Genomic DNA, 55,524 nt, shown 5'->3' with positions numbered 1-55,524 from the left:
CGAATCCCCCGCGCACCCCCAGCTCGCCGCTGCCCTGGCCGCACTCGGCCTCGACCCCGAGATCCGGCGCTTCCCCGACGAGACCCGTACCGCCGTCCAGGCCGCCGAGGCCATCGGCTGCGAGCCGGCCGAGATCGTCAAGTCGCTGGTCTTCGCGGCGGACGGGGTGCCGGTGCTCGTGCTGATGGACGGTGCGTCGAGGGTGGACGTGGAGCGGGTGCGCGCGGAGCTCGGTGCCGAGGCCGTGACGCGGGTCGACGCGAAGGTCGTCCGGGAGACGACCGGGTACGCGATCGGGGGCGTCCCGCCGTTCGGGCACCGCACCCGGACCCGCGTCCTGGCCGACCGGGGGCTGCTCGACCACGCCGTGGTGTGGGCGGCCGCGGGCAACCCGCACACCGTGTTCGCCCTCGACCCGAAGTCGCTGATCGCCCACGCGGGCGGCGCGCTGGTGGACGTCCGCGAGCGGACCGCGTGACCCCCCTGGTCGTCGCTGCGGTGCTGCTCGCCGCCGTGACCCACGCCGCCTGGAACGCGATGGCCCACACCATCCGCGACCAGCTGCTCTCCTTCACCCTGATATCCGGCGGCGGCGCGCTGATCGGTGGCGTCGCCGCCGTCTTCGTACCGCTGCCGGCGGCCGGGGCGTGGCCGTACCTGATCGCCTCCGCCGTGCTGCACGTGGCGTACATGATGCTGCTGATGCGGTCGTTCACGCTGGGCGACTTCGGGCAGATGTATCCGATCGCCCGCGGTACGGCCCCGCTGGCGGTGACGTTCCTCGCGGCGGTCTTCGTCGACGAGATCCCCAGCGTCCCGCAGCTCACCGGTGTCGCGGTCGCCTGCGCGGGCCTGACCGGCCTCGCCCTGTGGGGCATCCGGGGCTCGGGCCGGCGCCCCGACTGGGCGGCGCTGCTCGCGGCCGGGACGACGGGCCTGGCCATCGCGGGCTACACGGTCGTCGACGGCGTCGGCGTCCGCGCCTCCGGCACACCGCTCGGGTACATCGCCTGGCTGATGGTCCTGGAGGGCGTGGCCATCCCGGCGTACGCCCTGTGGACCCGGCGGCGGACCCTGCTGACCCAGCTCCGCCCGTACGCCGCCCGGGGGCTGTGCGGGGCGGCCCTGTCGGTCGCCGCGTACGGACTCGTGCTCTGGGCCCAGACGCGGGCACCGCTGGCGCCGATCGCGGCGCTGCGGGAGTCGTCGATCATCGTGGGGGCGGCGATCGGGGCGGTGTTCTTCAAGGAGCGGTTCGGGGGGCCGAGGATCGCGGCGGCGGGGCTGATGGTGGTCGGGATCGGCCTGATGCTGACGACTGCCTGAGCCGGCTCTCGCACGCGGCCCTCAGCGCAGGTCGAGCCGCATCAGGACGCGGGGGTGGCCGGCAAGGACGGACGTGGTGTCGGCGGCGTGGACGAACCCGGCGCGTTCGAAGTTCTTCCGCAGCCCGGCGTACGCCATCGTCAGGTCGACCTTCGCGTCCCCGTTGTCGAGCGGGTACGCCTCGATCGCCGGGGCGCCGCCCGCGCGGGCGAACTCGACGGCGCCGGTGATGAGGGCGTGCGAGATGCCCTGCTTCCGGTGGCCGGGGCGGACCCGGACGCACCACAGCGACCAGACCGGCAGGTCGTCGACGTACGGGATCTTCCGGCTGCGCGCGAAGGAGGTGTCCGCGCGGGGCGCGACGGCGGCCCAGCCGACGGGCTCGTCGCCGTCGTAGGCGATGACGCCCGGCGCGTGCGCGCCCTTGCACAGCTCGGCGACGTACGCACCGCGCTCGGGTCCGCGCAGCTCGTTGTTGAGCTTGGACGGGATGCGGTAGCTCAGGCACCAGCAGACATTGGCGTCCGGCGACTTCGGGCCGAGCACGGCACGGACGTCCTCGAAGACGGAGGCGGGACGCACGTCGATGGTCATGAGACCCACGATGGCACGACTTGCGCTTGCCGCCACGTCAACTCCTACGGTCGTGTGCGGGCCGGAACATCCGGCCCGGCGATGGAAGGAAGAACCGGTCATGGCCTGGTCGATCGCGGAGGTGGCCCGGATGTCCGGGGTGACGTCCCGGACCCTGCGGCACTACGACGAGATCGGCCTGTTGCCGCCCGCGTGGATCGGGAGCAACGGGCACCGCCACTACGAGGAGGCGGACCTGCTGCGGCTGCAGCAGATCCTGCTGATGCGGGAGCTGGGCCTGGGGCTGCGCGAGGTCCGCGCGGTCCTGGACAGCCGGGCGGACCGGGTGACCGTGCTGCGCGAGCACCACGAGCGGCTGCTGAGCGAGCGGAACCGGCTGGACACGCTCGTACGGACGGTGGGCCGGACCATCGCCGCGCTTGAGTCGGACGACAAGGACGAGGACACGATGACGAAGATCAACAGGCCGGAGAACCTCTTCGAGGGCTTCGCGCCCTCGGCGGAGGTCGGCGCGGCGCTCGACGCGGAGGTGCGCGAGCGGTGGCCGGAGGCGTGGGAGGAGGCGCGGCCGGCGAGGGAGGCGATGACGGCGGAGGACCAGGAGCGGTGGCAGCGGGAGGTGACGGCGCAGATGGTCCGCTTCGCGGAGCTGATGGCGGCGGGCACCCCGGTCACGGACGCGGTGGTCCAGTCCGAGGTGGACGCCCACTACCGGGACGTCAGCCGCTTCTGGACGCCGACGGCGGAGGCGTACAAGGGCCTGGCCCGGACGTACGTCGAGGACGCCCGCTTCCGCGCGAACTTCGACCGGATCGCGGAGGGCCTGGCGGAGTACCAGCGGGACGCGATGACGGCGTACGCGGAGGAGCGCCTGAGCTGAGGCCGGGCGCGTAAGGAACGGGTCGGGGGGCTGCAGACCCTCGGCGCTCCTGTCGGCGCCTGCTGCCGGCCCCGTCAGAACTCCCCGAGCACTTCGGAGAAATGCGTGTTGACGGCGAGCAACCCACCATCCACCCGAAGGGTGGTCCCGGTGACCCAAGCGGCATCTCCGGAGGCGAGGAAGGCGACGGCGGCGGCGACGTCCTCCGGCTTCCCGACCCGTCCGAGCGGGTAGACGCGCTCGGCGAGCGCGGCCAGTTGCTCCGGCCGGGACTCCCACCCGCGGGTGGCGATGGTGCCGGGGGTGACCTGGTTGACCCGGACGCCGAGCGGGGCGGCTTCGCCGGCGAGGGTACGGGTGAAGGAGGCCAGACCGGCCTTGGCGGCGCTGTAGGCGTGGTTGCCGAAGTACGCCTCGGCGTTGACGGACCCGATGTTGACGATCGCCCCTCGCCCGCCGGCGGCGGCGAGCAACGGCATGGCGGCCCGCGCGCACCGGACGGCCCCCAGGAGGGTCACGTCGAACTGCTCGCGCCACTCGTCGTCGGTGTCCTCGGCCCGGTCGGGCGCGAAGGCGTTGTTGACGAGCACATCGAGCCGCCCGAACTCCTCACCGGCGTACGCGACGGCCGCCGCCACCGAGTCGGCGTCCCCCACATCACACCGCACGACCCGCACGCCACTCACGTCCCCGAAGGCCTTGTGCGCGGCCCCTTCATCCACATCGGCGACGACAATGCGCGCCCCTTCACCAAGCAGCCGCCGCACCACGGCGGCCCCAATCCCCTGAGCCCCACCGGTGACGAACGCCGAGTACCCCTGAAACCTGTCCATCCCCCGATCACACACCCGACCGACCGGGCCGCACCAGGTGTACGGCTCGACCCGTACCCCGGTCGGTCGTGATACGTTGCGGCCGCCGTGCGTCACCATGCGACATGAGGAGGTGAGACCGATCAACGCTTCGACAGAGACAGGTCGGGACTCCCTCCTTCGCATGGCCTAGGGAGCCCGAAGAAGGCATCCCGAAAGGCTGGAACGCTATGCGCTTCCTCTCTGAGACGTCGTCGGACGGCGTCCGCGAACAACTCTTCATGCTCGGCGAGATCCCCGGTGTCCTGTGGACGCCCGACGGGGCCGTCGGTGCACGGCCGTTGGTGGTCATGGGGCACGGCGGTGGGCAGCACAAGAAGGCGCCCGGGGTGGTGTTCCGGGCGCGGCGGTTCGTCGTGGAGTGCGGGTTCGCCGTGGTGGCGGTCGATGTGCCCGCTCATGGGGACCGGCCGAAGGTCGAGGAGTTCGACCGGATCGTGGCCGAGAACCAGGCGCGGGTGGAGGCGGGCGAGGAGTTGGCGCCGCTGATGGCCGACTTCCAGGCGCTCGTGGCCCGGCAGACCGTGCCGGAGTGGCGGTCGGCCGTCGACGCGGTGCAGGAGCTCGACCACGTGGGCGTCGCGCCCGTGGGGTACTGGGGCGTCTCCTTGGGCTGCGGGCTCGGCGTACCGTTCGTCGCCGCCGAACCCCGGGTCCGCGCGGCGGTCCTGGGCCTCGGCGGCGCCCTGGCCACGGCCGAGGCCGCCGCCCGGATCACCGTCCCCGTCGAGTTCCTGGTCCAGTGGGACGACGAACGCGTTCCCAGGGAGCTGAGCCTGGCCCTCTTCGACGCCCTGGGGTCCGCGGAGAAATCGCTGCACGCCAACCCGGGCAAACACGGGGAGATCCCGGCCTTCGAACTCGACAGCACCGTACGGTTCTTCGCCCGGCATCTGCGCTAGTCGCCTGCGGGGCGCGCCCGATCGGCGCGCCCCGTGCCGGCTACTACACGCCCGTCCTGCCGTCGACGAGTTCGCGGATGACGTCGAGGTGGCCGTTGTGGCGGGAGGTTTCCTCGATGAGGTGGAGGTAGATCCAGCGGAGGTCCACGTGGCGGCCGTCGCGGATGGGGCGTTTGGCCTGGGTGTTCAGGTCGTGGTCGGCGAGGAGGGTGCGGTAGTGGGCGCTCTGTTCCTCGTACTCGGCGAGGAGTTGAGGCAGCGGGATGTCGACCGCCGTCCGCATCTCCGGGTCGGGGTCCTCCTCCGTCGCCTCGGCGAGCGGGCCCCCGTCCTCCTTGCCCAGGAAGACCACGTGCACCCACCAGTGCTCCACCCAGCGCAGATGGCTGATCAGGCCGCACAGCGTCATCAGCGGCGAGCCGGGGAGCGGGGCCTTGCGGGCGTCTTCCGGGGAGACTCCCTCGCACTTGGCGCGTGCCGTGTCACGGGCGTAGTCGAGGAAGGTGTTCAGCTGCGTGCGCTCGTCCCAGGTGGGAGGCGTATCGGTTCGTTGAGTCATCGCCGGAAGTGTGCAGCCCGGCCGAGGGGTGTGTCGACTGGATATGTCGGGCCCCCGCGCGTTTACGTGTCCGCGTCCAGGCTCGTCCGTACCGCGCGTACCAGCGCCTGGGCCCTCGGGTCCGCCGTCACCGTCTTGCGCATGCCGTTCGTGACGTAGCCGAAGGCGATCGACGACTCCGGGTCCGCGAAGGCCAGGGAGCCGCCTCGGCCCGGGTGGCCGAAGGAGGTGGGGCCGAGGAGCGGGGACGCCGGGCCGTGGAGCATGTGGCCCAGGCCGAAGCGGGTGCCGACCATCAGCACGCGGTCGGGGCCCGCGGACTCCTCCGTACGCGCCAGGGTGAGCGTCGCCGGGGCGAAGAGGCGGGGGCCGCCGTCGACCGGGCCGAGGGTCGAGGCGTAGAAGCGGGCGAGGGCGCGGGCCGTCGAGACGCCGCCCGAGCCCGGGAGTTCGGCCGCCCGGTAGACCTGGTCGTTCTCGTCCGGCTTGGGGTCGATCACCCCGAAGGCGCGCCGCGTCAGCGAGTTCGGGTCCCGGTACGCCTCGGTCACCGAGCGCTTGGGGCGGAGCTTCAGCGCCCCGCTGTCCGGCGGTTCGAGCTCCTCGATCGCACCGAGCCGGCCGACCCGGTGCGCCTCGTCGGCCGGCAGGCCTATCCAGAGGTCCAGGCCCAGCGGGCGGGCGACCTCCTCGGCGACCCAGCGCCCGATCGTGCGGCCGGTGACCCGGTGGACCAGGCCGGAGAGCAGCCAGCTGAAGGTGTGCGCGTGGTAGCCGTGGGCCGTTCCCGGTGCCCAGACCGGAGCCTGCGCGGCGATCGCCGCCTGGGCGACCGCCGGGTCGACGGCCTCGGCGAGGGTCAGCGGGTGGTCGAGGACCGGCACCCCGGCCTGGTGTGCGAGCAGCTGCCGTACGCTCACCCGCTCCTTGCCGGCCGCCTTGAACTCGGGCCAGTACGTGCCGACCGGCGCGTCCAGGTCGAGCTGGCCGCGCTGGTGGAGCAGCAGCGGTACGGCCGCCGCGACGCCCTTGGTCGCCGAACGGACCACCTGCGCGGTGTCCACGGCCCACGGGACCTGGCCGGCACCTTCCCCGCTGTGAGCGTCCCTGGTCCCCGCCCACAGGTCGACGACCTTCATCCCGTCGCGGTACACGGCGACCGCCGCGCCCCGCTCGCCCCGGTGCTCGAAGTTGCGCAGGAACGCGTCCCTGACCGGCTCGAACCCCGCCGCCACCGTGCCCCGGACGTCCATGTCCCCACACCCCTTCCCGCTCACCTGCTCCCATGGTGCAACGTCGACCCGAAGGCTCCGATTCCGGGGTCAGGCGGTCGCCCTCGGCACGAAGCCGTACGGGAGCTCCAAGCGGTTCCGCGTCATCAGCTCCTCGTCCGCGAGGATCTCCGCCGTCGGGCCGTCGCCCGCGATGACGCCCTCGCTGAGGATGACCGAGCGCGGGCAGAGCTCCAGGGCGTACGGGAGGTCATGGGTGACCATCAGGACGGTCACGTCCAGCGAGCGCAGGACGTCCGCGAGCTCGCGGCGCGAGGCCGGGTCCAGGTTGGACGAGGGCTCGTCCAGGACCAGGATCTCCGGCTCCATCGCGAGGACGGTCGCCACCGCCACCCGCCGCCGCTGCCCGAACGACAGGTGGTGCGGCGGCCGGTCCGCGTACTCCGCCATGCCGACCCGGGCGAGCGCCTTCGTGACCACGGCCTCGAGCTCCGCCCCGCGCAGTCCGGCCGCCGCGGGGCCGAAGGCGACGTCCTCGCGGACGGTCGGCATGAACAGCTGGTCGTCCGGGTCCTGGAAGACGATCCCGACCCGGCGCCGGATCTCGGCCAGGTTTCGCTTCTCCACCGGCAGCCCGGCGACGGCGACCGTGCCCGCGCCGCCGGTGAGGATGCCGTTGAGGTGGAGGACGAGGGTGGTCTTGCCCGCGCCGTTGGGGCCGAGCAGCGCGACCCGCTCGCCGCGCCCGACGGTCAGGTCGACGCCGAAGAGGGCCTGGTGGCCGTCGGGGTAGGCGTACGCGAGACCGCGGACTTCCAACGAAGGTGCAGTGGTCATCGGAGCGTCCATCCCAGGAGGCAGATCAGCAGTGCGGTGAGCGGCAGAGAGGCCGCCCGGAGCCATTGGGCCCGAGTCGCGGTGACCTCGTCGATGACCGGCATGGAGCCGGTGTACCCCCGGCTGACCATCGCGAGATGGACGCGTTCACCGCGCTCGTACGAGCGGATGAAGAGCGCGCCCGCGGACTTGGCGAGGACGCCCCAGTGCCGGACGCCCCGCGCCTCGAAGCCGCGCGAGCGGCGGGCGATCGACATCCGGCGCATCTCGTCCGTGATCACATCGCCGTACCGGATCATGAAGGAGGCGATCTGGACGAGGAGCGGCGGGAGCTTCAGCCGCTGGAGGCCGAGGATCAGCTCGCGCAGCTCGGTGGTGGAGGCCAGGATCACGGAGGCGGCGACGCCGAGGGTGCCCTTGGCGAGGACGTTCCAGGCGCCCCACAGGCCGGGGACGGAGAGGGAGATCCCGAGGACCTCCGTCCGCTCGCCCGGCACCACGAAGGGCATGAGGACCGCGAAGGCCACGAACGGGACCTCGATCAGGAGCCTGCGCAGCAGGAACCCGGCCGGGATCCCGGCCCGCGCGGCGACGAGCGCGAGGAGCAGGGCGTAGCCGCCGAAGGCCCAGATCGCCTCGCGGGGCGTGGAGACCACGACCACCACGAAGGCGAGGACGGCGGCGAGCTTGGTGTGCGGGGGCAGCGCGTGGACCGGCGAGTCGCCTCGCCGGTACAGCTTGTGCGCGTGCCCCGCCCCCATGTCAGACCTGGGCCCCGGCGGATTCCGTACGGCGGCGGCGGACCAGCCAGAAGGCGCCCGTGCCGACGGCGAGGGTCGCGCCGACGCCGATCACGCCCGCGAGACCGCCGGAGAGGCGGGCCGCCTCGATGCCCTCGACGCCGTAGTCGGCGAGCGGGGAGCCGGCCGCCGCGTGCTCCTCGACGTTCTTGTCGAAGCCCTTGTCGGCGGCGACCTTCTCCAGGCCGTCCGGGCTGGCGGAGGCGTAGAAGGAGACGAAGCCGGCGAGGACGAGGGCGGCGACGAGGCCGCCGATCCAGACCTTCTTCGGAGAGCGGGCGGCGACGGGCGTGAAGTCGCGGGCCGGGGCCGCGTCGACCAGTTCCCCGTTCACGCGCAGCTTGAGCGGCGCGGTCAGGCCGCGGGCGCCGTACACGAGGTCGGGGCGGACGGCGATGACCGCGCCGACGGTCAGCATGGTGATCGCGGCCTCGCCGATGCCGATCAGCGTGTGCACGCCGACCATCGCGGTGAGCACCTTGCCGAGCGGTACCTGGGTGGTGCCGCCGATCGCGTACACGAGGGTGAAGGCGGCGGCGGAGGCCGGTACGGAGACGAGCGCCGCGACGAAGGACGCCACGGTCACCGAGCGGCGGGTGCGGGGCAGGATCAGGACGAGGCCGCGGAAGAGCGCGTACGCGACGACGACCGTGACCACGCCCATGACGGTGATGTTCACGCCGAGCGCGGTGAGTCCGCCGTCCGCGAAGAGGATGCCCTGCATCAGCAGGACCACGGCGATCACGAGGACACCTGTGTACGGCCCCACCAGGATCGCCGCGAGCGCGCCGCCGAGTAGATGGCCGCTGGTGCCGGCCGCGACCGGGAAGTTCAGCATCTGCACGGCGAAGATGAAGGCCGCGACGAGTCCGGCCAGCGGGGCCGCCCGCTCGTCCAGCTCCTTGCGCGCTCCACGCAGGCTGACGGCGACGGCGCCGGCGGCGACGACACCGGCGGCGACCGATACAGGGGCGTTGATGAATCCGTCAGGTACATGCACGTCCCGAATGATGAGTGCTGCTGCAAAACACTTGCAAGAGCGCACAGATCACAGAAAGGCAGCGCTCACTCGGCACGCGCCCCAAAATATGGGACATTAGGGGATAAATAAGACGAGCGTGAGGAGAGGCTCCATGTCCCCCACCGCGGACGCCCATGAGGTCGAGGATCACGCCAAAGGCCGGATCATCAGCGACGCCCCCCTCTCCCGCCCCGTCCCGGTCGCGCTCCGCTACGACCCCGACGTCACCCCCGCCACCGTCCGCTTCGTCTTCCCCGGCAACATCGAGTGGTCCTTCCCCCGCGCCCTCCTCGAAACGGGCCTGCGCGCCCCGACGCGCCGCGGGGACATAGGCGTCTGGCCCTGCGGGCGGGTGCAGACCGTGGTCGAGTTCCACACGGACGACGGGGTGGCGGTCGTGCAGTTCGACACCACGGCCCTGCTCCGCTTCCTCAAACACACGTACGCGGAGACCGCGTCGATCACCCCTTAGAGTGCCGTCAGTCAAGATCACGACGGAACACTCCGGGGGAGCTACGTGAAGAAGAAGAGACTGTGGGGCGCGCTCGGCGCGGGCCTGCTGGCCCTGTCGGGGGCCCTCTACGGGGCCACGGCACAGGCCACACCGGCCACCACGGCGACGGAGCCGGCGACCTGGGTGGCCGCCGCGGCCAAGGCAGCCCCCCTGGCCCCGCCGCCCGGCACGAACCTGCAGGTCATGAGCTGGAACATGTGCGGCGTCGAGCGGTGGGGGTGCACGGGCACCGGCACCGGCGACGAGAAGGCCGACGTCGTCAAGCAGTACGTGCAGAGCAACTACGTCCAGGCCGCCCTCCTCCAGGAGGTGTGCGCGAGCGGCCTCGACGCCCTGATGGCCAAGCTCGGACCGGGCTGGAGCAAGAGCTTCGCGCCGTACCACTGGTCGCAGAAGGGCGTGCGGACCCCGAGCCCCTGCGCCACCGGCGCCGGTTCCGACCCGAACGACCTCGTCGGCACGGCGATCGTCGTCAAGGCCGGGCTCGCGGACGCCCAGCAGTACCCGACGACCCAGCCCTGGACCGGGCTCAACCCGCCGTTCCACTGCGCGACGGCGACGTACTTCGGCGTACGGCTCTGCACGGTGCACGTGTCGACGAAGGACGCCAACCCGGAGCACCCGGACTGGGACTACCGGGACGACCAGCTCGCCGAGATCAAGCAGGTCGTCTCGGGCTTCCCGAAGGTCGTCTTCGGCGGCGACTTCAACGCGAGCCCGCCGGACTGGCCGGCCGGCAACAAGGACGCGTGGATCTGGCCCGCCGGGCTCTACTCCCAGGGCCCGGGCACCCCTGGCTACCAGGAGTGCGACCAGCAGGGGACGGCCCGTACGGGCCGGGCCACCCACAACGGCGGCTGGAAGATCGACTACCTCTTCAGCACCGAGGCCCGGCGGTGGTGCGTCGTCGCCGACACCGAGCGCTCGGACCACCACGTGCTCGTCGAGAGCGTGGTGATCACGCCTCCGGCGGCGTGATCCGGAGCAGCCACTGAACGCACCTGCGCCGCCCCCGTGTCGCGTACGACACGAAGGCGGCGCAGGGCCGCGTCGGCTCCCCGTCCCCACAGGTCCCGGCGCGATCCGGGGCGTACTCCTCCGCTCAAGGAGCCGTGCCCGGTCCGGGGCGTGCTCCTCCGCTCAAGGAGCCGCCCCGGAGTTTCCCAGGAGCAGGTCAGACCTTCACCAGTTCGCGGTCCTGGCCGTCCCGCGGCCCGTCCACGTCCTTCTCGGTGACCAGGGCCTCGCCCTCCACGTCCACGTTCGGCAGCGCGCGGTCCAGCCACTTCGGCAGCCACCACGCCTTGTGGCCGAGCAGGGCGAGCACCGCCGGAACGATGGCCATGCGGACCACGAAGGCGTCGAAGAGGACGGCCACGGCGAGACCGAAGCCGATCATCTTGATCATCTGGTCGGTCATCCCGATGAAGCCGGAGAAGACGGCGATCATGATCACGGCGGCGGCGGTGACCACGCGGGCGCTGTGCCGGAAACCGGTCACGATCGCCTCGCCGGGCCGCTCCCCGTGGACGTACGCCTCGCGCATCCGGGTGACGAGGAAGACCTCGTAGTCCATCGCGAGACCGAAGACGACACCCACCATGAAGATCGGCATCATCGACATGATCGGGCCGGTCTGCTCGACCCCGAACAGCGAGCCGAGCCAGCCCCACTGGAAGACCGCGACGACCGCGCCGAGGGCGGCGACCACCGAGAGCAGGAAGCCGAGGGCCGCCTTCAGCGGGACCAGGATCGAGCGGAACACCACCATCAGAAGCAGGAAGGCGAGTCCGACCACCAGCGCCAGGTACGGCACGAGCGCGTCGTTCATCTTCTGCGAGAAGTCGATGTTCATCGCCGTCTGACCGCTGACCAGGACGTTGTCGCCGGTCGCGCCACGGATGTCGTGGACGAGCTCCTCGGTCGCCACCGAGGACGGGCGGTCCTTCGGGATGACCGTGATCATCGCGGTGTCGCCGGCCTTGTTCGGCGTCGGCGGCATGACCGCCACGACACCGTCCAGGCCCTTGATCGTCTCCATGGTGGAGTCGGCGACGGCCTTGTCCCCGTCGACCACGACCATCAGCGGGCCGTTGAACCCGGGGCCGAAGCCGTCCGACAGCATGTCGTACGCGCGGCGCTCGGTGGCGGAGACGGGCTTGGAGCCGTCGTCCGGCAGACCCATCTCCAGGGAGGCGGCCGGCAGCGCGATCGCGCCGAGGCCGAGGACACCGACGAGCAGGACCATGACCGGGCGGCGGATGACGAACCGGGCCCAGCGGGTGCCCATGTTGGGCTTGTCCCCCGCACCCGCGGCGTCGGCCTTCTTCGAACCCTCGTCGCTCTTCAGACCCTTGCGGTCCTTGCGGCCGACCACCCTGGCGCCCGCGAACCCGAGCAGGGCCGGGATCAGGGTCAGTGCGATCAGGACCGCGATCACGACCGTGCCGGCGGCCGCGAAGCCCATCTTCGTCAGCATCGGGATGTTGACGACGGCCAGGCCCACGAGCGCGATGACGACGGTCAGACCGGCGAAGACGACGGCCGAGCCGGCCGTGCCGACCGCGCGGCCCGCGGCCTCCTCGCGCTCCCGGCCCTCGGCGAGCTCCGCGCGGTAGCGGGAGACGATGAAGAGGGCGTAGTCGATGCCGACCGCGAGGCCGATCATCATCGCGAGGGTCGAGGTGGTGGAGCCCAGGTCGAGGACGTTGGCGAGCGCCGTGATCGTCGAGACGCCGATGCCGACGCCGATGATCGCGGTCAGCAGCGGGAGTCCGGCGGCGACCAGCGAGCCGAAGGTGATGACGAGCACGATGCCGGCGATGACCACGCCGACGATCTCGCCCGCGCCGGTCTCCGGCATGGTCTGGAGCGCGTCACCGCCGATCTCGACGGTCAGCCCCTGTCCCTGCGCGTCGTGCCCGGTCTTCTCCAGGGCCGCGCGGGTCTCGTCCGTCAGCTCCATGCCGGAGACCTTGTAGCTGACGGAGACGTAGGCGGTCGAGCCGTCCTTGGAGACCGCCTGCGCGGTGTACGGGTCGGTGACCGAGGCGACCTGGTCGGAGCCGGACTTCAGCTCGGCGACGACATCCTGGACCTTGGCCTTGTTGGCCGGGTCGGTCATCTTCTGGCCCTCGGGGGCCTTGAAGACGACCCGGGCGGTGCCCCCGTCGGCGCTGCCGCCGGGGAAGCGCTGCTCAAGGAGGTCGAAGGCCTTCTGGGCCTCGGTGCCGGGTATCGAGAAGGAGGAGGAGGTCGCGGCGGGCGCGGTGGCGGCGCCGACTCCGGCGAGCGCGAGGAGCGCCACCCAGAGCAGGGCGACGAGCCGTCGGCGCCGGAAGGCGGAGCGACCCAGTTTGTAGAGGAACGTGGCCACGGGGGCGTACTCCCAATTCGTGGTGGGACAGGGCATGGGGAGCCGGCCCGACGGCGTGAGCGGTTCGACGTCAGGTGGTGCGGGTGATGCCTGTGGTGCGGGTGGTGTTGCGGGGAGGTCAGACGCCGAGTGAGGGGAGCACCACGGCGTTGACGTAGTCGACGATGAAGGCGTGGTCGATCGGCTGATCGTCGATCAGCGGACGAGCGACGAACGCCCCGATGATCATGTGCGGGACGTACTTCAGCGCCGGGTTGTCGGCGCTGATCTCACCCCGCGCCACCGCTCGGTCCAGGGTTTCGCGCAGGTTGCTCATCTCGGGTTCGATGAGCAGTTCGCGCAGCGCCTGGTGCAGGTCGGGGTTGGTGTGGACCGCGTGGGCGAGACCCCGCATCAGCGCGGTGTCCTTCTCCATCCGGCAGTCGTCGGTCAGCTCCATGATGGCCTGGAAGTCGCCACGCAACGTGCCCGTGTCGATCTCGGTGAGCTTGATGGGCTTGTTGTGGCGCATGGCCTTGGCGACCAGCTCCGGCTTGCTCCCCCACTGGCGGTAGAGGGTGGCCTTGCTGGAGTGGGTGCGGGCGGCGACGGCGTCCATGGTGAGGGCGTCGTAACCGACCTCGCGCAGGAGTTCCAGCACGGCTCCGTACAGCTCGGACTCACGCTCTGGTGTGAGCCTGCTGCGAGCCATGACCGGCCTCCCATTCGAACGAAACGGTTTCGTACAGTACGAAGATACCCGAGGCTCTAACGAAACGAAACCGTTTCGTACGTGTCCTGGGCCACACGGGCCGCCACACGCGTACGCACGTACGAGTTGCCGCACCCCCTCCCCGCGGAAAGCATGAGGAGGTGAGTGAAGACGCCGCGTACCTCCGCTTCCCGCACCTCCACGACGATCTGCTGTGCTTCGCGGCCGAGGACGACCTCTGGGTCGCGCCCCTCGTGCCCGAGGGCCACCGCCCCGGCCGGGCCTGGCGGGTCACCGTCGACCGGACCCGGGTCGGCCACCCCCGCTTCTCGCCCGACGGCCGCCATCTCGCGTACACGACGTGGCGCAGCCTCGACCCCGAGATCCATCTCGCGCCGGTCGAGGGCGGGCCCTCGCGACGGCTCACCTACTGGGGCTCGACCGACACCCGCGTCTGCTCCTGGTCCCCCGACGGCGACATCCTCGCCGTCTCCTCGCACGGCCAGCCGTTCTCGTACTACTCCTGGGCCTACACCGTCCCCACCGACGGCTCCCCCGGCGGCAGGATGCCCTGGGGACCGGTCTCCGACATCGCGGTCGCGGACATCGCCCAGGACGGCGAGGGCGAGTCCGGCACCGAGCGGCGCACACTCCTCCTCACCGGAAAGCCCCCGCACGAGCCGGCCGCCTGGAAGCGGTACCGGGGCGGGGCCACCGGCCGGCTCTGGCTGCACGGGGAGCGGCTGCTGCCCGACATCGGCGGCCATCTCGACGCGCCGATGTTCGTGGGCGGCCGGATCGCGTTCCTCTCCGACCACGAGGGCGTCGGCAACCTCTACTCCTGCCTGCCCGACGGCACCGACCTGCGCCGCCACACCGACCACGACGCCTTCTACGCCCGGCACGCCTCAAGCGACGGCCGGCGCGTGGTCTACCAGTGCGCGGGCGACCTGTGGATCGTCGACGACCTGACCGTCCCCGACTCCGCGCCGCGCAAGCTGGAGGTACGGCTCGGCGGCCCGCGCGCCGGACGGCGGTCGTACCAGGTGCCGGCGGCCAACCACGTGGACGCGCTCTCCGTGGACGAGACCGGGCGGGCGAGCGCGGTGTCGGTGCGCGGCAGCCTGTACTGGCTCACCCACCGCGACGGCCCGGCCCGCACGATCACGGACACCCCGGGCGTACGGGTCCGGCTGCCGGAGATGCTGGGCAGCGGCGGCCAGGTCGCGTACGTCACGGACGCCGAGGGCGAGGACGCCATCGAGGTCGCGTACCTGCCGCGCGCCACCGGGGACCGGGAGCCGCGCAGACTCGCGATGGGCGAACTCGGCCGGGTGGAGGAGATGATCGCCGACCCGGACGGCGAGCGGCTCGCGATCGCCTCCAACGACGGCCGGCTGCTGCTCATCGACGCGACGGAGGAGTCCAACGGCGAGGCCACCGAGCTGATCCGGTCGATCAACGGGCCGGTCCGCGACCTGGCCTTCTCCCCCGACGGGACCTGGCTGACCTGGTCGCACCCGGGCATCGGGCGCTCGCTGCGGCAGATCAAGATGGCCCGGATCGCGGGTCCCGGCGCGCGGACGATCGTCGACGTCACCAACGGCCGCTTCGAGGACGAGAATCCGGTCTTCACCCGCGACGGCCGCTACCTCGCCTTCCTCTCCTGGCGCGGCTTCGACCCGGTGTACGACGTGCACACCGGCGACCTCTCCTTCCCGCTGGGCTGCCGCCCCTATCTCGTGCCGCTCTCCTCCGCGACCCCGTCGCCGTTCGCGCTGCTGCCGGACGGGCGCCCGGCGGCGGGCGGCATGGATCCGGCGGAGACGGAACCGGAAGGCGCCGAGGGGACGACCATCGTGGAGGTGGAGGGGCTCGCGGAGCGGGTCACCCCGTTCCCGGTGGCGGCCTCCAAGTACTCGGCGCTGCACCCGGTCAACGGCGGCGGGCTCGTCTGGCTGCGCTGGCCGATCTCCGGGGCGCTCGGCGAGACCTTCGCCAACCCGGCCGACACGACGGGCCGGCCGACCCTGGAGTACTTCAACATCCCCAAGGCCCGCAAGACCGAACTGGTGCAGCACCTGGACTGGTTCGCAGTCAGCGGGGACGGCTCACGGCTCGTCGTGGCCGACGAGGGCGAACTGCGGGCGGTGCCGTCGACGGAGTCCGGGGACGGCGACTCGACCGTCTACATCGACCTGCGGCGGATCCTGCACGACGTCGACCCGGAGGCGGAGTGGCGGGGCGCGTACGAGGAGGCGGGCCGGATCGTCCGCTCCTACTTCTGGGACCCGAACATGTGCGGGGTGGACTGGCCGGCCGTCCTCGACCAGTACCGCCCGCTCGTCGAACGGGTCGCGACCCCCGACGACTTCGCCGACCTGCTGCGCGAGGTCATGGGCGAGCTGGGCACCTCGCACGCGTACGTGACCCCGGCCCGGCGCAACGAGGGGCCCCCGCACTACCAGCGGGCGATGGGGCTGCTCGGCGCCAACCTCGTTCCCCGGGACGGCGGTTGGATGGTCAAGCGGATCCTGCCCGGCGACTCCTCCGACTCCAAGGCGCGTTCACCGCTCGCGGGCACCGGCATCCGGGAGGGCGCGGTCCTCACCCACGTCGACGGCCGCCCGGTGGACCCGGTGACAGGACCGTATCCGCTGCTGTCCGCCTCGGGCGGTACGACGGTCGAGCTGACCTTCCAGCCGGCGGAGGGCGAGGGGCGCGCCCGCCGGGTCGCGATCGTGCCGCTCATCGACGAACGGCCGCTGCGCTACCAGGACTGGGTGGCCAAACGGCGCGCGGTGGTACGGGAGGTCAGCGGCGGCAAGTGCGGCTACCTGCACATCCCCGACATGGGCGGCTCGGGCTGGGCGCAGTTCAACCGGGACCTGCGGATGGAGGTCTCCCGGCCTGCCCTGATCGTGGACGTGCGCGGCAACGCGGGCGGGCACATCAGCGAGCTGGTCGTGGAGAAGCTGACCCGCAAGATCCTGGGCTGGGACCTGACGCGGAACGCCCAGCCCGTCTCGTACGCCTCGAACGCCCCGCGCGGCCCGGTGGTGGCCCTCGCGGACGAGGCGACCTCCTCGGACGGCGACATGATCACGGCCGCGTTCAAGCTGCTCGGGCTCGGGCCCGTGGTGGGTCAGCGGACCTGGGGCGGGGTGGTCGGCATGACCGGCCGCCACCGGCTCGGCGACGGCACGCAGATCACGGTGCCCATGAACGCGGCCTGGTTCCCGGAGTTCGGCTGGTCCGTCGAGAACGAGGGCGTGGACCCGGATCTCGCGATCCTGCGCACCCCGCTGGACTGGGCCGAGGGCCGGCACGCCCAGCTGGACGACGCGGTCGAGGTGGCGCTCGCCCTGCTCGCGGAGACCCCGGCGGCCGCCCCGCCCGGCTACGCGGACGTCCCGGACCGCTCCCGGCCGAAGCTGCCGCCGAGGTCGGGGTGACGGGCCGCCGTGAGATCGAGTTCGTAGGCGACGCCCGGGCGCCCGTCGAGGGTCACGCTCCCGACCGCTCCGAAGCCGAGACGGCCCAGGACGGTCCGTGAGCCGGTGTTGTCCACGGTGGTCGCGGCGGTCAGCCGGCTCAGCCCGTACTCCTCCACGGCGAGCCGGCAGACCTCGCGCACCCCGGCGGAGGCGACCCCGCGCCCGGTGGCCTTCTCGGCGACCCGATAGCCGAGTTCGGCGCCCCCGTCGACCAGGTCGACGAGGTTGAACCGGCCGAGGACCTCGCCCTCGTCGGCCACGAGCACGTGCATCCGCACCGCGCCGGTCGCCTGCTCGTCGAGCAGCGCCCGGTGCCGTACGTCGAACTCCTCGAAGTACGCGTCGCCACGGTCGGGCACATGGGCGGCGAAATACGACCGGTTCTCCCGCTCGAACGCGAGGAGCGCGGGCGCGTGGTCGGCACGGAGAAGCTGCAGTTCGGACATGGTCCGCACGCTACGCGGACGACGGGCTCGTGGCGCGTGATTTAGAACACCCCCCGGGGCGCGGGCGGAAGGCGGAAGGGCGGAGGGCGCACGCGCGGAAGGCGGACGCGCGGAAGGCGCACCCGGCGTCCCGGGTGCGCCTTCTCAGAGGCCTCGGCGGCCTCGTAGGACAGACGTCAGGCGTCGTAGTCCTGGTCGAAGCGGTCCTGGGCCTCCTGCTGGGCCCGGCGCTGCTCCTCCTCGGAGGGGCGCTTGGCCTGGGAGGCGCGCTCGGACGCTTCCTCGCGGGCGTTGCCCATGCGCTGCTTCGCCTGCTCGGCGGCCTGCTTCGCCTTGTCCTGGAACTGGTCCTTCATGCCCATGAAAGTTCACTCCTAGACGGGTGTGAGGGGATCGGGGCGTCTCGCCCCTGGGCCTCGACCAGCGTGGCACGGCGGAACATTCCGCGCATTTCGATCAGATACTCTCCGTACGCGCCGCCTCGTCGGCCGCCCCTCCGGCGCCCACGAGGCCCTTGGAGACACCGGCCAGACGCGGTTCGAAGCGCCTCATCTCGCGCTGGCCGACGGTGGCGATGATCCCCGGCAGGTAGCCGCGCGTCGCCTGCATCCCGCGCAGCCACCACTGGGCGTACACGTGCGGCGAGCGCCGCTCGATGCCGGCCACGATCCGGTCGACGGCCGGGCCGAGGGGGTACGTGCGGTTCGACGGCCAGGGCAGCCGCTGCCGCAGCTCCTTCATGACGTCGTCCTGGTCCGCGCCCCGGACCATGTCCGTGTCGGTCCAGGAGAGGTAGCCGACGCCGACCTTCACGCCCTTGTAGCCGACCTCGGCGCGCAGGCTGTGCGCGAAGGCCTCGACGCCCGACTTGGAGGCGCAGTACGCCGTCATCATCGGCGCCGGGGTCATGGCGGCGAGCGAGGCGATCTGCAGGAAGTAGCCGCGCGACTCCATCAGGACGGGCAGGAACGCCCGTCCCGTGACCGCCCCGCCGATCAGGTTGACCTCGATGACCCGCCGCCAGGCGACCGGGTCGGAGTCGACGAACGGGCCGCCCGCCGCGACGCCCGCGTTGGCGACGACGATGTCGACCTTCCCGAAGCGCTCCTTGACCTCCTGGGCCACCCGGGCCATCGCCTCGTGGTCGGTGACGTCGGCGTGCCACCAGTCCGCCTCGGTGTGCAGCCGGCTCGCGACCTGCTTCAGCTCCTCCGGCTCCAGGCCGACGAGCGCGAGCTTGGCGCCGCGCGCCGAGAGCTTGCGGGCGAGGAGTTCGCCGACACCGCGGGCCGCTCCGGTGACGACCGCGACCTGGCCCTCCAGGCTGACCCTGCTCATGCCACTTCCTCCTTCTGCTCCTGCTGCTCCTGCTGCTCCTGCGTCACCGCTACGTACGACGTGACGAGCGCGCGTATCCGGGCCGTCACCGCCTCCGGCGCCTCCACCGGCGTCATATGACCCATACCCGCCAGCTCCTCCAGGCCCACGCACTCCGGAAGCGCCGCCGCGAGGCCGCGGGAGTGGACGGGCGGGGTGAGCCGGTCGGCCGTGCCCGCGATCACGGCCACGGGCAGCTCCAACTCCCGCACGCCCGCTTCGAGGTCGAGCTCCGCGAGGACCCGGGACCAGGCCACCCGCGCGCGGCGGGGGCAGGCGTGCACGATCCGGGCGCACGCGTCGACCCGCTCGGGCGCCGAACCGGGGCCCATCGTCGCGTACTTGAGGATCTTCCGGGACAACGCGTTGACGGGCCCGAGCGGCGCCCGAGCACCGAGAATCGCCTTGGTCAGCCGGGTCCGGACCCCGCCCGCAGGCAGCGGCAGGACGAGGGACTCGGCGACGAGCCGGGACGGCCCGGTGGAGCAGAGCAGCGCGGCGGCCGCGTGCTCCCGGAAGGCGGGGCGGGTGGCGGCGGCCATCAGCGTCATGCCGCCCATGGAGTGCCCGGCCAGGACCGCGCGCTCGCCGGGGGCGAGGGTCGCGGCGAGCACGGCCTCCAGGTCGTCGGCGAGCGCCCGGGTCGAGTAGCCGGACGGGTCCGCCGGGGCGGGGGTGCCGCCGTGACCGCGCTGGTCGTAGGCGATGACCCGGTGGTCGCGGGCGAGGTCGCGGATCTGCTCGGCCCAGAAGTCGATCGAGCAGGTCCAGCCGTGGGCCAGGACCACGGCCGGGGCGCCCTCGGGCCCGTACACCTCGACATGGACGCGGGCGCCGTCGGCGGAGACCGCGATGACCTCCTGCGGGTGGGGCAGCGATCCCGTACCGGACCCGAAGAGACGGCTCACTTCACCGTCTCCTTCTTCTTGGGCGCACGGCGCGCGGCGGGCGCCTTGTCGGCGCTCGACTTCTCCGTCGGCCGCAGCACCTCGTACTCCGCGAGGTCGACGCGTCGCGTCTCGCGCCGGAACTCGGCTGTCGTACCCGGCCAGAGCGTGGTGTTGCGGCCGTTGGCGTCGAGGTACCAGCTGTCGCAGCCGCCCGACTTCCACACGGTCCGCTCCATCCGGTCCTGCACCCGGCGGTTCCAGGCGCCGACGGCGGACGGCCGGGCGGCGAGCGCCGCGCGCCCTCCGAGGACGTCGAGTTGGCGCAGGTAGTCCGCCATGTAGTTCAGCTGGGACTCGATCATCAGGATCATGGAGGAGTTCCCGAGGCCGGTGTTGGGGCCGATGATCGTCATCCAGTTGGGGAAGCCGTCGACGGTCGCGCCGCGCAGCGACTGCACCCCGCCCTTCCATGCCTCGGAGAGCGCGACGCCGTCCGCGCCCACGACCCGGTCGGCGATCGGCATGTCGGTGACGTGGAATCCCGTACCGAAGACGATCGCGTCGACCTCGGTCTCCGTCCCGTCGGCGGCCACGACGGTCGAGCCGCGCACCTCGCGAAGGCCGGAGTCGACGACGTCCACATTGGGCTGCGCGAGCGCCGGGTAGTACGCGTTGGAGAGCAGGATCCGCTTGCAGCCGATGCGGTACGAGGGGGTCAGCTTGGCCCGCAGCGCCGGGTCCTTGATCGACTTGGCCATGTTGCGCTTGGCGAGCGACTCGACGAGGCCCAGCTCGCCGGGGCGCTTGGTGAAGGCGCTCACCTGGAGCTCGCGGATACCCCAGAGCAGGCCTCGGCGCGCGGTGCCGGTGAAGGGGAGCGTGCGGTGGAGCCAGCGCTCGGCGCCGGTGATGGCGCGGTCCATGCGGGGCATGACCCACGGGGGCGTGCGCTGGAAGAGCGTGAGCCTGCCGACCTGGGGCTGGATCGCGGGCACGATCTGGATGGCGGAGGCGCCGGTGCCGACCATGGCGACGCGCTTGCCGGTGAGGTCGTAGTCGTGGTCCCACTGCGCGGAGTGGAAGACCTTGCCGGGGAAGTCGGCGAGGCCCGGGATGTCGGGGATCTTCGGGTCGGAGAGCGGGCCGGTCGCCGAGACGATCACATCGGCGGTGAAGGAGCCCTGGCTGGTCTCGATCTCCCAGCGCAGCTCGTCGCCGTCCCAGCGCATCCGCGTCACCTCGTGGTTGAGGCGCAGGTGCGGGCGGAGCCGGAAGGTGTCGGTGACGTGCTCCAGGTAGGCGCGGATGTGGCGCTGGCCGGAGAAGGTGCGGGGCCAGTCCGGGTTGGGCGCGAAGGAGAAGGAGTACAGGTGCGACGGGACGTCGCAGGCGCAGCCCGGGTAGCTGTTGTCGCGCCAGGTGCCGCCGACGGAGTCGGCCCGCTCCAGGACGACGAAGTCGGTGATCCCCTCGCGGCGCAGCCGGACGGCGGCCCCGAGTCCACCGAACCCCGATCCGATCACCGCCACTCGTACGTGCTCGTGCTTCGCCATGCCGCCTCCCGTGCGCCCGGCCCTGCCCATTACGCCAGCAATCACTGGCACAATCGGGACTGTAGAGCAGCGGCATACCGAGCGGTAGGGGTCGCGCGAGGGAAAGTTACCGGCGGTACAACATAGGCTGGCGGGCGTGGCTGATCGATCGGATGACGTGAACGCGGACGGGAAGGCGAGCGGGGCAGCGGGTGTCGCCGCGACGGGCGTACGCGAGTACCGCATGGACGAGCTCGCCGCCGAGGCCGGCATCACCGTGCGCACCCTGCGCTTCTACCGCGAGCGCGGACTGATCGCGCCGCCCCGCCGCGAGGGCCGGATCGCCTGGTACGACGACCACCACCTGGCCAAACTCCGTACGATCGCCGCCCTCCTCGAACGCGGCCACACCCTCAACGGCATCGCCGACCTCAACACCGCCTTCGAGAGCGGCAAGGACGTCAGCGAGGTCCTCGGCCTCGGCGAACCGACCGAGGAGGAGCCGGTCCGGCTCACGCCCCAGGAACTCGCCGACTACTTCGCGGGCGAGGTCACCCCCGAGAACCTGATGGCCGCCCTCGACCTCGGCTACCTCGCCACCGACGGCGACACGATCGTCCACATCAGCCGCCGGCTCCTCGACGTCTCCGCCGCCCTCGTGAAGGAGGGCGTCCCGCTCGCCGCCGTCCTGGAGGCGGGGCGCGCGGTGCGCGAACACGCGGACGCGCTGGCCGCGCTCTTCACCGAACTCCTGCGGGAGCACGCGGAGGAGAAGGACATCCAGCGGCTGCGCCCGCTCGCGAAGAGCGTGGTGGAGGCGGAACTGTCGATGGCCCTGGACCGGCGGCTGCGCGAGCAGCCCTGATCCCCCGTCCCGGTCTTCCCCGTGATCGCGTGACCTCATGATCGCGTGACAGGTTCTTCAAAGGTTCTTCATCATCCCCGCCCTACGGTCGGCCCATGAGGACGACCAACCGAGTACTGATGGCCGCGGCCGCGACGGCCATGGCCCTGGCGCTGGCCGGCTGCGGCAGCGACGACGGCGGCTCGAAGGTGCCGACGGCCGGCGGCTCCACCACGTCGAAGGCGAGTGGGAGCGGCGGCGGGAGCGGTGACGCCAGCGGCGGTGGCGGTGAGCTCGCCGCGTACATCGACGGCAAGCGCGCCTTCGTGAAGTGCCTGCGGGAGAACGGCGTCGACGCGCCCGACCCCGACGCCAAGGGCCAGATCGACCTCGGGGACAACGCGACGCTCAAGAAGAACCCGGCGTACCTGAAGGCCTCGCAGGAGTGCGCCTCGCTCAACCCGCCCGTGCCGGAGAGCCTGGAGAAGAGCCTCGCGCCGAAGCTCTCGCCCGAGCAGATCAAGGTCCGGCGCGAGTACGCCGAGTGCATGCAGAAGAACGGCGCGCCCGACTTCCCCGAGCCCGGACCCGACGGAAACGTCTACGGCGACGCCCAGTGGGACCAGACCTCGGCCGGTGCCAAGCGGGCCACCCGCACCTGCGCGCCGATCATCGGCGACCCCGTCGACGCGGGCGCGGGCAAGGGCTGACCGACATGACGGGCACGGAGACGTCCGGCAAGGAGACGTCCGGCGTGGAGACGCGTGGCACGGAGACGTACGGCATGGAGGAGACCGCACCGGTCACCGAGGTCCCCGCGCCGACGCGGCGGCGCCGTGCGCGGACGCTGCTCGTGGCCTCGGGGTTCGTCGTGGTGACGGCGGTCGCCATAGGGGGCGCGCTCGGCCTCGGCGGCGGCGGTGCGGAGAACCCGGCCGCGCCCCCGCGGACGGACTCCACGGTCGCGGTCACCCGCGCCACCCTCGTCGAACGGACCAAGGTGGACGGACAGTTGGGGTACGGAGCGGAGATACCGCTGCCGGTCAAGGCGACCGGCACCGTCACCTGGCTCCCCGAGCCGGGCGCGCGCGTCGAGCGCGGCGACGAGCTGCTGCGGGTCGACGACCGGCCCGTGGTGCTGCTGTACGGAACCCTGCCGATGTACCGCGAACTGGGGCTGGGACCGGCGCCGGAGGCGGAGCCGGGGCGCGGGGAGAACAAGAACGTCCGGCCCTCCGGGGCACCGACGCCGGGGGGCGCCGGTGCCTCGGACGGGCCGGACTCGGGGACAGCCGGGAACTCCGGGACGCCGGGGAAGTCCGGGACGCCCGGGAAGGGGACGCCGGCACCGAACCGGTCGGCGCCCCCTTCGGGAACCCCGACCACGGCCCCCGTCGCCCTGCGCGGCATGGACGTCCTGCAGTTCGAGTCGAACCTCGCCGCGCTCGGCTTCAAGGGCTTCACGGTGGACGAGAAGTACACCTCCGGCACGGTCGACGCGGTCAAGCGCTGGCAGAAGTCGCTCGGGCTGCCCCAGACCGGCCGGATCGGTGTCGGTGACGTCATCTACGCCTCCGGGACGGTACGGATCGGCCACGCGGGCGTCCGCCTCGGCGCGGCGGTCTCCGAGAACGCCCTGACGTACACGGGCACGTCCCGGAAGGTCGTCGTCGACGCCTCGGCCCTGGAGGCGACCTGGGCCGTACGGGACACCAAGGTCACCGTGCACCTGCCCGACGGGCGCCCGGTCGAGGGGAAGGTGACGTCCGTGGGGAACCGTGCGACCGCCCCCGAGGGCAACGGGGACGGCGGCGGCAACGGCGCCGACGGGGCGGCCGCGACCGTTCCGGTGACGATCACCATCGCGGACCAGCGGGCGATCGGGCGCCTGGAGAGCGGTCCCGTCACGGTCGAATACGTGGGGCGGGAGCGCAAGGACGTCCTGACCGTCCCGGTCGCCGCGCTCGTGGCCCTCGCGGAGGGCGGGCACGGTCTGGAGACCTCGGAGGGCACGTTCGTGGCCGTGAAGACCGGGCTCTTCGCGGACGGCCGGGTCGAGGTGAGCGGTACCGCGGTCCGCGAGGGCCTGAAGGTGAGGGTTCCGCAGTGACGAGCTCGCCGGTTTCCCCAGAGGCGGTCGTGGAGTTCGAGGCGGTCTCGAAGACGTACCCGGGAGGCGTCGCGGCGGTACGGGACGTCAGCCTGCGCGTGGGACGCGGCGAACTCGTCGCGATCGTGGGCCCGTCGGGCTCGGGCAAGTCGAGCATGCTCAACCTGATGGGCAGCCTGGACCGGCCCTCCGCGGGCCGGGTCCTGGTCGACGGCCACGACGTGGCGGCGCTGACCGACCGCGAGGTCTCGGCGCTCCGGGCCACCCGGATCGGCTTCGTCTTCCAGCAGTTCCACCTGGCGGTCGGCGTACCGGTCCTGGACTCGGTCGCCGACGGCCTGCTCTACGCCGGGGCGCCGCTGCGCCGCCGGCGGGCCCGCGCGGCGGCCGCCCTGGCCCGGGTCGGCCTCAGCCACCGCGTCCACCACCTGCCCCACCAGCTCTCCGGCGGCGAACGCCAGCGGGTGGCGGTGGCCCGCGCGGTCGTCGGCGAACCCGCGGTCCTGCTGGCCGACGAGCCGACCGGGAACCTGGACTCCGCGTCGGGCGCGGCGGTCCTGGGCCTGCTCCGTGAACTCCACGCGTCGGGCACGACGGTCGTGATCATCACCCACGACCGCGACATCGCCGCCGCGCTCCCCCGCCGCATCGAGATGCGCGACGGCCACGTGGTCGCGGACACGGCGACGGAGGCCGTCCGATGACCGGAAGACGTGCCGGGCGAGCGCCCCTCCGCGCCGCCCGCCTCCGACCCGCCGACATCGTGCGGCTCGGCGGCACCGGCCTGCGTACCCGCCCCCTGCGCGTCTTCCTCTCCGCGCTCGGGATCGCGATCGGCGTCGCCGCCATGATCGCGGTCGTCGGGATCTCCGGCTCGGGCCGGGCGGAGGTGGACCGCAGGCTCGACGCCCTCGGGACCAACCTGCTCCGGGTCGCCCCGGGCAACACCCTCGAGGGCGGCAAGGCCGAACTGCCCGCCGAGTCCGTGACCATGATCGACCGCATCCCGCCCGTGCGGCAGGTCGCCGCCACCGGCGCGACCACCGCCCACGTCTACCGCAACGAGCGCATCGCCGTCGGCCGTACCGGCTCCCTCGACGTCCTCGCGGCGGGCCGCGAGCTGCTGCCCGCCGTCGGCGGCCGGCTTCACCGGGGCCGCTGGCTGGATGCGGCGACCGAGACGTACCCGGCCGTCGTACTCGGCTCCGCCGCCGCCCAGCGCCTGGACGTGTACACGCCCGGCACCCGGGTCTGGCTCGGCGGCCGCTGGTTCTCCCTGGTCGGCGTCCTGGATCCGGTCCCCCTCGCCCCGGAGCTGGACAACGCCGCGCTCGTCGGCTGGCCGGCGGCCCGTACGTACCTCCGCTTCGGCGGCCATCCGTCGACCGTCTACGTACGGACCGAGGACAGCCAGGTCTCCGCCGTACGGTCCGTCCTGGCCGCCACCGCCTTCCCCGAGAAGCCCGGCGAGGTCCAGATCTCCCGCCCCTCCGACGCCCTCGCGGCCCGCGAGGCCACCGAGTCGGCCCTCACCGGGCTCCTCCTCGGCCTCGGCGGCGTCGCCCTGCTCGTCGGCGGGGTCGGCGTCGGCAACACGATGGTCATCTCGGTCCTGGAGCGCCGCCCGGAGATCGGCCTGCGCCGCGCCCTGGGCGCCACCCGGGGCCAGATCCGCACCCAGTTCGTCACGGAGTCCCTGCTCCTCTCCGTGATCGGGGGCCTGGGCGGCACCGTGCTCGGCACGCTGATCACCGCCGTGTACGCGACGTCCCGGGGCTGGCCCACGGTCGTCCCGGTCTGGGCGAGCGCCGCGGGGGTGGGGTCCACGCTCCTGATCGGGGTGATCGCCGGCCTCTACCCGGCGGTCCGCGCGAGCCGGCTGTCCCCGACGGAGGCCCTGGCGGGCACGTGAGCACGCCCTGACGGACCGGCAGAAAGTGGCCAACCTGGCTATCCGGAACACCTCGTACGGCTTGGCGGCTTTCCACCGACCGGTACGGAAGCCTCCGGTGGGACCGGACGGACGGACCACCGAAAGCCCCCGCAGACAGGAAACGCGGAATACCACCGACCGGAATTCGGCCACCCCTCGGCGGAAGATCACGTAACAGTCGCGAATTACTCACGAGCTCCACCGGAATCCCCGTACACCCCACCGCACAAAAGCGGCCGAGGACGCCGGAGGCCATTGAACTGCCGTACCCGGCGGCGCAATTCTTTCTCCGCACTCGAACGAACACACAGGTCCCGCTCGGACCGAGCGGGAATTTCCCAGAGTTCAGGAGAGATTGATGCGTCTTCGGACGAAGCTCGCCGCGGTGGCCGCAGGTGCCGTCGTGGCCACCGGTGGACTTGTCCTGCCCACCACCGCCGTCGCGGCGCCCACCGGCGCCGCCGCGTGCACCCAGCCCGGCTGGTCGAACAAGGACAACGCGGGGGGCAGCACCAACTCCAACGCCGTGAACATCCGCTCCGGCCCCACGACCGAGTGCGTGTCGCACGGTCAGGCGCAGATGAGCCACAGCCTCACCCTGCACTGTTGGGTGAGCGGCCAGAGCGGCACGTGGTCCCACGTGCGGGACAACAGCACGGGCGTCTCGGGCTGGATCAAGGACAGCCTGCTCAACAACAACGGCGCCGCCAACAGGTGCTGACCCGCTAGGACGGCCCCCTCCCCGCGCCCCGACCGGCGGGGAGGGGGCCACCCCGCGTCCCGCCGGGACGGTCAGCCGAGGTCCGGCGCCCGCTTCGGCGACGCCGGCAACACGATCGTGAACACCGTGCCGACCCCCACCTCGCTGCTCACCTCGATGGCCCCGTGGTGGTCGGTCACGATCTGCCGGGCGATCGGCAGACCGAGCCCGCTGCCCCCGGTGGCCCGCCCGCGCGCCGCGTCCGCCCGCCAGAAGCGGTCGAAGAGGCGGGGCAGTTGGTCCGCCGGAATCCCACTGCCCGTGTCCCGGACCGCGATCCGGACCATCTCGTCCCGTTCGGCCAGTTCCAGCCGGACACCGCCCCCGGGAGCCGTATGCCGCACCGCGTTGCCGACCAGGTTGCTCAGCGCCTGGCGCAGCCGCCCGGGATCGCCGTACAGCGGCACGGGACCGCTCGTACCGGCCGTCTCCGTCGCGATCCGCACCCCGGCCGCGGAGGCCAAAGCGCTGTGCGCGGTACGACAGGTCTCGACGAGCTCGCGGGCGTCCAGGTCTACCCGGTGGTACGTGAGGGCTCCCGCCTCCGCGAGCGCGAGGTCCTGGAGGTCGTCGACGATCCGCTGCTGGAGCAGGACCTCCTCGTGGAGCGAGTCGAGCAGCTCGGCGTCGGGCTCCAGGACCCCGTCGCGCAGCGCCTCCAGATAGCCCCGGAGGTTGGCCAGCGGGGTGCGCAGCTCGTGGGCGATGTCCCCGACGAGCCGCCGCTGGCGCTCCTCGCTCTCCTGGAGCGAGCCGGCCATGCGGTTGAAGGACCGGCCGAGTTCGGCGATCTCGTCCCGGCCCGCGCCGGGGACGCGCCGCGCCAGGTCGCCCTCGCCGAGGCCGCGGGAGGCGGCGGTGAGCGCCCGTACCGGCCGCAGGACCGCCCGGCTCAGGAGCAGCGCGCAGACGACGGCCGCGCCGGCGACGCCCGCGGCGACGGCCACGGTGGGCCCCACGGCGAGCGTGCCGCCGCCCCCGGTGTCGTCCAGGGCGCCGAGGTGGACGCTGAGGGGCTGGGGCGCGACGCTCGCGGTCCGCTCGTGGAACACCCGCTGCAGGCACGCGGTGCGCGCGCCGCCTGGGACGACCTCGCAGGTGAGGACGGCGTCGAGGTCGGTGCCGCCGGCCCGTACCCGCTCCTGCTTGACGCAGGAGGCGCCCCGGCCCGTCTCGGCTCCGGCCGCCCCGGCGTCGGTGAAGACGGGGACGCCGGCGTCGCCGGTGCGGGTGGTGACGGTGTGCCCGGCGCGGGTCAGGCAGGCGGCGTAGGTCACGCCGTTCGCGTACGAGTCGATGGCCCCTGCGGCCACCTTGGCGACGGAGGGGAAGTACTCCCAGCCGGGCAGCCGCAGCGTGGGCCGCGGGTCGACGAGGAGGGGCGGCGCGGTGCCGCCGGGGCGAGGCGCGCGGCCGAGGACGGTGTCGGAGTCGGCGATCTGGCCCTGGTTGGCCGTACTGATCCGGATGCGCTGACCGGTGTCGACGGCGAGGGTACGGACGACCTCGGCGACGCCGTCCCAGGTGCCGTGGGTCTGCCCGTACCGGAGCAGTTCGTCGGTGATCCGGGCGGCGACCTGGCGGTCGGCGGCGGCCGACTCGCGGAGCTGGCTGGTGGCCTGCCGCAGGGTCAGCCAGGCGGTCGCGGCGGTGGCGGCGACGGCGACGAGCAGCACGAGCCCGAGCACCCGCACCCGAAAACTCACGACGCGCTCCCCGCGGCGCCGTCGGCATCGGAGAACCGATACCCGCGCCCGTACACGGTCTCCAGATACTTCGGCCGGGTCGGTTCGGCCTCCACCTTGAGGCGCAGGTTGCGCATGTGTACGTCGACGGTCCGCTCCAGGACGTCCCGGTCGAAGCCGAAGACGCGCTCGATGATCTGGGCGCGGGTGAAGACCCGGCCCGGTTCGCGGGCCAGGGTCTCCAGGATGGAGAACTCCTTCGAGGTCAGCGCCACGGGCCGCCCGGCGACGCGCACCTCGAACCGCGCGGTGTCGAGTTCGACCTCGCCGACCCGCAGCAGAGCGTCCCCGGCGGCGGCCGCCCCCCGCCCGGACCGGCGGAGCAGGGCCCGGACGCGGGCGGTGAGCTCACGGGGGCTGTAGGGCTTGGTGAGGTAGTCGTCGGCGCCGAGGTCGAGACCGAGGAGCATGTCCTCCTCGGTGGAGCGGGCGGTGAGCAGCAGGATCGGCACGTCGGAGGCCTCGGCGCGCAGAATGCGGCAGACGTCGAGGCCGTCGACGTACGGAAGCATCACGTCGAGCACGATCAGATCGGGCCGGGTGGAACGCGCCTTTTCAAGCGCGGCCCGCCCATCACCCACAGCGTGAACGGCATGCCCTTCACGCTCCAAATACACGCGAATGAGCCGCGACTGCTTGGAGTCGTCTTCGGCGACGAGAATGCGAGCGCTCAACGTGCCCCCCAGGCGCGACGGAATTCCCCAGCAAACTAACGCACAGAAGCAATCCCAAAGCCCAGAAGTCCGAAACGCCCCGACGCCTGACTACATCTCGTAGACAGCCGTGACGGGCGCGTGGTCGCTCCACCGCTCCGCGTGGCTCGCCGCCCGCTCCACATACGCCTTCACGCAGCGCTCAGCCAGTCGAGACGAACTGACGATCAGGTCAATCCGCCAGCCGCTGTCGTTGTCGAAGGCGCGACCGCGGTAGGACCACCAGGAGTAGGGCCCGTCCTGATCGGGGTGGAGCGCGCGCACGACATCGACGTACTCGCCCTCCTCGAAGACCCGCCCGAGCCAGGCCCGCTCCTCGGGAAGGAAGCCGGCGTTCTTCTGGTTGGCCTTCCAGTTCTTGAGGTCGGCCTCGCGGTGGGCGATGTTCCAGTCGCCGCAGACGACGACCTCACGCCCGTCGGCGGCGGCGCGCTCCTTGAGCTCCTTCAGATACGGCAGGAACTCGTCCATGAACCGCACCTTCTCGTCCTGCCGCTCGGTCCCGACCTCACCGCTGGGCAGATAGAGACTGGCGACGGTGACGCCGGGCAGATCGGCCTCGATGTACCGCCCGCTGGAGTCGAACTCACTGGACCCGAAGCCCACGCGCACGGCGTCGGGCTCACGCCGGGTGTAGAGGGAGACCCCGGCACGCCCCTTGGCGGCGGCGGGCGCGTGCGCGGTGAACCAGCCCTCGGGCGCGCGCACGTCGGCGGGCAGCTGGGACTCCTCGGCACGGACTTCCTGCAGGCAGACGGCGTCGGCGGAGGTCCCGGCGAGCCACTCCACGAAGCCCTTCTTGGCGGCGGCACGGAGACCGTTGACATTGACGGAGGTGACAATGAACATCCAAGGAGAGTACCGACCCAATCGACCGCATACCCATACACTCCCGACCATGAACATACGCTCCACCACCTACGACCACCCCGACGCGGTGAAGCTCCAGGACGAGGTGATGCAGGAGTACGTCATCCGCTACGGCGGTGAGGGCGACGCCACACCGCTCGACCCGGGGATGTTCCTCCCGCCGCACGGCCTCTACCTCCTCGCGTACGACGACGAGGGCCGCCCGCTCGCGTCCGGCGCCTGGCGCACCCAGGACGCGAACGACCAGGGCTACGCCGACGGCGACGCCGAGCTCAAGCGCATGTACGTGATCCCCGAGGCCCGCGGCCTGGGCCTGGCCCGCCGCATCCTGGCGGCCCTGGAGAACGACGCCCGCGCGGCGGGCCGTACCCGCATGGTCCTGGAAACGGGCACGGCCCAACCGGAAGCGATCGCCCTGTACACCTCCAGCGGCTACGAACCGTGCCCGAAGTTCGGCCACTACCGCGACTACGACAACAGCCGCTGCTTCGCCAAACCACTGCGCGACGGCCTCTAGCCCTGCAGCGAGAGCACATCCACCCACACGTCGAACCGGTCCGCCTCACCCGCGTAGTTCCCCCGGCTCCCCCGGGCCTTCCGGAGAGCGCCGTACCGCCGGACGAAGTCGTCGGCCTTGCGCTCGGTCACTGCGGGCAGAAGGTCTCGGATGGTGGCGTTCCACTCGAACGCCGACTTCTCGTCGTGCAGCTCGGCCGGCGGAAAGATCTCCTGGCAGGCGGCCCAGCAGATGAGGTCCGGCGCGTACGGGATGAGGTGCCCGCGTCCTTCCTTGCGTCGGCCGGGCATGGCGTCCAGGACCTCCCGGGCCCCGCTCCAGGCCTCGACCGCGCGCAGCACGCCCAGCGGGCTCAACGAATCGTGGAAGAGGCTCAGGTAGAGCGGCGACCCGATGGCGCTCCAGAGCTTCTGGAGTCCTTCGCCGGTCGAGGCGAGGTACGCCGCCTCGACCGGCGGACCGGGCGCCAGACAGGCGAGCGCGCGGGTGACAACGGGCATGGTGAACAACCGCCCGTGGGGGCCCGCCACAGCGCCCCGCCACGGGTGGAAGGAGCCGGTGCCCTCCCAATCGGCATTCATCAGCCGCAGAATGTTCGGGCACCGGATCAGGGCGTCCTGGGCTGTCGACGCGTTGACGGGGTCGTTGCCCGTGTGGTGCAGGCGACGCACGACGTCCCGGCTCGGACCACAATGGATCTCCAGGCGCAGGGTGGAGGGTTCCACGCACTCCTTGTCCCGCGCGGCGACCGCATCGGCGACGATCTTCAGCCGCTGGAAGCCGTCGATGCACTCCGCCCCGTACACACGGAGCGTTCCGCCGAACCCCCGCAGGTCCGCACCGTCGGCGGAGAGCTGGACGGCGTCCGCCCCGAGAACCACGCACCCCACCCGCCCGAACTCCTCCGGGGCGGTCCGAAGGATCTCCGCGAGTGCACTGTTGGCCGGCGTGGCACCGAGGTAGCCGCGCCGCGCCCTGAGCCGACGCACGGAATCGGGCGAACCAGCCAGATCCGCGAGCTCCGCGGCCGGGACGTCCACCACCCATCCATGCGGGGTCTGCATCGTGTGACGCGGGCGCAGAGTGAGATCGGGTCCTGCCTGAAATGTCCACAGGGCGGACGAGGAGTCGGAATACATGCACGGCTAACTCACGGAGACCGACGTTGGTCGCGGCCGGCACTCGGTCGAACGGGGCGAGGCCGGTCGGCCACGCCCCTCGTCGTCGACACCACCGCTGCCCTGGCAAGTACCTCAAGGACGAGAAGGAGTGAGTCACGTGCGCCGATCGCCCGTGCTGTGTGACGCCTGCAAGCACCTACAGCGCCGCCGGAATCCCGAGTCACGGACCACGGCTGACCGACACATCATGTACTGCGCCGCCTTTCCGGAAAGCATTCCGCGTGACGTCTTTCCCGGCGGGTTCGACCATCGCCGTCCTTACCCCGGGGATGGTGGCTTGATGTTCGAGCTGCAGGACGGGAAGGAGAAGATCGTGGCCTTCCACGAGGCAACGGTGCCGGAGGACCGCAAGACGCGCGTCTCCGATGGTGGCACGAAGAAGTGACCTCGAAGGGCTCGGGCCGCCACTCACCCTGCGGCGGCCCGAGCCCTCGGCGGGCGGATGATGTCCGGGCTCGACGGGCAGCACTGCACCGCCCTCCTGGTCCCCCGCAAACTCAGGAGCGCGCGTTCCGGCTGCGGCGCAGGAACTCCAGAGCGGCATCCTGGACCGCCTGTTCGGGCTTCTCCGTTCGGTACCCGCGGGACTTGATGTACTCGTAGAACTCCGCATCCGGACCGAAGCCGTAGTGCTCCAGGTAGTACGCATGCGCTCGCGTCCAGATCCAGGCACCATCGGTCACCGTCGCGACCGGAACGACCTTGCCCTTCGACGCATCGATCTGGTCCGGGGCCAGTCCCGCCGTCCGTTCGATCGTGACGCCACCGTGTGACAGGAATTCAAGCAGGCGCTCGCGCTCGGCCTGGTCGGCGATGCGTGGCCTGGACTCGTCGAAGTACGGCCCGGACTTCGGGTCGACACCGTCGAACAACCGCGCACGCTTGAACTCCACCAAGTCACTCCCTCAGCTCTTGTCGTTTGGTTGGCGGCCAGGTCGACTGCATGGCGCCGTACTCGTCGAAAACTCCGGACGCCACCCAGGAGTTGCCCTGGGAGTCGGACCACGCCAACTCCGTCGGGGCGGTCACCGGAACCCCCAGGTTGTCGGCGAGTTCCTGTGCGAACGGCTCGTCGCCCTGCCCGGTCTCACACGACATCACTGTCCGAGTTGGGGCTCCAGCGACTGGTCGTCGAGATCCTCGGCCGGTGGCACGTCGTGAGCCGCCCCGGTGAATTCTCGGCGCCGTACAGCTCGCTCACACCGCCCCGCTGGACACCTTCCCCGAAACGACGAGATCCCGCCCGATCTTGCGATCGGACGGGATCTCGTCAACGTCCCTGAGAGCTACTCAAGAACTGTCGTTTGTGGACCTGTGGGGATTTGAACCCCAGACCCCCTCGATGCGAACGAGGTGCGCTACCAGACTGCGCCACAGGCCCTTGCGACGTGTGAAACATTAGCATCCCGATCGGGGTGCATGGAAATCCGTTCCCCCGCAGGTCAGCCGAGGGCTCTGGGGAGCCCTCGGCCGGGGGTCATTCGTTGGCCGCGCGGGGGCGGTCGTCGTCCGCGTACTGGTCGAAGAGGGGCGTGCGGCCGTGGTCGCGGCGGGGGCGGGGTTGGGTCGTGCGCTGGCGCGGGGCCGGGTTCGGGGTGGGGGCGGAGGTGGGGGTCGCCGGGGGTGCTTCGCCGCCCGCCGTGGAGGAGCGGGCCGAGCTCCAGGTCTCCGGGTCCGTGATGTCGATGCCGCTCGTGGCGCGCGGGGCGACCGGAGCGGTGACGTACGTGGGGAGCGGGACCGGGACCGGGTCCCAGCTGTCACCCCGGGCCGGGCCGCGTTCGCGCTGCTGGTCCACCCACTCCGCGTGGTCCGTCTGCTCGACGAGCGCGCGGCGGCCGGCCTCCTGCGGGGAGACCTCGGGGGCCGACTCCGGTTCAGGTCGCGCCGGCTCGTCCTCCGGTTCGGCGGGCGCGGCCGGGCGGCGCGGGCGGTTCTCCCGCAGCCGGGCCGCCGCCGCCTCCGCGCGCCGACGGTCCATCACGTACACGAACCGACGGCGCTCCGTCGTCCGCAGATGCACGATGTACGCGCTCAGCAGCACCGCCGGGACCGCCGGCGCCCACAGGAACGCCAGCCCGCCGACCGCCGCGACGACCGCGCCGAGGGTGAAGGCGAGGAAGAGGACGACCGTGGTCCGGCGGCGCCGGGCGAGGACCTTGCTGCGCCGGGCCCGTTCGACGGACGCCTTCGAGGGCCGCCGCACAGGCGCCGGCGCGGGAGCCGGTTCCGGGACCTCCAGCCGGGCTTCCGTCCTGGCCGCGGGCGCGGAAAAGGCCCGGACGTCGACCGAGCTCAAATGCTCGGTCTCCACGTCCGGGTCGACGCCGGGCTCCCGGTCCTTCAGCTCCTTGGCGTACCGACGCTCCATACCCGCCCGTCCGGACAACAGCCGGATGGCGGTGCTGAAGCGTTCCGTCGGACGGGCCTCATTGAGCTCGTCCTGCCTGCGGAGCCACATCGGCACCAAGTAGGCGGCCCAGGCCCCGACAATGACTGCGTAGATGAGGCCGCTGCTGCTCACGCCTCACACCGTAGAGGGGTTCGCGGGAGGGCATCGGCCAATTGGCCCGGTGTGTCGCACGATCTGGCTGATATCACTGAACTTTTTTGTGATTGTTCAGATCGATTGGCGATCAACTGCTGATTGAATTCGAACGTTTATTTCATTGTGCGGGGTGCGAGGGTCGCGCCTGGTGCCAGCGCCGCACCAGCCCCTCGGGGACTTCCTCCGCCGTGAGCGCGAAGACCAGATGGTCCCGCCACGCCCCGTCGATGTGGAGGTAGCGGGGGCGCAGCCCCTCCTCCCGGAATCCCAATTTCTCCACGACCCGCCGCGAGGGAAGGTTCTCCGGGCGAATGCAGACCTCGATCCGGTGCAGCCCGACGTTGCGGAAGCAGTGGTCGACCACGAGCGCGACCGCCGTCGGCATGACGCCCCGGCCCGCCACCGCGCTGTCCACCCAGTACCCCACATGGCCCGAGCACATCGAGCCCCACGTGATCCCCGCGACCGTCAGCTGACCGACCAGCTGCCCCCGGAACTCGATCACGAACGGCAGCATCCGGCCCGCGTTCGCCTCGCCCCGCAGATGGCGGACCATCTGCCGGTACGTCGGCCGCTGCGCGACCGGGGCGCCCGGCGCCGCCGGCGGGATGGTCGCCTCCCAGGGGCGCAGCCAGTCCCGGTTGCGCCGGTTCACCTCGCGCCAGGCCCGCTGGTCGCGCAGCTTTATCGGCCGCAGCACGACGTCGCCGTCGGCGAGGATCACGGGCCAGGACGGGATCATGACGGTCTCGGGTGGTCGCCGCCGCGGATCTGGTCGACGGCGTGGACGAGCAGGTGCTCCAGGACGGCGAGGCCGTCGCGGACCCCGCCCGCCGAACCCGGCAGGTTCACGATCAGCGTCCCGCGCGCGACCCCCGCGAGGCCCCGCGACAGCGCGGCCGTCGGCACCTTGTCCCGGCCGTACGCGCGGATCGCCTCGGGGATCCCGGGGATCTCCCGGTCGAGGACCCGTCGGGTGACCTCGGGCGTGGCGTCGGTCGGCGAGATGCCCGTGCCGCCCGTGGTGAGGATGACGTCGTAGCCGGCCTCGATCCCGGCCCGCAGCGCCGCCTCGACGGGCGCGCCGTCCGGCACGACCTGCGGGCCGTCCACCGCGAAGCCGAGCCGCGTCAGGCCCTCCGCGATCAGCGGGCCGCCCTTGTCCTCGTACACCCCGGCCGCGGCCCGGTTGGAGGCGGTGACGACGAGCGCCGAGTAGGGGGAGGCGAGGGCGGCGCCCGAAGGGGTCCGGGACTCGGGGGCCGTCCCGGCGTCGGCCGCTCCGGCCGTGTGCGCCGCATGGCCCTCGTGGCCGTGCGTCTCGCCCACGCGCCCCGCGCGCGCCTGCGCGTGCAGCCCGGCCGCCGCAGAAGCGTCGGCCGCGTCCGTCCTCGTCATGACTCGGTCCTCGTCCACGTGCCCGACTTGCCGCCCGTCTTCTCCTCCACCCGTACGTCGGAGATGACCGCGCCCTTGTCGACCGCCTTGACCATGTCGACCACCGTCAGCGCCGCGACCGAGACCGCTGTCAGGGCCTCCATCTCGACGCCCGTGCGGTCCGTCGTCTTGACCGTCGCCAGGATCTCCACGGCGTCGTCCGCGACCGTGAGGTCGAGGGTCACGCCCGAGACCGCCAGCGGGTGGCAGAGGGGGATCAGGTCCGGGGTCTTCTTGGCGCCCATGATCCCGGCGATCCGGGCGGTGGCGAGCGCGTCGCCCTTCGGGACGCCCTCGCCCCGCAGCAGCTCGATCACGCGCGGCGAGACGAGGACACGGCCGCTGGCGCGTGCGGTCCGCGCCGTGACGTCCTTCCCCGAGACGTCGACCATGCGGGCCGCCCCCGCCTCGTCGATATGGGTGAGTCCTTGCTGCGTGCTCATGGCCGTGACACTCCCGGTCGCTGTGTGGGACGCCACACGGTACCGCCACCAGGGCCTCCTCAGCCGAGGAGGACCACGTCCAGGTCGGCGCCCGGCGCCACCTCCGTATTGTCCTCCGGTACGACGAGCAGCGCGTTCGCGTGCGCGAGCGCGGCGATCAGATGCGAGCCCGCTCCGCCCACCGGAGTGACGGTGCCGGTGTCCGCGTCGTACGTCCCGCGGAGGAACTGGCGACGCCCGGCCGGGGACGACAGCGCCTTGTCGGCGGCGAGCACGGCCCTGACCGTCGGCCGGTGGAGTTCCTCCAGGCCCATGAGCGCGCGGATCGCGGGGCGGACGAACAGCTCGAAGGAGACGTACGAGGAGACCGGGTTGCCCGGCAGGGCGAGCAGCGGCGTGTGCTCGGGGCCGATCGTGCCGAACCCCTGCGGCTTGCCCGGCTGCATGGCGAGCTTGCGGAAGTCGACCTGGCCCTCGAACTGGCCGGCCGCGGTCAGCGCCTCCTTGACCACGTCGTACGCGCCGACGCTCACCCCTCCGGTGGTGACGAGGAGGTCGGCCCGGATCAGCTGGTCCTCGATCGTGGCGCGCAGCGTGTCGGCCTCGTCGGTGACGGCGCCGACCCGGTACGCGATCGCTCCGGCGTCGCGGGCGGCGGCGGCGAGCGCGAAGCTGTTCGAGTCGTAGATCTGGCCCTCGGCCAACTCCTCGCCGGGCTGTGCCAGTTCGCTGCCGGTGGAGATCACGACCACCCTCGGGCGGGGGCGTACGCGCACGGTGGCGCGGCCGATCGCCGCGAGCAGCCCGATCTGCGGCGGGCCGAGGACGGTGCCCGCCTCCAGAGCGAGGTCGCCGGCCTGGACGTCGCTGCCGCGCGCGCGGACGTGCGCGCGGGCCTCGGCGGCCCGGTGGACGCGGACCTCGCCGCCCGCGCCCTCGGGCGCGGCGCTCGCGGCGCGCATCCCGCTGGCGGCTCCCCCGCCCGTACCGCCGTCGGTCCACTCGACCGGCACCACGGCCTCGGCGCCGGGCGGCAGCGGGGCGCCGGTCATGATGCGGGCGGCCTCGCCGGGGCCGACGACCGGGAGGCCGCCCGCGCCGGCCGCCACGTCGCCGATGACGGTGAGGACCGCGGGGAACTCCTCGGTCGCACCGGCGACATCGGCGACCCGGACCGCGTAACCGTCCATGGAGCTGTTGTCGAACGGGGGCAGCGCGACCGGCACGGTGACGTCCTCGACGAGGACGCAGCCCTGGGCGTCGGGCAGTTGCAGCTCGATGGGTTCGAGCGGGGTGATCGCCCCGAGGACGTCCGCCAGGTGCTCGTCCACCGACCACAGGCCACGGGACGGCCCCGCGCAGGGGTCGCCGGACTCCTGCTGAGAGGACGCCTCTGCCTTGTCCTCCGCCGGGTCGCCTGGCACCGGTGCCGTGCTGCTGCTCAAGGTGCTACATCTCCTCGCTGACGTACTTGCGGAGCCAGGCCCGGAAGTCCGGTCCCAGGTCTTCACGTTCGCACGCCAGTCTGACAATGGCACGCAGATAGTCCCCGCGGTCACCGGTGTCATAGCGCCGGCCCTTGAAGACCACACCATGGACCGGGCCGCCGATCTTCTCGTCCTTGGCGAGTTTCTGCAGGGCGTCGGTCAGCTGGATCTCGTTGCCGCGGCCCGGCTCGGTCTCCCGCAGTATCCCGAAGATGGCCGGATCCAGTACATACCGGCCGATGATCGCGTAGTTGCTCGGCGCCTCGTCCACGTCCGGCTTCTCGACCAGGTCCGTCACCTTCACGACGTCGGAGTCGATCGTCGCCTCGACCGCCGCGCAGCCGTAGAGGTGGATCTGCGAGGGCTCGACCTCCATGAGGGCGATCACGCTGCCGCCCTCGCGCTCCTGGATGTCCACCATCCGCGAGAGCAGCGGGTCGCGCGGGTCGATCAGGTCGTCGCCGAGCAGGACGGCGAAGGGCTGGTCGCCGACGTGCGGGGCCGCGCAGAGCACGGCGTGGCCGAGGCCGCGCGGGGCGCCCTGACGCACGTAGTGCATGGTGGCGAGGTCGCTGGACTCCTGCACCTTGGAGAGGCGCTCCTCGTCACCCTTGCGGGCCAGCGCCTCCTCCAGCTCGTAGTTCCGGTCGAAGTGGTCCTCGAGAGGCCGCTTGTTCCGGCCGGTGATCATGAGGACGTCGGAGAGTCCGGCCGCGACGGCCTCCTCGACGACGTACTGGATCGCGGGCTTGTCGACGACCGGCAGCATTTCCTTGGGGGTGGCCTTGGTGGCCGGGAGGAACCGCGTGCCGAGACCGGCGGCCGGGATGACAGCCTTGCTGATCCTGGGAGGCGACTGAGTCATGCGGAGCACCATAGCCGTTCGGTATGAGAGGAAGATGGGGCTCCGATTAACTTCCTGTGCATAAAGACAGTTACGAGAGGTTAGTGAAGCCACGTGATGTCCCGGTGACGGCCGACATGACCGAAAAGGCCGCCCTGCGGCGCCAACTGCTCTCCGCCCGCGCCCAGCTGACCGGCCATGATGTCGAATCGGCCGCCGAGCTGCTCGCGCGGGGTGCGCGGGAGCTCGCCGAGCTGGCCGAGGCCTCGACCGTGGCCGCGTACGTGTCGGTGGGCCGCGAACCGGGCACGCGCGCGTTGCTGGACGTCCTGCGCGCCCGGGGCGTCCGCGTCCTGCTGCCGGTCCTGCTGCCCGACAACGACCTCGACTGGGCCGCGTACGAGGGCGCCGAGGGCCTGGCGAAGGCCGGCCGTGGGCTCCTGGAGCCGACCGGGCCACGGCTCGGGCCCGAGGCCGTGTGCGCGGCGGACGTGGTCCTGCTGCCCGGCCTCGCGGTCGACGCGCGCGGGATGCGGCTCGGGCGGGGCGGCGGCTCGTACGACCGGGTCCTCGCCCGGCTCGCCCGGGCGGGCGCGGACCCGGCGCTCGTCGTCCTCCTGTACGCGAACGAGGTGGTCGCGCGGGTCCCGGAGGAACCGCACGACCACCCCGTGCACGCGGTGGTGACCCCGGAGGGGGTCGTCCGCTTCACCCCCTAGCCGGGGGTTACGGCTTCAGGAGCAGCGTGTCCTTCGTCGAGGCGTCGACCGCCGCCTTGCCGAAGGGCCAGTCGAGCAGCTCGCCCTTGACCCACTTGTCGGTCTGGTCGGTGTAGTTGTCGTGGTACGCGTGGCCCGAGGCGCCCGACAGGTTGATCCAGCGGGACCGGTCCCAGTCGCCGACGTTCACGACCATGCGCATCGACGGGACCCAGACGACCCCGTAGCCGCCGGCCGCGTTCCAGCCGGTCGCGTTGACGGCCGCCTCGCCGCCGCCCAGGTTCCACGGGCCGCGGTTCAGCAGGGACTGGACGAAGCCGGGACCCGCGGTGCCGAGGGTCTGGTTCTGCAGGGTCAGCTGGTGCAGCCGGCCCCAGCTCCAGGTGGAGACGTCCTTGCCGAGCTTGGCGGTCAGCTCCCAGCGCGCGTCCTCCATGGCGCGGGCGAGCAGCTGGTCACGGGTCTCGGTGGCCTGGTCGGTGCGGTTGGCCTCGGTCTTCCACCACTCGCTGTTCTCCTGCTTGAGCAGCGGGCGGACCACCTCGTACCAGCGGTCGCCGCCGTCCGGCTGCGCCGTGTCCGCGTCGCGCTCGCCGCACTCCCGTACGCGCTTGTTCTGCTCGTCGACCGGGAGGCCCGTCAGGTCCGCCGGGCGGACGCTGATGCAGTCGTCCTCGGCCCGCAGCTCCTTGGGCAGCTTGTCGCCGAAGGCGAGCTTGAGGACGTTGCGCCAGACCGCGTTGAAGTACGCGGCGGCGGCCGAGTCGGGCTCCTGGGTGTAGTCCCAGCCTTCGAGCAGCTTCTGCGCCTCGCGGACGTACGGGTCCGAGATGTCGATCTTCAGCAGGAGCGGGTTGAGCAGGGTGGCGATCTCGCTGCGGTTGTCCATCTGCATGGTCCGCATGTCGTCGGGCGAGATCTTCCCGCCGTCCTTGATCTTCGACTCGACGAGGTCGTTGATCCGCTGGCTGCGCGAGCCGTAGCCCCAGTCCTCCGTAAGGAGGTAGGGGTACTTCTTCTTGTCGACGACGGCCTGGTTGGCGGTGACGATGTAGCCGCGGTCGGGGTTCAGCTCGTACGGCAGCTCGTCGTACGGGATGTAGCCCTTCCACTTGTACCGGGAGTCCCAGCCGGGCGCCGGTACGGTGCCGTCGCCCTTGGCGCGCACCGGGATCCTGCCGGGCGCCTGGTAGCCGATGTTCTCGGCGTCGGCGTAGATCAGGTTCTGGGAGGGGACCTCGAAGTTCTCGGCCGCGGCGCGGAACTCCTTGAAGTTCTTGGCGCGGTTGAGCTGGAAGATCGCGTCCATGGACCTGCCGGGCTGCAGGGCGGTCCACTGGAGGGAGACGGCGTAGCCGTTGCCCCGGTCCGGGGCCGCGTTGCCGACGGGGGCCTTCTGGCCGACCTTCTCCAGTTCGGAGGAGCGGTCGGAGACCAGGGGGCCGTGCCCGGTCGAGCGGATCGTGATCTTCCGGTCGCCGCCGCCGGCGACCTTGATGATCTCGTCGCGGACCGTGAACGGCTTGACCTTGCCGTCCACCACGTAGCCCTTGTCCGAGACCTTCTCCAGGTAGAGGTCGGTGACGTCGGCGCCGAGGTTGGTGAGGCCCCAGGCGACGGTGTCGTTGTGGCCGATGATCACGCCGGGGGTGCCGGAGAAGGTGTACCCGGAGACGTCGTAGCGGCAGGTGGCCGAGACGGAGCGGCAGTGCAGGCCCATCTGGTACCAGAGGGACGGCAGCATCGGGGCGAGGTGCGGGTCGTTGGCGAGCAGCGGCTTGCCGGAGGTCGTGTACTGCCCGGAGACGACCCAGGAGTTCGAGCCGATGCCGTTGCCGTTCGGGCCGAGCAGGGCCGGGATCTCGTCGAGGGAGTCGGAGAGCGCGCCGAGCTGGCTCTGCATGCCCTGCAGTGCGCTGCCGGAACCGGAATCGGAGCCGGTGCCGTCGCCGTTCTTCGACGCCGAGGCCTTCGGGTCGAACTTCCCCGACTCCTTGTCGACCGCGCCGGACTGGACGATCGGCTGGTGCAGGTCGGTCGGGTACGCCGGGTAGAGCTGCTTGATCTGTGCCGCGCTCAGCCGGCTCGTCATCAGGGAGCGGTCGATCTCGTCCTGCATGTTGCCGCGCAGGTCCCAGGCCATCGCCTTGAGCCAGGCCACCGAGTCGACCGGCGTCCAGGGCTCGATCGTGTAGTCGCCGGTGAGGGCGAGCGCCGCGTACTCGACGGAGATGTCGGACGTGTCCCGGCCCTTGAGATAGGCGTTGACACCCTCGGCATACGCCTGGAGGTTCTTCTTCGTCTCCGCCGACAGGACCTTGTCGTACTCCTGCTGCGCGACCTGGCGCCAGCCCAGCGTCCGCAGGAAGGCGTCGGTGTCGACCTGGCTCTTGCCGAACATCTCCGAGAGACGCCCCGCCGTCATGTGACGGCGCACGTCCATCTCGTAGAAGCGGTCCTGCGCCTGGACGTAGCCCTGGGCGCGGAAGAGGTCGGCCTCGGTGTCGGCGTAGATCTGCGGCACCCCGTAGGCGTCGCGCTTCACCTCGACCTCGCCGGACAGACTGTCGAGCCGGAGCTCGCCCGTCGTCTGCGGGAACGAGGCGCGGACGGTGCTGACGCCCCAGTACCCGCCGAAGCCGACGCCCGCGACCAGTGCGAGGGCCAGGACGAGGACGATCAGGCGGGCACGCCGCCCCTTCTTCTTGGCGGGGGGCGCGGTCGTGTTGGAGGGCATCGCTGTCCTTCGAGGGGCAGGGTGGTCCTGGAGTACGGGAGCAACCTTAGGCGCAGCGTCCGGACGGCCCGGACGCGGTGTCCCAAGGAGGCCGCCCAAGATCGCACTGGCGATCGAGGTGAAGCAAGGAGCCCGTCAAGAAAACGTTAAAGATTAGGTAAGGTAACGAAGTACCGGCTGCCGGCGGAACGATCCGGCCGCACGTGAGGGGAAGGAACGGGTCACTGTCTGTCCACGAGCTCAATGAACTCCTGCTCATCTGCTCACTCGTGCTGCTCATCGCCGTCGCGGCGGTGCGGATCTCGTCCCGGAGCGGGCTCCCCAGCCTGCTCCTGTACCTGGGGATCGGGATCGCCATAGGGCAGGACGGCATCGGCAACGTCGAGTTCGACAACGCCGAGCTGACGCAGGTGATCGGCTATGCCGCACTGGTGGTGATCCTGGCCGAGGGTGGCCTGGGCACCAAGTGGAAGGAGATCAAACCCGCGTTGCCCGCGGCGGTCGTGCTGTCGACCGTCGGCGTCGCGGTGAGCGTGGGCATCACGGCGTCCGCCGCCCACTACCTGGTCGGCCTGGAGTGGCAGCAGGCGCTGATCATCGGCGCGGTCGTCTCCTCGACGGATGCCGCCGCCGTCTTCTCCGTCCTGCGCAAGGTCCCGCTGCCCTCCCGGGTGACCGGTGTCCTGGAGGCCGAGTCCGGCTTCAACGACGCCCCGGTCGTCATCCTCGTCGTGGCCTTCTCCACCGTCGGCCCGATCGAGAGCTGGTACGTCCTCGTCGGCACCATCGCGATGGAGCTGGCCATCGGCGCCGCCGTCGGCCTCGGGGTCGGCTTCCTCGGCTCCTTCGGGCTCCGGCACATCGCCCTGCCCGCCTCCGGCCTCTACCCGATCGCCGTCATGGCCATCGCCGTCACCGCGTACGCGGCGGGCGCCCTGGCCCACGGCTCCGGCTTCCTCGCCGTCTACCTGGCCGCGATGGTCCTCGGCAACGCCAAGCTGCCGCACGCCCCGGCCAACCGCGGCTTCGCCGAGGGGCTCGGCTGGATCGCCCAGATCGGCATGTTCGTCCTGCTCGGCCTGCTGGTGACCCCGTCCAAGCTGGGCGACGACTTCTGGCCGGCGGTGATCATCGGCCTGGTCCTGACGATGGTCGCGCGGCCCCTGGAGGTCTTCGTCAGCCTGCTGCCGTTCCGTATCCCCTGGCAGGAACAGGCCCTGATGTCCTGGGCCGGCCTGCGCGGAGCCGTCCCCATCATTCTGGCCACGATCCCGATGGTCTCCGGGATCGAGGGCAGCGAACGCGTCTTCAACATCGTCTTCGTGCTCGTCGTCGTCTACACCCTGGTCCAGGGCCCGACCCTGCCCTGGCTGGCGAAGGCGCTCCGGCTCGGCGACTCCTCCGGCGCGGCCGACCTCGGGGTCGAGTCGGCCCCGCTGGAGCGGCTGCGCGGGCACCTGCTGTCCGTCGCCATCCCGGAGGGCTCGAAGATGCACGGCGTGGAGGTCGCGGAGCTGCGGCTGCCGCCCGGAGCGGCGGTCACCCTCGTCGTACGGGAGGAGAAGAGCTTCGTACCGGGTCCCGCGACCGTGCTGCGGCGCGGGGACGAGCTCCTGGTCGTCGCGACCGATCCCGTACGGGACGCCACCGAGCGGCGGCTGCGGGCCGTCGGACAGGGCGGAAAGCTGGCCGGCTGGCTGGGGACGGGCGGCTCGACGGCGGTCACCCAGCCCAAGGGACCGCACTCGCACTGGCCGAATCTGCCCTTCACCAAGCGAACGTCCGGTTAATCACAGGCATGGATTCATCGAGAAGGGCGTTTTCCCAGGCGGGGAGACGGCCTTCCCTGTAGCATGAAGGCACACTAGATCGAACCAACTCTGCCTGACGCAGAGCTGGCGCGACCGTATGGCGGCCGAGACGCCCTCCGCAGGGGCTTGGTATCTACCGCAGTTCCGCGCAAGAGGACAGCTCTCGGCTACGCCCGCACCACCGTGCAGGGGCGCGCTACCAGGCGGCAGAAAGGCAAGGACCGTGGTGTCCACGGTCACTTCTGACACGCCTGTGAACACGACGGGCAAGGGCGGGAAGCCTGCCAAGGCCCGCAAGCGTGCCGGATACGGACAGCTGCTGCGTACGCCCGGCGCGCTGTCGTTCCTGATCCCCGGGTTCGCCGCCCGGCAGCCGTTCGCGATGCTGACGATCGGCATCGTCCTGCTCGTCCAGCACACCACCGGCTCGTACGGCAGCGCCGGTGCCGTCGCCGCCGTCACCGGCGTCTCGATGGCGCTCTTCGCCCCGCAGAGCGGCAAGCTCGCCGACCGCTTCGGCCAGCGCGCCGTCCTGGTCCCCGGCGTCCTCATCCACTCCGCCGCCGTCTCCCTGCTCGTCGTCCTCGCGCTCACGGGCGCCCCGATGTGGGCCCTGTTCCTCGCGGCCGTACCGGCCGGCGCCTCCGTCCCGCAGATCGGGCCGATGGTCCGCGCCCGCTGGGCGGCGAAGCTGGAGAACTCCCCGCTGATGCCGACGGCCGCGGCCTTCGAGTCCGTCACGGACGAGTTCACCTTCGTCGTCGGCCCGGTCCTCGCCACCGCGCTCTGCACCGGCGTGCACCCCGCGGCCGGTCTGATCGCCGAGGCGGCCCTGACCCTCTTCGGCGGCCTGTTCTTCGCCGCCCAGCGGCGCACCCAGCCGGTCCACGGCCTGGTCGCGGCGGCCTCTGCCCAGCCGCACGCCTCCGCGCTCTCCATCCCCGGCGTCCGCGTCCTGGCCATCGCCTTCCTGGGCATCGGCTCGGTCTTCGGCGGCATGCAGGTCTCGCTGACCGCGTTCAGCGAGGAGATCGGCAACCCCGGGGTCAACGGTCTGCTGTACGGCACGTTCGCCGCGGGCAACATGCTCGCGGGCATCGCGTGCGGCGCCATCGCCTGGAAGATCGGCCCGCGCAAGCGCCTGATCCTGGGTTACGCCGGACTGACCGTGGCCGCCTCGCTGCTCTGGTCCGCCCACTCCGTGCTGCTGCTCGGCGCCCTCGGCCTGGTCGTGGGTCTGTGCATCGCCCCCGCCCTGATCACCGGGTACACGATCGTCGAAACCCTGGTCCCGGCCTCCTCCCGGACCGAGGCCTTCACCTGGCTGACCGGCGCCGTGGCCCTTGGCCAGGCGGGCGCCGTGACGGTCGCGGGACGGCTCGCCGACGAGCACGGCGCGAGCACCGGATTCCTGGTGCCGCTGGTGGGCACGGCGCTCGCCCTCGCCACGCTCCTCGCGCTGCGCTCGCACCTGAGCCCCCGGGCTCCGGGGCGCGTGGCGGCGCGTGGTATCGGTCACCGAGTGCCGGTGACGGTGGACTGATCCGGCGGAATACGTCACTATGGATCGTCGTTAGCACTCGATGAGTGTGAGTGCCAGGAGGAAGACAAGTGCCGACCTACCAGTACCAGTGCACCGAGTGCGGCGAGGGCCTCGAGGCGGTGCAGAAGTTCACCGATGACGCGCTGACGGAGTGCCCGAGCTGCAAGGGACGCCTGAAGAAGGTGTTCTCGGCGGTCGGCATCGTCTTCAAGGGTTCCGGCTTCTACCGGAACGACAGCCGCGGCTCGTCGAGTTCCAGCGCCCCCGCGTCGAAGTCCTCCACGGCTTCTTCCACGTCGTCTTCTTCGTCGTCCTCCTCGGACGCGAAGCCGGCCGCGTCGTCGAGCTCGTCCTCGACGTCCGGCTCTTCGAGCACGTCGAGCTCTTCGAGCTCCAGCTCGGCCGCCTGATCGAAGGCGCCTGATCCGGGCGCTCGATCATGTTCTTACGGAAGCCTCACCGCTGTGCGCGGTGAGGCTTTCGGCCATTCCCGGGCCGTTAATCTGACCGCCATGACGACCAGAGAGACCAGGACGACGCACGCGTACGCGGAGATCGGTGTCATCGGCGGATCGGGGTTCTACTCCTTCCTGGAGGACGTGACGGAGGTGTCCGTGGACACCCCGTACGGCAGCCCCAGCGACGTGCTCCTCCTGGGCGAGGTCGCGGGGCGGAGGGTCGCCTTCCTGCCCCGGCACGGCCGGGGCCACACCGTGCCGCCGCACCGGATCAACTACCGCGCCAACCTGTGGGCGCTGCGCTCGGTGGGCGTACGGCAGGTCCTCGGTCCGTGCGCCGTGGGCGGGCTGCGCGAGGAGTACGGGCCCGGGACCCTCGTCGTACCGGACCAGCTGGTCGACCGTACGAAGACGCGCGTGCAGACGTACTTCGACGGGGAGCCGCTGCCGGAGGCCTGGGGCGGGGCCGTGCCGAACGTCGTGCACACCACCTTCGCCGACCCGTACTGCCTCGACGGGCGGCGGGTGGCGCTGAAGGCGGCCCGGGGGAAGGGCTGGGACGCGGTGGACGGCGGCACCATGGTCGTCGTCGAGGGGCCGCGCTTCTCCACGCGCGCGGAGTCGCGCCGGCACGCGGCGGCCGGCTGGTCGGTGGTCGGCATGACCGGGCACCCCGAGGCGATCCTCGCCCGCGAACTGGGGCTCTGCTACACCTCGCTCGCCCTCGTCACGGACCTGGACGCGGGCACGGAGACGGGTGAGGGCGTCTCGCACACCGAGGTCATGCGGGTCTTCCGCGCGAACCTCGGGCGGCTGCGGGAGGTGCTCTTCGACGCGGTGGGCGCCCTGCCGGACACGGCGGACCGGGACTGCCTGTGCACTCATGCGCACGACGGCTGGGATCTGGGGATCGAGCTGCCGTGAGTGCGCGGGTGGATCCCCTTGCGAATCCGCTGTGAATCCCCCTGGGGAGTGAGGGAGTTGTCCACAGGCGGCGGTTGATCCACAGGCGGGAGCGGGATTTTCGCGGGGCCTGGATGGTGGGTGGTGGGAGCAGTTCGGTTCGCCGACGCTCCGACTCTCCAGCTCTCCGACTCGACTCCCGACAGGTGGTGTCCACGATGACGACCTCTCACGCTCTCTCTCCTTCCTCCCACGACCACTCCCCCGTTCCCGCACCGCTCGGTGTCCCGCCGTTCGAGCCGCTGCGGGTACGGAGCGGGCGGCAGCGGTGGCGACGGGCGCTGCGGCGCAGGGGGCGAGCGCCGGCGGCGATCCTCGTGATGAGCGCGGCCGCCCTGGCGGTGGCGGCCGGCGGCAAGGTCTCCGACGGCCCGCCGCCGGCGGCCGCGGCGGCGACGTCGGAGCAGCGCCGGGCGCCCGTGGTGCGGTGGGTGTCGGCGCCGGTGCGGATCGCCGACGCGGAGACCGTGCGGCTGCTGCGGCCCGGTGACCGGGTGGACGTGATCGCGGCGCCCAACTCGCCGATGGGCGAGGCCGGTGAGGCGCGCGTGGTCGCTACGGGCGCCCGAGTGGCCGAAGTTCCGCGCTCGGGTGAGACTCGTTCGGACGGTGGGGCCTTGATCGTCCTCTCCGTGCCACGGTCGACGGCGACGCTTCTGGCCGGTGCGGGTGTCACGGGCCAACTGGCGGTGACACTGTGCTGATTCGCACGGACTGCCTGTCAAGTCACCGTCCCGTGTGTACGGATTGGACGGCTCTGCGCTGTTCGCGGCGTAATGGCACCGCTAACCGCACACGTAACTGCACGCGCGACGAAAGGCATCCGGGTGAGCCCGAAGAAGGAAAGCGTGATGGCAGGCTTCAAGGCCTTCCTCATGCGCGGCAATGTGATCGACCTGGCTGTGGCGGTCGTGATCGGCGCCGCGTTCACCAACATCGTGAACTCGGTGGTGAAGGGCATCATCAACCCGGTGGTCGGAGCCTTCGGCACGAAGAACCTGGAGAGCTACAAGAGCTGCATCAAGGACTCGTGCCAGGTGGTGAACGGGGAGGTGCAGGGCATCGAGCTCCAGTGGGGTCTGGTGCTCAGCGCCGTCCTCAGCTTCCTGATCACGGCCGCCGTCGTCTACTTCCTGATGGTGCTGCCCATGGCGAAGTACCTGGCCAAGCGGGCCGCGCACGACAAGGCGAAGGAAGGCGTCCAGGAGACGATGGAGATCAGCGAGCTGGAGGTCCTCAAGGAGATCCGCGACGCGCTCATCAGCCAGCGCGGCCCGAGCTCGGGCGCCGGTACGGGAGGTACGAGTACGGGTACGGGTCCGGGCGGCACGGGGACGGGTGGCACGGGGTCGCACCCCACCCCCTAGCCGGCGACTCGCACCGGCATCAGAGGTGGTGCGGCGGCTTCTCTTCGAGGAACCGCGCGAGATCGGCGGAGCTGTCGCCGCCGGGAGGCCGCTCGCCCCACCCGCGGTCCGTGTCGTCCGCGGACTGCTGGTCCAGCGGATCGTCGAAGATCAGCTTCGGCTTCGTGGTGTTCTCGGGGATTGACTGGTTGCCGGGCTGCTTCGCGTCTCGCGGACCGTGGGCGGGGGCGGTGCTCATACCTCCAGGGTACGCCGGGTATTCGGCCGTGGACCCGCTCCGATCAGCGGTCTTTCGGGTCGAGCAGCCAGAGCCCGAGCACGACGAGGAAGGACAGGACGAGGAAGCCGGCCCCCCACCAGGCCGTGCCGGTGTCGCCGGCCATCCACTCGTCGACCACGATCGTCAGCCCCCACAGCTGGCCGATGACGACCGTGAGGGCCAGGGCCAGGCGCGCGCTCAGCTTCGAGGAGCGCTCGGGCTCCTGCTCCGTGCCGGCGCCGGGGCCCGGGCCTGTGTGGCGGACCCGGGGGTCGCCGTAGCCGCTGGTGGGGCGGATCTGCGGGTAGCGCTCCTGGACGGGACGGTTGAGGCGGGGCTGCGCGCTCCCGGGGGTGTAGGCGGGGCGCGGCGGATGGGCGGCGCCTCCGGGGCCTCCGACAGACCCGTCGGCGGGACTCGCGCCGGGTCCTCCGCCGGGGGTGCCCGGGGTGGGGTCGGGGGCCTCCGGGTCGCGGGGGAAGGGGCTGTCGCTCATGTGCGCTCGCTCCTCGTGGCCGCGCCCTGCGCCGAGGCCCCCGGGCAGCCGAGGCGCTCGGCGAGACCGGGCCGCTCCTCGCCGAGCTGGCGGCACAGACCTTCCTGGACGCTCTCGCCGGAGCGGGTCGTGCCGACGGCCCAGATACTGCCGTCGACCTCCTCCACCAGGAGCACCTTGGGCAGCGCCCGGGGTGGCGGGCCGGCTGTCACCGCTCCCGTACGGGGGTCGAAGATCCCCTCGTGGCAGGGGCAGTACAGCTCGCCCTCGCTTCCCCGGTCCTTGCGCCAGAGGACCGCGCAGGCGAGGTGGGTGCAGACGGCGGAGTAGCCGGCGAGGGTGCCGTCCTCCATGCGGAGGGCGACCGCCCGGTCCTCCTCATCGGGGTAGCGGAAGGCGAGGGACTCGCCGGGCAGCAGCTGGTCGGCGATCTTCTTCACCTCGGGTGCGCCGTCGGAGTCGCCGTGGCGGTGCAGGATGCCGGAGGCGACGCCGATGCCGCCGAGGGCCAGGCCGCCGGAGACGGTGGCCACGATCCGCAGGTAGTCGCGCCGGGTGGTGAGCGAGTCGGCGGCGATGCGGTCGTGCAGCGCCTCCTGGGCGGCGTCGGTCCCGCCGTGGCCGTCGGCAGGCGGCTGTTCGGTGACGCTCATCGCACTCCCCCCCGTCGCCCGCCGCCACCCTTGTTCGAGTTCGCTTCGCTCACATCCCTCCCATTGATCTCCACGACGGGCAGGCCCCCGGGGACCGGCCATTGGACCTTGTCGGCGGGGACGACCATCGCCACTCCGGTGGAGACGGTGGTCGTGCCGAAGGTGAAGGAGTCGGCGACCTGGACGCCGGGCCGCTCGGACTGGAGCTCTTCGAGCGTCCCGTAGAAGAGGGCGCCGGTGGGGCAGACGGTCGCGCACATGGGGGCGAGACCGTAGGCGGTGCGGTCGTAGCAGAGGTTGCACTTCATCTGCAGCTTCGCCTGGAGGTCGATCTTCGGGACGCCGAAGGGGCAGGCGTTGACGCAGTTGGCGCAGCCGATGCAGCGGGTGGTGTCGGCCTGCTGCACCACACCGTCGGCGGTGACGAGGATGGCGTCGGCGGGGCAGACCTCGGCGCAGGGCGCGACCGGGTCCTCGCAGTGCATGCAGACGGTGGGGAGGGAGGCGACGGAGTGCCCCTCGTCGGGGTAGTCGAGGTGGATCATCGACTTGCCGCGGTGCGAGTCGCACTCGCGGCAGGCCGAGACGCACGCCTGGCAGCCGATGCAGCGCCCGGGGTCGATGAAGATCGTGCGGCCCATCATGAGCGGCGTCAGCTCCTCTCCGATGTGCCACGGCCCTGCGGGGACGTGGGTGGCAGGGGGTCGGTTCGGGAGACCTGGGCCTCCGGGTAGGCGAGCTGCCCGGGGGCGGTCGGGGGCGCGGGGACCTCGTCGATGGCTTCGGCGCCCTCGATGCGGGCCGCGCAGACCTTGTACTCGGGAATCTTGGAGCGGGGGTCGAGGGCGTCGATGGTGAGGGCGTTGGCGGCGGTGGGGACCGGCCAGTGGTACGGCACGAAGACCGTGTCGGGCCGGATCGCCTCGGTCACCAGGGCGGGGAAGACCTCGCTGCCCCGGCGGGTGACGACGCGGACGGGGTCGCCGGTGCGGAAGCCGTGGGAGGGGTGGACCTCGACCCAGGGCCGCGGGGTCTGTTCGACGAGGCCGCCCAGGCGGCGGGTCTGGTTGCCGGAGAGGAAGTGGGCGACGGTGCGGCCGGTGGTGAGCGAGAGGGGGTACTCCTCGCTGTACGGGTCCATGGGCGGGTGCCATTCGACGACCTGCATATGGATCTTGCCGTCGGGGTGGTAGGTCCTGCCGTCCTCGAAGAGGCGGGGGGTGCCCGGGTGGTCGGTGCTGGGGCAGGGCCAGGCGATGCCGCCGGTCTCCTCAAGGCGCTCGTAGGTGATGCCGTAGTAGTCGTTGACCGTGCCGGCCGAGGCGATGCGCAGCTCCTCGAAGACGGCGCGGGAATCGGGGAAGTCGAACTTGTCGCCGGCGCCGAGGCGCTTGGCGAGTTCGCAGATCACCCACGTGTCGGTACGGACTCCGGCGGGCGGTTCCTGGGCCTTGTTGTGCTTGACGACCCGGGCCTCGGCATTGGCCATCACGCCCTCGTCCTCGGCCCAGACGGTGACGGGGAAGACGACGTGCGCGTTGGTGGCCGTCTCGGAGAGGAAGAAGTCGAACTGGGCGTGGAACTGGAGGGTGTCGTAGCCGTTCTTGACGGTCGCGTAGTTGGGCAGGGAGACGAAGGGGTTGTTGCAGATGCCGATCAGGCCGCGGATCTCCTCGCGCTGCATCTGCCAGACCATCTCCATCATGGAGGTGCCGGCGGGCGGGAGTTCGGACTCGTCGATGCCCCAGATCTCGCAGATCTGGCGGCGGTGTTCGGGGTTGGTGATCGAGCGGCCGCCGGGCAGCAGGTCGGACTTCTGGCCGTGCTCGCGGCCGCCCTGACCGTTGCCCTGGCCGGTGATGGTGCCGTAGCCGGCGCCGGGCTTGCCGATGTTCCCGGTGGCGGTGCACAGGTTGATGATCGTCAGGCAGTTCTCGACGCCCTGGGAGTGGTGCTCGACGCCGCGGGCGTGCCAGGCCATGGCCTTGTCCGCGCCGGCGAACATCCGGGCGGTCCGGACGATCTGCTCCTCGGGGACGCCGCAGATCTCGGCGGCGCGGGAGGGTGGGTACGCCTGGACGGTCCGCTTCACCTCGTCCCAGCCGGTGGTGTGGGCGGCGAGATAGGCCTCGTCGGTGAGGCCCTCGGCGACGACCACGTACAGGACGGCGCTGAAGAACGCGGAGTCGGTACCGGGCTTGAGGGCGACGTGGAGGTCGGCGGTGCGGGCGATGGCCGTCTCGCGGGGGTCGACGACGATCAGGCCGGCGCCGCGGTCCCGGGCGCCCCACAGGTACTGGGTCATCACCGGGAAGCACTCGCCGACGTTGGAGCCGGCGATGAGGAGGCAGTCGGTGAGGAGGATGTCGGAGAACGGGTTGCCGGCGCGGTCGATGCCGAAGGACAGCTTGTTGGCGCCGGCGGCGGAGACCATGCACAGGCGGCCGTTGTAGTCGACGTGCCGGGACTTGAGGGCGACGCGGGCGAACTTGCCGACGAGATACGTCTTCTCGGAGTAGAGGCTGGCTCCGCCGAGCAGGCCGAAGGAGTCGTTGCCGTACTCCTCCTGGATGCGGCGGATCTCGGCGACCGTGAAGTCGAGCGCCTCCTCCCAGCTGGCCTCGCGGAACTCCTCGTCGCGGTTGCGGCGCATGAGCGGGGCGGTGAGCCGGTCGGGGTGGTTGACCTGCTGGTAGGCGTTGATGCCCTTGGGGCAGAGCCGCATCCGGTTGATGTCGTGGTCGCGGGGCTCGACGCCGAAGACCTTGCCGCCGTGGTCGACGCGGAGGTACATGCCGCACTGCACGCCGCAGAAGCAGCAGTGGGTGGGGACGAGCGTCTCGCCCTCCTGGTCGGCGTGCCAGCGGTCGGCGGGGATGCCTCCGGCGTCGCGGAAGTTGCGCGTGCCGGGCGGGGCGACGGAGGGGTCGAGCGGGAGGGGGACGGGCCGGCCCACGTTCGGCTGGGTCACTTGAAGCCCTTCTTGACGTGGGTGAGGTAGGCGTTGCCGCGCATGACGCGCTTGCAGCGGGGGCAGTACGTGGGTCCTTCGGCGAAGCCGAGGTCGAGGTCGCGCATGGTGCCCTGGAGGTTCTCGACGTACGGGGCCGCGTCGATGGGCTCCCCGCAGCGGCGGCAGGCGAGGAGCTCGTCGCCGTCCTTCTTGCGGGAGGTGTACTTGAAGAGCTGCATGCCGACGGCGGCCGGCCGCTGCACGATGTGGAAGAACTTCCCGAACGGGATGTAGATGAGCGTGAAGACCACGGACACCATGTGCAGGATCGCCAGGAACTCGTAGCCGCCGCCGTGCAGGAAGATCGACGAGAAGGTGAGCAGGAGTCCGGTCACGGCGATGACGATGAGGGCGATCAGCGGCACCAGGTCGTAGGCGAACCGCTGGCCGGTGATGGCGCCGCGGTCCTTCATCCGGCGCCACAGGAAGTAGGACGCGCCGGGGATGACGAGGACGGCGGCGATGTCGAGGCCGTGGAACATCAGCCAGCCGACGATGTTCAGGGCGTCGAAGCCGAGGACCTTGAAGCCCCAGATCCGCATCTCGTACCCGGGTCCTGAGCCGGTGGACGAGGTGAAGGTGAACCAGCCCCAGGTGAGCGGGAAGGTGATCAGGGCGGCCAGGACGCACCCCCAGAAGATCATCTGGTGGGCGGCCCAGCGGGCGTGCGAGCGGGCGCCGAGGAACTTCTGGAAGCCGAGGTAGGTGGCGATCATCTTCGGCAGCGCGGTGGGTGCCCTGCGGAAGTTGGCGGCCGAGAAGAAGGAGCGCCAGCCTTGCTTGAAGAGGCGGCGGGCGCCGGGCGCGGAGATCCACACGGTGTAGCGGTAGGCGACGCCGAAGGCGAGGAAGACGGTGGCGACCGCGTACGGGAGGAGCGCCGAGTCGAAGTCGCGCAGGAGCCGGCTGCCGAGCACGATCGCGACGATCAGCAGGGCGGAGACGACGGTGCCGGCGAGCGCGGCCCGGCGGCGCACGTCGGCCGGGGTCTGGCGGCGGACCTCGGGGGCCGGCTGGACGGCGGGAGACGTCTGGACGACGGGCTCGGGGGCCTCGGGTGGCTCGGTCACGCGCACACGGTAGGCCGGTATGCCCCATATGGGCATGTTCTGCGGGTCGGGCGGGTGAACGTTTCGCTCAGATGGCGTTCAGGCCGTGGGACCGGAAGAGGGCGCGGGCCGCGGCGACCTCGTCGGGGGTCGGGGAGGGGGTGTCGTGGAGCGTGAACGGCATGGCGAGTGCTTGCCACTTGGCTTCGCCGAGCTTGTGGAAGGGGAGGATGTCGACGCGCGAGACATTGCCCAGGCCGGCGGCGAAGGCGGCGACCCCCTCGATGTTGTCGGGGTCGTCGGTGAGGCCCGGGACGAGCACGAAGCGGACGTGGACCTCCTGGTCGAGGTCGGCGAGGCGGCGGGCGAAGTCCAGGGTCGGCCGCAGCGGCCGGCCGGTGACCTTCTTGTACGTGTCCGAATCCCAGGACTTGATGTCGAGAAGGACCAGGTCGGTGTCGCGCAGCAGGGCGTCGGTGGCGCGGACGCCCAGGAAGCCGGAGGTGTCGAGGGCGGTGTGGAAGCCGAGCTCGTGCTTCATCCGGTGGAGCAGCTCGCCGGTGAAGACGGGCTGGAGGAGGGGTTCGCCGCCGGAGACGGTGGCCCCGCCGCCGGACGCCTGGATGAAGCGGGTGTACTTCGCGGCTTCGGCGATCACGGCGTCGGCGGAGGTGCGGGTACCGCTCCGCATCCGCCAGGTGTCGGGGTTGTGGCAGTAGAGACAGGTCAGTGGGCAGCCGGAGAGGAAGGTGACGAAGCGGGTGCCGGGGCCGTCGACGCCGGTCGACAGGTCCCAGGAGTGCACCGATCCCTCGGAGGGGCGGCGGGTCGCCGCGGCGGCGGGCGTCGCGGGACCGGATGCGGTGATCCTCGTGGTCGTCGTGGTCATGGCAGGACCTCTCCGTTCCGAAGGAGCGGCCCCGGGGCCGAGGTGAGGGTGAGACCCGGCCCCGGGGAGTTGGTGGCTAGGGTCTCTCGTTCGGATCAGGCCGGATCAGGGGGCGGGGTCCGCGAGCCCGGCATGATCCGAACGAGAGGCCCTACAGCGAGCCGTGGAAGGTGCGGTTGAGGACGTCGAGCTGCTGGTCGCGGGTGAGCCGGACGAAGTTGACCGCGTATCCGGAGACCCGGATGGTCAGCTGCGGGTAGTTCTCCGGGTGCTCCATGGCGTCCATCAGCACATCCCGGTTGAGGACGTTGACGTTCATGTGGAAGCCGTCGCTGGCCATGTAGCCGTCCAGGACACCGGCCAGGTTCCTGATCCGCTCCTCGGGGGTGCGGCCCAGGCCGTCGGGGGTGACCGTGTTGGTCAGCGAGATGCCGTCCTCGGCGTCCTCGTACGGGAGCTTGGCGACCGACAGGGCCGAGGCGACGTACCCGTGGGTGTCGCGGCCGTTCATCGGGTTGGCGCCCGGCGAGAACGGCTCGCCGGCGCGGCGACCGTCGGGGGTGTTGCCGGTCTTCTTCCCGTAGACGACGTTGGAGGTGATGGTCAGGACGGACTGGGTGTGTTCGGCGTTCCGGTAGGTCGGGTGCTTGCGCACCTTCTTCATGAACTCCTCGACCAGCCAGACCGCGATCTCGTCGGCCCGCTCGTCGTTGTTGCCGAACGCCGGGTACTCGCCCTCGATCACGTAGTCGGTCGCGAGACCGGTCTCGTCCCGGACCGGGGTGACCT

Annotated in this window: 56 protein-coding genes and 1 tRNA gene (2 of these 57 only partly in view); 21 read left to right on the top strand and 36 right to left on the bottom strand. The window is 71.6% G+C overall.

Annotation, left to right across the window (positions count from 1 at the left end):
* Together AB0F56_RS24285 and AB0F56_RS24280 are read left to right on the top strand one after the other, a co-directional pair.
* Positions 1 to 478 carry the 3' portion of a YbaK/EbsC family protein gene (locus AB0F56_RS24285; RefSeq protein ID WP_362013213.1) on the top strand. 11 nt of this gene lie to the left of the window's left edge, so the window shows 478 of its 489 coding nt (coding positions 12–489); the start codon falls outside the window, past its left edge; it ends in the stop codon at positions 476 to 478.
* Entirely contained in the window at positions 475 to 1,326 is an 852-nt protein-coding gene (locus AB0F56_RS24280) for a DMT family transporter (protein ID WP_362013211.1), read from the top strand. The genes AB0F56_RS24285 and AB0F56_RS24280 overlap by 4 nt, the downstream gene beginning before the upstream one ends.
* 21 nt (positions 1,327 to 1,347) lie before the next feature.
* Here AB0F56_RS24280 and AB0F56_RS24275 read toward each other — a convergent pair whose 3' ends face one another.
* A complete protein-coding gene (locus AB0F56_RS24275) occupies positions 1,348 to 1,920 on the bottom strand; it encodes a GNAT family N-acetyltransferase (RefSeq protein ID WP_362013210.1) in 573 nt (190 codons plus the stop codon).
* Positions 1,921 to 2,020: 100 nt separating this feature from the next.
* Here AB0F56_RS24275 and AB0F56_RS24270 point away from each other — a divergent pair, with 100 nt between their 5' ends.
* On the top strand, positions 2,021 to 2,800 hold the full coding sequence (locus tag AB0F56_RS24270; protein ID WP_362013208.1) for a MerR family transcriptional regulator: 780 nt from the start codon (positions 2,021 to 2,023) through the stop codon (positions 2,798 to 2,800).
* A 74-nt stretch (positions 2,801 to 2,874) separates the two neighbouring features.
* On the opposite strand, the gene AB0F56_RS24265 is transcribed toward AB0F56_RS24270, so the two are convergent.
* Entirely contained in the window at positions 2,875 to 3,633 is a 759-nt protein-coding gene (locus AB0F56_RS24265; RefSeq protein WP_362013207.1) for an SDR family NAD(P)-dependent oxidoreductase, read from the bottom strand.
* Between the two features lie 209 nt (positions 3,634 to 3,842).
* Here AB0F56_RS24265 and AB0F56_RS24260 point away from each other — a divergent pair, with 209 nt between their 5' ends.
* Entirely contained in the window at positions 3,843 to 4,574 is a 732-nt protein-coding gene (locus AB0F56_RS24260; protein ID WP_362013205.1) for an alpha/beta hydrolase, read from the top strand.
* Positions 4,575 to 4,617: 43 nt separating this feature from the next.
* On the opposite strand, the gene AB0F56_RS24255 is transcribed toward AB0F56_RS24260, so the two are convergent.
* From AB0F56_RS24255 to AB0F56_RS24235, 5 genes are all read right to left on the bottom strand, one after another.
* Positions 4,618 to 5,133: a DinB family protein gene (locus AB0F56_RS24255; protein ID WP_362013203.1), complete on the bottom strand. Its 516-nt coding sequence runs from the start codon at positions 5,131 to 5,133 to the stop codon at positions 4,618 to 4,620.
* A gap of 62 nt (positions 5,134 to 5,195) precedes the next feature.
* Positions 5,196 to 6,386: a serine hydrolase domain-containing protein gene (locus AB0F56_RS24250; RefSeq protein WP_362013201.1), complete on the bottom strand. Its 1,191-nt coding sequence runs from the start codon at positions 6,384 to 6,386 to the stop codon at positions 5,196 to 5,198.
* Between the two features lie 69 nt (positions 6,387 to 6,455).
* On the bottom strand, positions 6,456 to 7,202 hold the full coding sequence (locus tag AB0F56_RS24245; protein WP_362013199.1) for an ABC transporter ATP-binding protein: 747 nt from the start codon (positions 7,200 to 7,202) through the stop codon (positions 6,456 to 6,458).
* On the bottom strand, positions 7,199 to 7,963 hold the full coding sequence (cbiQ, locus tag AB0F56_RS24240) for a cobalt ECF transporter T component CbiQ (RefSeq protein WP_362013197.1): 765 nt from the start codon (positions 7,961 to 7,963) through the stop codon (positions 7,199 to 7,201). Before cbiQ ends, AB0F56_RS24245 begins: the two co-directional genes overlap by 4 nt.
* Position 7,964: 1 nt before the next feature.
* Positions 7,965 to 9,002, bottom strand: a complete 1,038-nt coding sequence (locus AB0F56_RS24235; protein WP_362013195.1) for an energy-coupling factor ABC transporter permease — start codon at positions 9,000 to 9,002, stop codon at positions 7,965 to 7,967.
* Between the two features lie 133 nt (positions 9,003 to 9,135).
* On the opposite strand from AB0F56_RS24235, the gene AB0F56_RS24230 reads away from it, so the two are divergent.
* Together AB0F56_RS24230 and AB0F56_RS24225 are read left to right on the top strand one after the other, a co-directional pair.
* Positions 9,136 to 9,495 carry an SsgA family sporulation/cell division regulator gene (locus tag AB0F56_RS24230; protein ID WP_362013193.1) on the top strand — a complete coding sequence of 120 codons (360 nt, stop codon included), beginning with the start codon at positions 9,136 to 9,138 and terminating at the stop codon, positions 9,493 to 9,495.
* Positions 9,496 to 9,540: 45 nt separating this feature from the next.
* A complete protein-coding gene (locus tag AB0F56_RS24225) occupies positions 9,541 to 10,515 on the top strand; it encodes an endonuclease/exonuclease/phosphatase family protein (RefSeq protein WP_362013191.1) in 975 nt (324 codons plus the stop codon).
* A gap of 196 nt (positions 10,516 to 10,711) precedes the next feature.
* On the opposite strand, the gene AB0F56_RS24220 is transcribed toward AB0F56_RS24225, so the two are convergent.
* On the bottom strand, positions 10,712 to 12,913 hold the full coding sequence (locus AB0F56_RS24220; RefSeq protein ID WP_362013189.1) for an MMPL family transporter: 2,202 nt from the start codon (positions 12,911 to 12,913) through the stop codon (positions 10,712 to 10,714).
* Between the two features lie 118 nt (positions 12,914 to 13,031).
* Positions 13,032 to 13,604 (bottom strand): TetR/AcrR family transcriptional regulator, encoded by a 573-nt coding sequence (locus tag AB0F56_RS24215; protein WP_362013187.1) that lies wholly within the window; start codon positions 13,602 to 13,604, stop codon positions 13,032 to 13,034.
* Between the two features lie 161 nt (positions 13,605 to 13,765).
* On the opposite strand from AB0F56_RS24215, the gene AB0F56_RS24210 reads away from it, so the two are divergent.
* The gene (locus AB0F56_RS24210; RefSeq protein WP_362013185.1) at positions 13,766 to 17,059 is read left to right on the top strand and encodes a S41 family peptidase; all 3,294 of its coding nucleotides are present in this window, start codon (positions 13,766 to 13,768) and stop codon (positions 17,057 to 17,059) included.
* On the opposite strand, the gene AB0F56_RS24205 is transcribed toward AB0F56_RS24210, so the two are convergent.
* The 5 genes from AB0F56_RS24205 to AB0F56_RS24185 all read right to left on the bottom strand — a co-directional run bounded on the left by AB0F56_RS24205 (position 17,005) and on the right by AB0F56_RS24185 (position 21,367).
* Positions 17,005 to 17,547 carry a GNAT family N-acetyltransferase gene (locus tag AB0F56_RS24205; RefSeq protein WP_362013183.1) on the bottom strand — a complete coding sequence of 181 codons (543 nt, stop codon included), beginning with the start codon at positions 17,545 to 17,547 and terminating at the stop codon, positions 17,005 to 17,007. The two genes, AB0F56_RS24210 and AB0F56_RS24205, sit on opposite strands and share 55 nt — an antisense overlap.
* A gap of 176 nt (positions 17,548 to 17,723) precedes the next feature.
* Positions 17,724 to 17,909 carry a hypothetical protein gene (locus tag AB0F56_RS24200; RefSeq protein ID WP_362013181.1) on the bottom strand — a complete coding sequence of 62 codons (186 nt, stop codon included), beginning with the start codon at positions 17,907 to 17,909 and terminating at the stop codon, positions 17,724 to 17,726.
* 94 nt (positions 17,910 to 18,003) lie between these two features.
* Positions 18,004 to 18,885: an SDR family oxidoreductase gene (locus AB0F56_RS24195; RefSeq protein WP_362013179.1), complete on the bottom strand. Its 882-nt coding sequence runs from the start codon at positions 18,883 to 18,885 to the stop codon at positions 18,004 to 18,006.
* On the bottom strand, positions 18,882 to 19,799 hold the full coding sequence (locus AB0F56_RS24190) for an alpha/beta hydrolase (RefSeq protein ID WP_362013309.1): 918 nt from the start codon (positions 19,797 to 19,799) through the stop codon (positions 18,882 to 18,884). The genes AB0F56_RS24195 and AB0F56_RS24190 overlap by 4 nt, the downstream gene beginning before the upstream one ends.
* Before the next feature lie 29 nt (positions 19,800 to 19,828).
* Positions 19,829 to 21,367: an NAD(P)/FAD-dependent oxidoreductase gene (locus tag AB0F56_RS24185; protein ID WP_362013177.1), complete on the bottom strand. Its 1,539-nt coding sequence runs from the start codon at positions 21,365 to 21,367 to the stop codon at positions 19,829 to 19,831.
* 223 nt (positions 21,368 to 21,590) lie between these two features.
* Here AB0F56_RS24185 and AB0F56_RS24180 point away from each other — a divergent pair, with 223 nt between their 5' ends.
* From AB0F56_RS24180 to AB0F56_RS24155, 6 genes are all read left to right on the top strand, one after another.
* Complete coding sequence (locus tag AB0F56_RS24180; protein ID WP_362013308.1) at positions 21,591 to 22,211, top strand: MerR family transcriptional regulator; 621 nt, start codon at positions 21,591 to 21,593, stop codon at positions 22,209 to 22,211.
* A gap of 95 nt (positions 22,212 to 22,306) precedes the next feature.
* Complete coding sequence (locus AB0F56_RS24175; RefSeq protein WP_362013175.1) at positions 22,307 to 22,900, top strand: hypothetical protein; 594 nt, start codon at positions 22,307 to 22,309, stop codon at positions 22,898 to 22,900.
* A gap of 5 nt (positions 22,901 to 22,905) precedes the next feature.
* A complete protein-coding gene (locus AB0F56_RS24170) occupies positions 22,906 to 24,300 on the top strand; it encodes a peptidoglycan-binding protein (protein ID WP_362013173.1) in 1,395 nt (464 codons plus the stop codon).
* Positions 24,297 to 25,004 carry an ABC transporter ATP-binding protein gene (locus tag AB0F56_RS24165; RefSeq protein WP_362013171.1) on the top strand — a complete coding sequence of 236 codons (708 nt, stop codon included), beginning with the start codon at positions 24,297 to 24,299 and terminating at the stop codon, positions 25,002 to 25,004. Before AB0F56_RS24170 ends, AB0F56_RS24165 begins: the two co-directional genes overlap by 4 nt.
* A complete protein-coding gene (locus AB0F56_RS24160; RefSeq protein ID WP_362013170.1) occupies positions 25,001 to 26,212 on the top strand; it encodes an ABC transporter permease in 1,212 nt (403 codons plus the stop codon). The genes AB0F56_RS24165 and AB0F56_RS24160 overlap by 4 nt, the downstream gene beginning before the upstream one ends.
* 379 nt (positions 26,213 to 26,591) lie before the next feature.
* Positions 26,592 to 26,954: an SH3 domain-containing protein gene (locus AB0F56_RS24155; protein ID WP_362013168.1), complete on the top strand. Its 363-nt coding sequence runs from the start codon at positions 26,592 to 26,594 to the stop codon at positions 26,952 to 26,954.
* Between the two features lie 71 nt (positions 26,955 to 27,025).
* On the opposite strand, the gene AB0F56_RS24150 is transcribed toward AB0F56_RS24155, so the two are convergent.
* From AB0F56_RS24150 to AB0F56_RS24140, 3 genes are all read right to left on the bottom strand, one after another.
* The gene (locus AB0F56_RS24150) at positions 27,026 to 28,699 is read right to left on the bottom strand and encodes an ATP-binding protein (RefSeq protein ID WP_362013167.1); all 1,674 of its coding nucleotides are present in this window, start codon (positions 28,697 to 28,699) and stop codon (positions 27,026 to 27,028) included.
* Positions 28,696 to 29,412: a response regulator transcription factor gene (locus AB0F56_RS24145; RefSeq protein WP_362013165.1), complete on the bottom strand. Its 717-nt coding sequence runs from the start codon at positions 29,410 to 29,412 to the stop codon at positions 28,696 to 28,698. The genes AB0F56_RS24150 and AB0F56_RS24145 overlap by 4 nt, the downstream gene beginning before the upstream one ends.
* Before the next feature lie 90 nt (positions 29,413 to 29,502).
* A complete protein-coding gene (locus tag AB0F56_RS24140; RefSeq protein WP_362013163.1) occupies positions 29,503 to 30,300 on the bottom strand; it encodes an exodeoxyribonuclease III in 798 nt (265 codons plus the stop codon).
* Between the two features lie 49 nt (positions 30,301 to 30,349).
* On the opposite strand from AB0F56_RS24140, the gene AB0F56_RS24135 reads away from it, so the two are divergent.
* On the top strand, positions 30,350 to 30,838 hold the full coding sequence (locus AB0F56_RS24135) for a GNAT family N-acetyltransferase (RefSeq protein WP_362013161.1): 489 nt from the start codon (positions 30,350 to 30,352) through the stop codon (positions 30,836 to 30,838).
* Here AB0F56_RS24135 and AB0F56_RS24130 read toward each other — a convergent pair.
* The 10 genes from AB0F56_RS24130 to galU form a co-directional block, all read right to left on the bottom strand.
* Positions 30,835 to 31,878 (bottom strand): hypothetical protein, encoded by a 1,044-nt coding sequence (locus AB0F56_RS24130; RefSeq protein WP_362013159.1) that lies wholly within the window; start codon positions 31,876 to 31,878, stop codon positions 30,835 to 30,837. The genes AB0F56_RS24135 and AB0F56_RS24130 overlap by 4 nt on opposite strands.
* Before the next feature lie 638 nt (positions 31,879 to 32,516).
* On the bottom strand, positions 32,517 to 32,912 hold the full coding sequence (locus AB0F56_RS24125; protein ID WP_362013157.1) for a hypothetical protein: 396 nt from the start codon (positions 32,910 to 32,912) through the stop codon (positions 32,517 to 32,519).
* A 4-nt stretch (positions 32,913 to 32,916) separates the two neighbouring features.
* A complete protein-coding gene (locus AB0F56_RS24120; RefSeq protein WP_362013155.1) occupies positions 32,917 to 33,117 on the bottom strand; it encodes a hypothetical protein in 201 nt (66 codons plus the stop codon).
* Positions 33,118 to 33,326: 209 nt separating this feature from the next.
* Positions 33,327 to 33,400 (bottom strand) — tRNA-Ala (locus AB0F56_RS24115).
* Between the two features lie 96 nt (positions 33,401 to 33,496).
* Positions 33,497 to 34,543 (bottom strand): hypothetical protein, encoded by a 1,047-nt coding sequence (locus AB0F56_RS24110; protein WP_362013153.1) that lies wholly within the window; start codon positions 34,541 to 34,543, stop codon positions 33,497 to 33,499.
* Positions 34,544 to 34,685: 142 nt separating this feature from the next.
* A complete protein-coding gene (locus AB0F56_RS24105) occupies positions 34,686 to 35,309 on the bottom strand; it encodes a GNAT family protein (protein ID WP_362013151.1) in 624 nt (207 codons plus the stop codon).
* A complete protein-coding gene (locus AB0F56_RS24100) occupies positions 35,306 to 35,965 on the bottom strand; it encodes a MogA/MoaB family molybdenum cofactor biosynthesis protein (protein ID WP_362013149.1) in 660 nt (219 codons plus the stop codon). The genes AB0F56_RS24105 and AB0F56_RS24100 overlap by 4 nt, the downstream gene beginning before the upstream one ends.
* Positions 35,962 to 36,447 (bottom strand): cyclic pyranopterin monophosphate synthase MoaC, encoded by a 486-nt coding sequence (gene moaC, locus AB0F56_RS24095; protein WP_362013147.1) that lies wholly within the window; start codon positions 36,445 to 36,447, stop codon positions 35,962 to 35,964. The genes AB0F56_RS24100 and moaC overlap by 4 nt, the downstream gene beginning before the upstream one ends.
* A gap of 59 nt (positions 36,448 to 36,506) precedes the next feature.
* Entirely contained in the window at positions 36,507 to 37,787 is a 1,281-nt protein-coding gene (gene glp, locus AB0F56_RS24090) for a gephyrin-like molybdotransferase Glp (protein WP_362013307.1), read from the bottom strand.
* Between the two features lie 109 nt (positions 37,788 to 37,896).
* A complete protein-coding gene (gene galU / locus AB0F56_RS24085; RefSeq protein ID WP_362013145.1) occupies positions 37,897 to 38,799 on the bottom strand; it encodes a UTP--glucose-1-phosphate uridylyltransferase GalU in 903 nt (300 codons plus the stop codon).
* A 116-nt stretch (positions 38,800 to 38,915) separates the two neighbouring features.
* Here galU and AB0F56_RS24080 point away from each other — a divergent pair, with 116 nt between their 5' ends.
* Positions 38,916 to 39,497: a 5-formyltetrahydrofolate cyclo-ligase gene (locus AB0F56_RS24080; protein ID WP_362013143.1), complete on the top strand. Its 582-nt coding sequence runs from the start codon at positions 38,916 to 38,918 to the stop codon at positions 39,495 to 39,497.
* A 7-nt stretch (positions 39,498 to 39,504) separates the two neighbouring features.
* Here the strand turns inward: AB0F56_RS24080 and AB0F56_RS24075 are convergent, their stop codons facing one another.
* On the bottom strand, positions 39,505 to 42,234 hold the full coding sequence (locus tag AB0F56_RS24075) for a penicillin acylase family protein (RefSeq protein ID WP_362013141.1): 2,730 nt from the start codon (positions 42,232 to 42,234) through the stop codon (positions 39,505 to 39,507).
* A gap of 269 nt (positions 42,235 to 42,503) precedes the next feature.
* Here AB0F56_RS24075 and AB0F56_RS24070 point away from each other — a divergent pair, with 269 nt between their 5' ends.
* From AB0F56_RS24070 to mscL, 6 genes are all read left to right on the top strand, one after another.
* Positions 42,504 to 44,024 carry a potassium/proton antiporter gene (locus AB0F56_RS24070; protein ID WP_362013306.1) on the top strand — a complete coding sequence of 507 codons (1,521 nt, stop codon included), beginning with the start codon at positions 42,504 to 42,506 and terminating at the stop codon, positions 44,022 to 44,024.
* A 274-nt stretch (positions 44,025 to 44,298) separates the two neighbouring features.
* A complete protein-coding gene (locus tag AB0F56_RS24065) occupies positions 44,299 to 45,588 on the top strand; it encodes an MFS transporter (protein WP_362013139.1) in 1,290 nt (429 codons plus the stop codon).
* Positions 45,589 to 45,656: 68 nt separating this feature from the next.
* Positions 45,657 to 45,998 carry an FmdB family zinc ribbon protein gene (locus AB0F56_RS24060; RefSeq protein WP_362013137.1) on the top strand — a complete coding sequence of 114 codons (342 nt, stop codon included), beginning with the start codon at positions 45,657 to 45,659 and terminating at the stop codon, positions 45,996 to 45,998.
* 102 nt (positions 45,999 to 46,100) lie between these two features.
* Positions 46,101 to 46,970, top strand: coding sequence for an S-methyl-5'-thioadenosine phosphorylase (locus tag AB0F56_RS24055; RefSeq protein WP_362013135.1), 870 nt, complete (start codon positions 46,101 to 46,103; stop codon positions 46,968 to 46,970).
* Positions 46,971 to 47,167: 197 nt separating this feature from the next.
* Positions 47,168 to 47,713 carry a hypothetical protein gene (locus AB0F56_RS24050; RefSeq protein ID WP_362013134.1) on the top strand — a complete coding sequence of 182 codons (546 nt, stop codon included), beginning with the start codon at positions 47,168 to 47,170 and terminating at the stop codon, positions 47,711 to 47,713.
* Positions 47,714 to 47,836: 123 nt separating this feature from the next.
* Positions 47,837 to 48,376 (top strand): large conductance mechanosensitive channel protein MscL, encoded by a 540-nt coding sequence (mscL, locus tag AB0F56_RS24045; RefSeq protein WP_362013132.1) that lies wholly within the window; start codon positions 47,837 to 47,839, stop codon positions 48,374 to 48,376.
* Between the two features lie 19 nt (positions 48,377 to 48,395).
* Here mscL and AB0F56_RS24040 read toward each other — a convergent pair whose 3' ends face one another.
* The 8 genes from AB0F56_RS24040 to pflB all read right to left on the bottom strand — a co-directional run.
* Complete coding sequence (locus AB0F56_RS24040) at positions 48,396 to 48,614, bottom strand: hypothetical protein (protein WP_362013130.1); 219 nt, start codon at positions 48,612 to 48,614, stop codon at positions 48,396 to 48,398.
* A 43-nt stretch (positions 48,615 to 48,657) separates the two neighbouring features.
* Positions 48,658 to 49,131, bottom strand: coding sequence for a hypothetical protein (locus tag AB0F56_RS24035; RefSeq protein ID WP_362013128.1), 474 nt, complete (start codon positions 49,129 to 49,131; stop codon positions 48,658 to 48,660).
* Positions 49,128 to 49,784 (bottom strand): Rieske (2Fe-2S) protein, encoded by a 657-nt coding sequence (locus tag AB0F56_RS24030; protein WP_362013127.1) that lies wholly within the window; start codon positions 49,782 to 49,784, stop codon positions 49,128 to 49,130. The genes AB0F56_RS24035 and AB0F56_RS24030 overlap by 4 nt, the downstream gene beginning before the upstream one ends.
* Positions 49,781 to 50,428 (bottom strand): 4Fe-4S dicluster domain-containing protein, encoded by a 648-nt coding sequence (locus AB0F56_RS24025; protein WP_362013125.1) that lies wholly within the window; start codon positions 50,426 to 50,428, stop codon positions 49,781 to 49,783. The genes AB0F56_RS24030 and AB0F56_RS24025 overlap by 4 nt, the downstream gene beginning before the upstream one ends.
* 8 nt (positions 50,429 to 50,436) lie before the next feature.
* Positions 50,437 to 52,755 (bottom strand): molybdopterin oxidoreductase family protein, encoded by a 2,319-nt coding sequence (locus AB0F56_RS24020; RefSeq protein WP_362013123.1) that lies wholly within the window; start codon positions 52,753 to 52,755, stop codon positions 50,437 to 50,439.
* Complete coding sequence (locus tag AB0F56_RS24015) at positions 52,752 to 53,867, bottom strand: MFS transporter (RefSeq protein ID WP_362013121.1); 1,116 nt, start codon at positions 53,865 to 53,867, stop codon at positions 52,752 to 52,754. The genes AB0F56_RS24020 and AB0F56_RS24015 overlap by 4 nt, the downstream gene beginning before the upstream one ends.
* Positions 53,868 to 53,934: 67 nt before the next feature.
* Positions 53,935 to 54,735 (bottom strand): pyruvate formate-lyase-activating protein, encoded by an 801-nt coding sequence (gene pflA, locus AB0F56_RS24010; RefSeq protein ID WP_362013119.1) that lies wholly within the window; start codon positions 54,733 to 54,735, stop codon positions 53,935 to 53,937.
* A gap of 151 nt (positions 54,736 to 54,886) precedes the next feature.
* Positions 54,887 to 55,524: the 3' portion of a formate C-acetyltransferase gene (gene pflB, locus AB0F56_RS24005; protein ID WP_362013117.1), read on the bottom strand. Its footprint extends 1,642 nt past the window's final position; only the last 638 of its 2,280 coding nucleotides appear in the window; the start codon falls outside the window, past its right edge; the stop codon is at positions 54,887 to 54,889.

Source organism: Streptomyces sp. NPDC026092 (assembly GCF_040638605.1).
Taxonomy (GTDB): Bacteria; Actinomycetota; Actinomycetes; order Streptomycetales; family Streptomycetaceae; genus Streptomyces.
The sequence above is the reverse complement of the archived record's forward strand: the minus strand, read 5'-3'. Positions and strand labels throughout refer to the sequence as shown.

Coding starts and splice junctions, on each gene's coding strand:
- AB0F56_RS24185 (WP_362013177.1), bottom strand. CDS start 21,367: ATGGCGAAGCACGAGCACGTACGAGTGGCGGTGATCGGATCGGGGTTC.
- AB0F56_RS24035 (WP_362013128.1), bottom strand. CDS start 49,131: ATGAGCGACAGCCCCTTCCCCCGCGACCCGGAGGCCCCCGACCCCACC.
- AB0F56_RS24120 (WP_362013155.1), bottom strand. CDS start 33,117: ATGTCGTGTGAGACCGGGCAGGGCGACGAGCCGTTCGCACAGGAACTC.
- AB0F56_RS24230 (WP_362013193.1), top strand. CDS start 9,136: ATGTCCCCCACCGCGGACGCCCATGAGGTCGAGGATCACGCCAAAGGC.
- AB0F56_RS24030 (WP_362013127.1), bottom strand. CDS start 49,784: ATGAGCGTCACCGAACAGCCGCCTGCCGACGGCCACGGCGGGACCGAC.
- AB0F56_RS24080 (WP_362013143.1), top strand. CDS start 38,916: ATGACCGAAAAGGCCGCCCTGCGGCGCCAACTGCTCTCCGCCCGCGCC.
- AB0F56_RS24265 (WP_362013207.1), bottom strand. CDS start 3,633: ATGGACAGGTTTCAGGGGTACTCGGCGTTCGTCACCGGTGGGGCTCAG.
- AB0F56_RS24040 (WP_362013130.1), bottom strand. CDS start 48,614: ATGAGCACCGCCCCCGCCCACGGTCCGCGAGACGCGAAGCAGCCCGGC.
- AB0F56_RS24155 (WP_362013168.1), top strand. CDS start 26,592: ATGCGTCTTCGGACGAAGCTCGCCGCGGTGGCCGCAGGTGCCGTCGTG.
- AB0F56_RS24055 (WP_362013135.1), top strand. CDS start 46,101: ATGACGACCAGAGAGACCAGGACGACGCACGCGTACGCGGAGATCGGT.
- AB0F56_RS24250 (WP_362013201.1), bottom strand. CDS start 6,386: ATGGACGTCCGGGGCACGGTGGCGGCGGGGTTCGAGCCGGTCAGGGAC.
- AB0F56_RS24050 (WP_362013134.1), top strand. CDS start 47,168: ATGACGACCTCTCACGCTCTCTCTCCTTCCTCCCACGACCACTCCCCC.
- AB0F56_RS24100 (WP_362013149.1), bottom strand. CDS start 35,965: ATGACGAGGACGGACGCGGCCGACGCTTCTGCGGCGGCCGGGCTGCAC.
- AB0F56_RS24270 (WP_362013208.1), top strand. CDS start 2,021: ATGGCCTGGTCGATCGCGGAGGTGGCCCGGATGTCCGGGGTGACGTCC.
- AB0F56_RS24255 (WP_362013203.1), bottom strand. CDS start 5,133: ATGACTCAACGAACCGATACGCCTCCCACCTGGGACGAGCGCACGCAG.
- AB0F56_RS24205 (WP_362013183.1), bottom strand. CDS start 17,547: ATGTCCGAACTGCAGCTTCTCCGTGCCGACCACGCGCCCGCGCTCCTC.
- AB0F56_RS24135 (WP_362013161.1), top strand. CDS start 30,350: ATGAACATACGCTCCACCACCTACGACCACCCCGACGCGGTGAAGCTC.
- AB0F56_RS24025 (WP_362013125.1), bottom strand. CDS start 50,428: ATGATGGGCCGCACGATCTTCATCGACCCCGGGCGCTGCATCGGCTGC.
- AB0F56_RS24260 (WP_362013205.1), top strand. CDS start 3,843: ATGCGCTTCCTCTCTGAGACGTCGTCGGACGGCGTCCGCGAACAACTC.
- AB0F56_RS24170 (WP_362013173.1), top strand. CDS start 22,906: ATGACGGGCACGGAGACGTCCGGCAAGGAGACGTCCGGCGTGGAGACG.
- pflA (WP_362013119.1), bottom strand. CDS start 54,735: ATGACCACGACGACCACGAGGATCACCGCATCCGGTCCCGCGACGCCC.
- AB0F56_RS24200 (WP_362013181.1), bottom strand. CDS start 17,909: ATGGGCATGAAGGACCAGTTCCAGGACAAGGCGAAGCAGGCCGCCGAG.
- moaC (WP_362013147.1), bottom strand. CDS start 36,447: ATGAGCACGCAGCAAGGACTCACCCATATCGACGAGGCGGGGGCGGCC.
- AB0F56_RS24160 (WP_362013170.1), top strand. CDS start 25,001: ATGACCGGAAGACGTGCCGGGCGAGCGCCCCTCCGCGCCGCCCGCCTC.
- AB0F56_RS24180 (WP_362013308.1), top strand. CDS start 21,591: ATGGACGAGCTCGCCGCCGAGGCCGGCATCACCGTGCGCACCCTGCGC.
- AB0F56_RS24215 (WP_362013187.1), bottom strand. CDS start 13,604: ATGGCTCGCAGCAGGCTCACACCAGAGCGTGAGTCCGAGCTGTACGGA.
- AB0F56_RS24140 (WP_362013163.1), bottom strand. CDS start 30,300: ATGTTCATTGTCACCTCCGTCAATGTCAACGGTCTCCGTGCCGCCGCC.
- AB0F56_RS24245 (WP_362013199.1), bottom strand. CDS start 7,202: ATGACCACTGCACCTTCGTTGGAAGTCCGCGGTCTCGCGTACGCCTAC.
- AB0F56_RS24195 (WP_362013179.1), bottom strand. CDS start 18,885: ATGAGCAGGGTCAGCCTGGAGGGCCAGGTCGCGGTCGTCACCGGAGCG.
- AB0F56_RS24075 (WP_362013141.1), bottom strand. CDS start 42,234: ATGCCCTCCAACACGACCGCGCCCCCCGCCAAGAAGAAGGGGCGGCGT.
- AB0F56_RS24105 (WP_362013151.1), bottom strand. CDS start 35,309: ATGATCCCGTCCTGGCCCGTGATCCTCGCCGACGGCGACGTCGTGCTG.
- cbiQ (WP_362013197.1), bottom strand. CDS start 7,963: ATGGGGGCGGGGCACGCGCACAAGCTGTACCGGCGAGGCGACTCGCCG.
- AB0F56_RS24275 (WP_362013210.1), bottom strand. CDS start 1,920: ATGACCATCGACGTGCGTCCCGCCTCCGTCTTCGAGGACGTCCGTGCC.
- AB0F56_RS24175 (WP_362013175.1), top strand. CDS start 22,307: ATGAGGACGACCAACCGAGTACTGATGGCCGCGGCCGCGACGGCCATG.
- galU (WP_362013145.1), bottom strand. CDS start 38,799: ATGACTCAGTCGCCTCCCAGGATCAGCAAGGCTGTCATCCCGGCCGCC.